We start from the raw sequence: 55,661 nt of genomic DNA on the forward strand, positions 1-55,661 counted from the left end.
GGAGCTTTCGATCGCTGTATCGCCGCTCGGATGGCGTGCGTGGTCGTGGCGCTGCCGTGGAGTATCTGGCCCATAGAGCCTCCCGATGTGAGCACTCAGCTAAGCTGAGTCCCCCACACAGCGGGACCAGACACCTAGAGCGCTCGCCTGGCCCGTCACACAACGCTGGTTTTGGCGCATCCCTGACCTGACGGGGCAGTCGGAACGTCCGCCACGGGTGGATTGTGGACGATAGCCTCAGGAGGCGCCGTGCCGTCACCACGCGCTGGGTTTTCCACGCCCGCGCGTGGCGATCATGAGGGCAGGGCATGGGATGGTCTTGGGCCTCGGGCGTGTGGCGCGCCGTATCCGAGACCTACGTGACCCTGGGATGTCGCGGCCCCGGCTGCTGAAACTCAGCGCAGGATGCGGTCCTGGCGCCTCGCCTACAGGCGCTTCACCGGCAGGCGTTCGGCGCGAAGCTGCGCCAGGATGCTGTCCGGTCCCACAAGGTGATAGCTGCCGACCACGATGAGGCTGGGCTTCGGATCCTGCAGCATGGTCTTGATGCGCGGTATCCAGGCGCGATTGCGATCGAGCAGCAGCAACCGATACATCTCCGGATAGACGCGCTTCATGCGCGCCACCTCGGCGGCGCTGCGCCGGTCGTCGCCGCGCAGCCAGTCGGCGTTGGCCCGCTCAGCGTCCTCGGGCGGGGCGAGCATGTCGTCGAGCGTGGCGCGCAGGCGCTGCAGATCCTCCTCCGGCGACAGGGCGCCGAACCAGGCGATGAAGTCGTCCTGCGCCGCGAATTCGCTCTGGACGCTGATCCCGGCCTTCTGCGCATCGGCGCTCAGCACCTGGTTGGCGCTCAGGCCCTTCAGGCCCCGCACGTGGTTATAGGCGTCGTCCAGCTGCTGGGCCGCGAGCCACGGGCGGAATTGCGAGAGCCGCTCGACCGGCAGGTGGGCCAGCGCCGCGGCCTTGGCCAGCCGGTCCTTGTCGGTCGCATCCAGCCGCGACATCAGCGGGATCTTGGCGTCGAAGCCGTAGCGCACGATCAGGGGGCCGACAGGCGCGCGATTGGTTCGGCCGGTCTCGGTCCAGAGGACACCGCACTGCGGCAGCAGCGCCTCGGTGCGGGCGTCGCTCCAGTCCGTCGCCTCCGGCGGGATCTCGCCGGTCAGGTAGACGACACCCCCGCCGGACCGGATGACCCACAAGGGCCAGTCGTGGGCCGGGCCGGCCCGCGCGGACCCACACAGGCCGGCCGCGATGGCGGACATCGCGGCGAGCGCGGCTCGCCGCGTCGGCGGACGGCAAGCACTTGACGACTGTGTACGAGACATCGCGTTCCCCGAAGCATGCCGCGGCGCAGCCAGCTTCCTTCAACGGGAGCGGGCCATCTACTAAATAGTTAGTAATGACTGCGTCGGACGACTTGGGGCCGTCTCCCAACGACCAAGGTCCGTTCCTGGCGCACAGCGGTCGCCAAGCGATCGGCCGCAGGCGGTTGTCTACGGCCTTCCAGGGGCCGAGGGGCTTAGCGGCCCGCAGGTGGTTCCCCGGATGGCCGTGACGGCAAAGGCCTTGGGCGTGTGGCCGGCGCGCCTGGCGGCCGCCAGCATATCCTGGCCGAGCTGGCTGATGTCGCTGGCGTCTGTCCGCGCCGCCTGCAGGGCCGCGACGAGGTTCGGACGCAGGTCGCCCTTCAGCACGCCGGGACCCAGCTCGAGCGTCCGCAGTTCGGACCAGACGTAGTGCTCGCGGCTCTCCATGTCCTGGAGGATCGCCAGCTGGGTGTAGAACGCCGCCTGCCGGCCCTGCTCGGTGGCTGATTGCTGGCTGAAACGGCCACTGTTGAGGTTGGCCTGCCAGCGCTGCTGGACCATGGGCGGGTCGCCCGGATCGCCAATCGAGAGCCCCGCGGGCGGCGTCTTGCCGGCGCCCCAGTCAGCCAGCAGGCCGGTGATCTCCCGCAGGCGCCTGTCGACACAGGCCCGCTGCGCCTGGCGATAGGCGATGCGGTCCACATTGTCCTGCATTTCCGCGTCGATGGCGTCTGCGGCTTCGCGGGCCAGGCCGCGCTCGTGCAGGGCCTCGACCGACTGTTCGGCGGCCAGCGCCGTCAGCACGCCCACCACGATGATCAGGTACTCCTTCAGGAACTCCCGAAGGCCATGCCAACGCTTTGGCTTGTGGATTTCCAACGCGCCGCCCCCACCGCACTATCCGTGGACGTTGCGTACCACGGATCGGGGGAACGCCCGCAACGGGCCGGTGGGCGCCCGTGCGCGGGCAGTCTCACCAACGTCGGCTTACGGACCTGGAGGCAGTGTCCGCAATTGGCGCGCTCACGACCTGGCGCGATCGCCGACCGGACCGACTCAGCCGACCCAACTGTCAGTTCGCCTTGATCGCGATGGGCCGGACCTGGTCGCGCAGGACGCGGACGAACACGTCGGGATCAGTCTGGATCGCATGGTCGCCGGCGCCTGGGATGACGGTGATAGACTTCGAAGGCGCCCGGACCTTGTCGAACCAGGCTTTGGAGAGCGACAGCGGGGCGTTGAAGTCGTTGTCGCCCTGGATCAGGAAGACGGGGACGCGATAGGCGCCGCGTAGGCCGGCGTAGTCGTAGCTCTCGCCCCAGGCCTTGCCGAACTTCGCCGCGCTCGCGTCCTCGCCGAGCCGGATGGTGGCGGTGTCGAGCACCGTCCAATTCGGCGCCGCCAGGATGTCGCCCCGCTGGTCTGCCGGTTCCCGTGGACGAAAGGGCGCCGAGCCGCGTGTCCAGGCGTCGATCTTCTTCGGATCGTACGGCGTGTCCGCGAACGGATCCGCCCCGGCGATGTCGAGGGCAGCGAGGGCGGCGGCGTCGCCCTTGGCCTTGGCCATTGCGTGGACGTAGGCGACGGCGGTGGTCTCGCGCACGATCCGGCGGTCGGCGATCTGGCCGGCGGCCACATAGGCGCAATAGAGCTCGGGATGGTCACGGACCAGGCGCGCGGCGATGGTCGAGCCGAAACCCACGCCCAGCAGGACGATCCGGCGCTTGCCCAGCTTGCCGCGCAGGGTCTCGGTGAGCGCCAGCGCGTCGCGGGCGATCAGGTCGACGCCGAGATCGGGATCGAGCGTCCTGTTCGCCTTGACGAAGGTCTTGCCCGTGCCCCGCATGTCCCACTGGACGACGGTGAAATAAGGCTCCCAGCCCTGGAAGGCGCCCAGGAGCGGGCTGGCCACCGCGCCCGGCCCGTCGAACCCGAGCCCGCCCACCACCAGGATCACCGGATTGGCCCGGTCGCGGCCCCGGATGGTCACCCACTGGTCGGCGCCATTGATCGGGACGAACTGCTCCTCGTCGACGCCGTTCGGATCGCGGATGGCGAAGGCCTCGGCGGCCCTGGCCCGGGCGGCGGCCAGGGCTGGCGCGTCGGTGGCGCGCAGGATGGGCGGCTGCCCGTTTGCCCGCATGGCGAGCCCGCACGCCACGGCGGCGACTGAGAGAAGCACAGGAAGTCGGGACATGAATTACTCTCGTAATTTTCGCAGCATCGTACACGCGTAAATTTCCGAGTAAAGTGGGTGCTTCCATCGTCGCGTCGCGTCGCTGGAGACGCCGCCCTCGATGGCTGCGGCGGTCGGCGACCTCGGCTTCTCAGCCGGGCCTGGCCGGCGTGGGCCAGCCTTGCGATCCCTCCGGGCCCGGGATGCGCCGCAGCCACCACGACCAGTCCTCGGGCAGCAGCGACAGCGGGTCGGGGTGACCGAGCTCCCGCGCCGCGTACAGCGGCCAGTGCGGGTTCGACAAGGCGGGCCGCCCCAGCATGACGAGGTCGATCTGTTCCTCGCGGATCGCGCGGTCTGCCGCGGCGGGGATGCCGAGGTTCCAGCTCACCCCGACCGGTATCCCGACTTCCCGCCGCACCCGCGCGGCGCGCTCGGCCATGAAGGCGACCTCGTGGAACGGCACGCCCTGCGTCTCGTCGGTGTTCATGCCGAGGGAAAGGTCGGCGAAGTCCAGGCCGTGCTCGCGCAGCGCCCCGATCGCCCAGACCGCCTCGTCGAACTGGACGCCTTGCGGATGGAAATCGTCGGAGCCCAGCCGGACGGTGAGCGGCAGCCGTTCCGGCCAGACCTTGCGCACCGCGTCCAGGGCCTCGCGGTGGAAGCGCAGGCGATTCTCCAGGCTGCCGCCGTATTCGTCGTCGCGGGTGTTGGCGAGCGGCGAGAAGAAGCTGGCGCCCAGATAGCCGTGTGCAAAGTGCAGTTCCAGCCACTCGAAGCCGGCCGCCAGTGCGCGCCGCGCGGCCTGGGCGTAGGCCGCGTGAAGCTCGGCGATCTCGGCCTTGCTGAGGGCCTGGACCGGGTAGGGGAACCGGCCGCCGAACGGCTTGGCCGAGGGGCCGCGCACCTGCCACCCGTCCGGGTGGTCGGCGGGAACCTGCTTCTTGCCCTCCCACGGCTTCAGCTCGCTGCCCTTGCGGCCGGTGTGGCCAAGCTGGATCGCCGGAACCGCGCCCATGGCCTTGATGATCGATGTGAGCCGCGACAGGCCTTCGATCTGCCGGTCGTCCCAGATGCCGGCGCAGCTCGTGCCCGTGCGGCCGTCGGGGGTGATCGCGATCTGTTCCGGGAACACCAGGCCAAATCCGCCCGCCGCCCGCGACCCCGCGAGCATCACATGGAAGTCCGTGACGCCGCCGTCAGGCCCCGAGCGGTACATGGTCATGGGCGACATCGCGATGCGATTGCGCAGGGTCACCCCTTTGAGTTCGAAGGGACTGAAGAGGTCGGGCATGCGCCGCTCGCGCCTCGCTGGTGGGTCAGGTTCGCCCCTGACTATCCGAAGTCGCCGCCGGGCGCATTTCTGCTGTTGGCGCTTGGCGGATGTCCTTCTCTATGTCGCGACGACGGATTTCGACGCTGTTTTCGCTACAGGGGCTGATCCCCGTCCCCGGGGGTCGGGAGATGAGGGGGCGTCAGGCGCTCGCGGCGACCGCTCGGACATGATCCGAAGGCGCCGGGAGCCGGGGGATGTCGATTGAAACCGACAAGCCGCCGCCGGGTCGGTTTGCAGCCGCGATTTCGCCGCCATGCAATCGCAGCACCCGTTGGGCGATCGCGAGGCCAAGCCCGGCGCCGGAACCATCGCCGTGGAACGCCTCGAAGATGCGCGGCAGCTCGTCCGGCCGCACTCCCGGTCCATGATCGAGGACGGTGATCCGCGCCATGCCGCCATGGGCCCGCAACGCCGCCTCGATCGCGCCGCCGCTCGGCGAGAACCGCACCGCGTTGCGCAGGACGTTCTCCACCGCGCTCCGCAGCAGCCGCGCGTCGCCCAGGACCGTCGTCGCCCCGCGGCACCGGAGCTCGACGGTCTTGGCCGCGCCGGCCGCTTCGAGCCGGGCGTCCTCGACGATTTCCGTCAGCAGGTCGCTCAGGTCGACCGGGGCTCGAACGATGTCCGCCTCGGCCTCCAGCCGCGAGAACCGCAGGATCTGCGCGATCAACGCGTCCAGCCGGTCGATCTCGCGGTCGATCCGCGCGAAGGCCGCCTCCGGCCCGCCGCGCTTGCGGGCGAGATCGGCCACGGCGCGCAACCGTGCGAGCGGCGCCCGCAATTCATGGGAGACGTCACGCAGCATCGCCTCGCGCGCGGCGATCAGGGCCTGGATCCGCGCGGCCATCTCGTCGATGTCGCGCGCCAGGGCGCCCAGCTCATCGCCCCGCTGCGTCAGGTCAGGGCCCATCCGGCTGCCGAGGCCGCCGGCCGCGATGGACCGCACCTGCGCCTGCAGCCGCTGGATCGGCGCGGTCAGCGAGCGCGCCAGCCACGCCGCGCCCAGGCCGCTGATCGCCAGCACCAGCGCCGCCAGCACCCACGGCTGGGTCACCACGTCCCAGACGTCGAAGGCCAGTGACCGCGCGCGCCGGAACACGAACAGATAGGGCCGCCCGCGGACCGCCTCGGTCACGGCGGCCGGAAACCGTGCGCCGTTCCCGGCATGGCCACGGGCGCGCGCAACCTCCGGCGGGCTGCGCCCGGTGAGCTCGCGGCCGTCCGGGGCGACGATGAAGATCGACAGCTCCGGCAGCCGGCTGTGCTGCGCCAGGATCCAGCGCCGCCCCGCCGCCTCGCCATCGGCTGCGATGACCTGCGCGCCCTGTTCGGCCAGCGCCTGCGGCGACATCCGGTCGATGCTGCGGCCGCGCTCGACCGCGATCCCGTAGTCCACGGCCAGCGCCACGAGGACGGTGGCCACCAGCACCGCCCAGAAGGTCAGCCAGATGCGGACGAACAGCCGGCTCATCCGCGCACGCCGTCTTCCGCCAGGAGATAGCCCTGGCCGCGGATGCTGCGGATCTGCAGCCCGGCGTCGGGTCCCAGCTTGCGGCGCACGTTGCTCACATGGGTGTCGATGCTGCGGTCGTAGGCGGTCAGCGGACGGCCCAACGCCTCTTCCGCTAGGTCGCCGCGGCTCTTCATCCGCCCCGCCGTGCGCGCCAGGGCCTCCAGCACCATGAATTCGGCGGTGGTCAGCGGCGCCGGAACGCCCGCCACCTCCGCCGTCAGCCGCCGCCGATTGAGGATCAGGCGGCCCACGCGCAGGATTTCCGGCTCCGAGCGCACCAGCGGCCGGCGCAGGATCGCCCGCAGCCGCGCCGCTAGCTCGCGCAGATGGAAGGGCTTGGCCAGGTAGTCGTCGGCGCCCAGCTCCAGCCCCAGCACCTTGTCCAGTTCCTCGGCCCGGGCGGTCAGCATCAGGATCGGCGTGTCGGTCTCGCGCCGCAGCCGCTTCAGCAGCTCCAGGCCGTTCTCCCCGGGCATCATCACGTCCAGCACCAGGATGTCGTAGGCCCGTTCGGCCCGCAGCCGCAGCGCCGCCTCCGCGCTGGCCGCCCATTCCGGGGCAAAGCCGTCCTCGCGCAGATATTCCCCGACGGTGGCGGCCAACTCGGCGTCGTCGTCGACCAGCAGCACGCGCGCCACGGCGCTCATGGAATGGCTCTCCCGAGGGCGGAACGGCGAAGTCTATCGGCGGCCCGCGGCCCCGGCCGCAGCTTTGCACAACTTTGCAATTCTTTGCCCCGGCCGGACACTCATGACGCGCGTCCTTTCCTAGGCTTCCGTCCGTTCACGCGGAGCCGTCGATGCCCATCCAAGTCCAGGTTCGCAGGCTCGGCGTGGCCGCGGGCCTGGCGCTGGCGGCCGCGGCGGGATCGGCGTTCGCCCAGGTTTCCGGGCCCCCGAATTCGAGCGGGCGCGTGGTCTACGATCCGGCGGCCTTCGCCGCGGCGAAGCCGGAAAGCGCCTATGACATGGTCCTGCTTGTGCCCGGCTTCGCCTTCGACCCCGGCGACCAGGACAGCCGCGGCCTGGCGTCATCGGCTGGCAATGTGCTCATCGACGGCAAGCGGCCGGCGGCCAAGACCGACACCCTCGCCAACATCCTGCGCCGCATTCCGGCCGGCGCGGTCGCCCGCATCGAACTGATCCGCGGCGGCGGCCCGGGCGTCGACATGCAGGGCCATACCGTGCTGGCCAACGTGGTGCGTGGCGCCTCGACCCAGGTGATCTCGACCAGCGACGCGCGGCTCACCCGCGACGGCCGCCTCGGTTACTCCACCCGCCTCGACGCCTCGCGCCAGCGAGGCCAGGAGGGCATGCAGGGCAGCCTTCGCTTCGCCTACACGCAGGGCGCGCTGGCGGGGGAAGGGGCCAAGGCCGCCTTCGACGGCGCGGGCGGCGCGCTGAGCCAGGCCGGCGTCCACATCGCCAACCCCAACACGGTGGTGACGGCGACGGGCGAGGTCGACACCAAGCGCCTGGGCGGCCTGCTGCAACTCAAGGCCTTCGCCGTCTACGGGACCAACCGCGCCGCCGAGGAGGACCATTTCACCTCGAGCTTGCGGCAGGACCTGATCACGTCGGAGTTCCGGACCCGCCACCTGGAAGTCAGCGCCGACTACACCCGCCAGCTCACCCCCAAGGCCGTGCTGGAGGTGATCGGCGTCCAGAACATCGAGCACCTGTCGAACAACGCCGACGCCGAACAGGCGGGTCTCGTCACCAACTCCCGCGACGAGGACACCCAGGGCGAAAGCATCCTGCGTTCGACCGTCACCTATACAGGCGGGCCGCGCTGGTCGCTCGAGGCCGGCGGCGAATACGCCTACAACTTCCTGGACGGCCGCAGCGGGCTGATCGTCGGCGGCGTCCCGCAACCCCTGCCGTCGGCTGACGTGCAGGTCGCCGAGAGCCGCGCGGAGGCCTTCGCCACGCTCACCTGGCGGCCTGGCCCGAAGCTCACGCTCGAAGCTGGCTCGCGTTTCGAGGTTTCGCGTCTGACCGTCACCGGCGATGCGGACAATTCCGCCAGCTTCGACTTCCCCAAGCCCCGGCTGCTCGCCACCTGGGCCCCGGACGAAGCCGATCAGTTCCGCCTGCGGCTGGAGCGGACGGTCAGCCAGTTGAGCTTCGAGGATTTCGTCACGACCTCCAGTCTGGACCTCGGGGTGATCACCGGCGGCAATCCGCGCCTGGCGCCGGAGCGCGATTGGATCGCCGAGGCCGCCTGGGATCGTCGCTTCGGCAAGGTCGCCGACCTCGTGCTGACCGTGAGCCACGCGGCCTTGCAGGACGTGATCGACGAACTGCCGGTGGCCGGCCTGAGCGGCGTCGGAAACATCGGCGACGGGAGCCGCGACCGGGCCGACCTCAACCTCACCCTGCCGCTGGACGCGGTCGGTCTGAAGGGCGGCCAGTTCAAGGCCCAAGGGACCTGGATCGCCTCGCGGGTCACCGATCCGACGACCCATGCGCGCCGCGTGATCACCAACGACCAGCCGTTCGCGGGCGTCGCTTCGATCACCGGCGAGGTCCCGCGCCTGCGCTCCTCCTGGCGCATCGACCTCACCAGCGGCTCGCGTTTCTCCGTGTTTCGCATCGACGAGATCGACCGCTTCCGGTCCGGCGGGCTGGTGAGCCTGCTCTGGGAATGGAAGCCAAGCGCCGACCTCGCCTTCCAGGCCCAGCTCCAGAGCCTGGGCGGCGCCGACCAGGACCGTCAGCAGCTGTTCTTCGCGGGCCTGCGTAACGCCTCCGCCGCGGACCTGCGCCAGATCCGCGACCTGCGCACCGGCCCGCGCCTCTACCTGCGCATCCGCAAGACCCTCTAACCCCGGAGATCCGCCGATGAAGACCCTCCAAGCCCTGGCCCTCGGCGCGGCCGTGCTGAGCGCCGGCCCCGTGGCCGCCGCGCCGACAGACCCGGCCGCCGTCCAGCCCGGGACCTACGCCATCGAACCCCGCCACGCACGGGTGCTGTTCGCGGTGGAGCATTTCGGCGTCTCGACCTGGTATGGCGATTTCACCCATGTGTCCGGGACCCTGAAACTCGACCCCAAGGATCCGTCCGCCAGCCGCGTCGAGGTCTCCCTGCCGACCGACAGCCTGTCCACCACCAACGCCGAGCTGGACGCCACCCTGAAAGGCCCCGACTGGTTCGCCGCCGCCCAGTTCCCCACCGTGAGCTTCCGCTCGACGAAGGTGACGGTCACCGGTCCGGGCCATGCATCGATCGAGGGCGAGCTCACCCTGAAGGGTGTGACGAGGGCGCTCGTGCTGGAGGCGACCTTCAAGGGCGCGGCCGGTCCCAACGCAGTGATCCCGGCCTACACCATCGGCTTCGACCTGCGTGGCCACCTCAAGCGCAGCGCCTTCGGCGTCAGCCGCTACCTGGGAACGGTCGGCGACGACGTCGAGCTGATCATCAGCGCCCCTTTTGAGCGTAAGGGCGACTAGCCTCAGCGCTTCGGCCCCGGTCCAAGGTCCGCGACAGCCGCGCGCCTGACCGAGGTCAGCGTGGCCGCATTGAGACAGGGGTTCCCAGGGCTCGGAAACCGCGCGCCGTGGACGCCGCGCCCGTTACTTTGCCCTCCTGGCGGCGGCCGCTTCCGCGAGCCGCGCGCCGCGCAGGATGCCGGCCATGGCGTAGTTCCCCTCATGGCAGGCGTATTCGTAGATCTGCCCCTTGGCGGGCTTGAACGAATACTCGCCCGACCAGGACTGGGTGTAGTGCACCGGATCGTCGACCGTGAACTGGTAGAGCAACTCGTCCTTGGCGATCCGCGTGAAGCGCTCCGTCACCGCGCCCTGCGCGGACACCGGCGTCAGGGTGCGCCCTTCCTGGATCGGGTTCACGTTCCGGGTCTCGGTGACCAGGGTGTCGCCCTCCCACCATGCCACCGTGTCGCCCAGCCAGGGCCGGATCACCGCCGGCTGGTGGTGGGCGCGGGCCTCCTTGGCCGACGCGAAGATCGGGGCGATCCGGACGTCGTGGTTCATCTCCAGATTGATGACGAAATAGCCCGGCGTGACGACGAAGCTGTAGTTGTTGTTGTAGATCGCGTTGAGCATCACCGGCCCGCCGGCGTCGCTCTGGGCGATCAGGCACCGCTCGCGCAGCGGCAGGTCTTCCGGATCGGTGTAGGCGCCTTTTCCGGACTGGTACTCCGCCCCGTCCCGGGTCATCAGGGCCAGGCTTTTCGCGCGGTTGCGGAAGGGCATCTTCCCATTGGCGGGGCTGGTGATGAAGGACGAGCGCGCTTGCCCGCGGACGCGCATCAGCCCGTCACCGGAATCGATCCAGAACGAATCGTATCCGGCGGTGGCGTTCTCATCCTTGAAGGCGCCCTTGCTGAGATCGGAGGGTCGGTTGGCCGCCGCGACCCGTGCGGTCGTCGCCTTCGCCACCGCGTCGGCCTGTTCCTTGGTGACGACAAGCTGGGAGAAGTTTGCGGGTCGCTCGAGCCGGGTGACGGTGGCGTTCGTCCAGACCCCCTCGAAATTGCGCGCCAGGTCCTTCGGCGCCGGGGCCTGGGGAGCGGGGGCCTGGCCCTGCGACGCCTGGCCTTGGGCGAAGGCCGGCCCGGCGAGAAGCACGGCCGCCATCGCCGCCGCAGAAATCGCGCCTCTTGTCATCGCATCGTCCTCCTCGGCCTTCGCTTTGCGGGCACTTTGCAACGCCTTGCGCAAAGCGGCCACCCCCGCTCCGGCCGCCGCGCCGCCGAGGCGGGCCTGCCCGGCCAGCGGGGGGCTGTGTTATACTGCTCTCCACGCGGGTTTTGACGCCGTAAGCAAATCCGGCGACAATGCCGCATCGATCACGTATATATTTCTACAAGTCTAATTATTTCAAATAGATAGCCATTCGGCATCGATCCCGGATGAACTTCACCGACGGGCCGTTTCGCCCGCTGCAACAATGGCGAAGTCAAACCGTGATAGCCGAACCGCGATCAGTTGGGAGCCTGACGCCATGAACCGCGCCCTTTTCGCCGCCGCCGCCCTGTCCGTGCTGGCCGCCGCAGCCTTCGTGGTTGCGCCTGCGGGCCTCGCCGCCGACACGCCGAACGCGACGCCGCAGCACGTCGATGACTTCCAGCTCACCGACCACACCCGCTTCGCCGAGCACCTCTACTATTACGGCTACTCGCCGGCGATCGTGCTGATGACCCGCGAGAACGGCTCGGCCTTCTCCAAGGACGCCTCCCAGGCGCTGGAGAAGCTCAACGCGGCCTACGCGCCCAAGGGCGTGGTGGTCTGGGCGCTGGACAGCAAGCTGGGCGACAGCCGCGACGCCGTGGCCGCCGAGGCCCAGGCCCAGGACCTCAAGGTCCCGGTGCTGATCGACGAGCAACAGTTGGTCGGCGAGGGCTTGGGCGTGCAGCGCGAAGGCGAGGTCTTCGTGATCAACCCCAAGACCTGGAGCGTGGTCTACCGCGGCCCGATGGACGCCCGCGTCGACCAGGCCGTCGACGGCCTGCTGGCCGGCCAGCCGCATCTGGTCCGCGCCGCGCTCACCGGCGGCCAGCCGATCGCCTTCCCGGCCAAGGCCCATTCGGCCGACTTCGCCAAGATTTCCTATGCCAAGGACGTCGCCCCGATCCTGCAGGAGAAGTGCGTCTCCTGCCACATCAACGGCGGCATCGGCCCGTTCGCGATGAACAGCTACGAGATCGTCCACGGCTTCGCCCCGATGATCCGCGAGACCGTGCGCACCGAGCGCATGCCGCCCTATTTCGCCGACCCGCACATCGGCTCCTTCAAGAACGACCAGGGCCTGACCGCCAACGAGCGCAAGACCCTGGTCCACTGGATCGAGGCCGGCGCGCCGCGCGGCGACGGTCCGGACCCGCTGCTCGCCAACGCCGGCAAGCGCGCGCCCGACTGGCCGGTTGAGCTCGGCAAGCCCGACGTGGTCGTCGACCTGCCGGCCTTCAAGGTGCCGGCCACGGGCCTCGTCGAATACCAGAACGACGTGGTGCCCAACCCCTTCAAGCAGGACACCTGGCTGAAGGCGATCGCCATGCGGCCGGGCGACCGGCGCGTGCTGCACCACGTGGTCTCCAACCACGTGCCGGACCCGAACCAACCCCCGGCGATCCCCGGCGGCTCGGTGGGCTCCTACACGCCCGGCGCCCAGCCGCAGATCATGGCCGACAACACCGGCGCGCCGGTGCCCGGCGGCGGCAAGCTGCACTTCCAGATGCACTACACGACCATGGGCAAGGAGACGACGGACGTCACCCAGGTCGGCTTCTACACGCTGAAGACCCCGCCGGAGTACATCAAGCGCTCGGCGGTGATCTCGACCTTCTCGCTCTACATCCCGGCCGGCGAGCAGCGTCACACCGAGGTCGCCTACATGACCTTCCCGGCGGACGCCTACCTCTACACGCTCTATCCGCACGCCCACTATCGCGGCAGCCATGTGGAGCTGAAGGAGATCACCCCGGACGGCAAGACCACCATGCTGATCAGCCTGCCGAAGTACGACTTCAACTGGCAGCGCGACTACGATCCGGTCACCCCGATCCACATCAAGGCCGGCACCAAGCTGGTGGCCACCTGGGTCTATGACAACTCGGTCCACAATCCGGCCAACCCGGACCCGAAGCGCAACGTCACCTGGGGCGAACAGACCCCGGACGAGATGATGTACTTCCGGATCAACTACCGCTGGGCCGACGAGACCACGAGCCACATCCGCAACGACCTGCAGGCCAAGCTGTTCGCCTCGCAGATGATGGGCTCGCTGGATTCGAACCTCGACGGCTTCATCGAGAAGAGCGAGCTGAAGGGGCCCTTGACCTACCTGCAGGCGAAGTTCGACCAGGCCGACGTCAACCACACCGGCAAGCTCACCGCCGAGGAGCTGTCGAAGCTGATGCCCAGCCGGCGCATGCGCAAGCAGGAAACCCCCGACGTCTGAGGCGGGGTTTCGCGGGTCGCTACCAGGTCAGGTACAGCCGGTGGCCCCTGACCTGGAAGGCGCTTAGGCGCTTCAGGAAGCTCATGCCCAGGAGTGAGCTGGTCATGGGCGCCTGGTTCACCACCATCGGCATGTCGGCCAGGGCGATCGGGCCGACCTGCAGGCTTCCGGCCACGAACGGCGCGCCATAGCCCGTCCCATTGGCCGTCTCGGCCGATCGGGTAAAAGCCAGCCGCCCGGGATCGACGCCCAGCCGTTGCGCGTCGGCGGGGCTCAGCACCGTGTCGGTCGAGCCGGTGTCGACCAGGAAGCGCACCGGCTGGCCGTTGACCCGGCCGGTCACGAAGTAGCCGCCGCCCTCGGCCTCGGCGACGACCAGCTGGCGGTCGCCGGCGGCCACCGGATAGGATCCCGAAAGCTCGCTCTTCAGCCGCCCGCCGACCTCGCCCAGCTCGTCGCGGAAGGTGAAGCCCACGGCCAGGACCGCGCAGATCGCGATCCAGATCGCCGCGTGCCGGGCCTTCTCGCCCCAGCGGATCGGGCCGGCCCGCAGCACGCCCGCCGACAGCAGCACCAGCAGCAGGCCGCCGCGCATCGCCCACATCCGGTCTTCGGCGCTTGTCACCTGGCCGGGGAAGGTCTGGAACAGCAGCCACGCCCCGCCGGCGATCACCGCCAGCACGATCAGCCAGATCACCACGCGATGGCGCGGTGCGCGCGGCGCGGGCTCCGGATCCGGCTGGCCCCGCCAGGGGCCGTTGTCCTGCGTCATTTCCCTGAACCCCCACCGAGGTTGCGAACCTAGGAGGTTCGCCGGCCGCGCGCTATCCCGCGCCCGGGACCGTGTGGAAGCTCTGCACCAGGCTGCCGCAGACCAGTCGCCAGCCGTCCACCAGCACGAAGAAGATCAGCTTGAAGGGCAGGCTCACCACCACGGGCGGCAGCATCATCATCCCCATGCTCATCAGGACGCTGGCCACCACCAGGTCGATCACCAGGAAGGGGACGAACAGCAGGAAGCCGATTTCGAAGGCCCGCTTCAGCTCCGAGATCATGAACGCCGGGGTCACAACCTGCAGCGGCGTCGCCTGGGCGTTCTGCGGCTTGGGGATGCGCGACAGGCTGATGAACAGCGCCAGGTCGTCACGGTCCACCTGCTGCAGCATGAAGGTCTTCACCGGCGCGGCCGAGGCGTCGAACGCCTGGCTGAGCTCCATCTTCTGATCCATCAGCGGCTTGATGCCGTCGGTGTAGGACTTCTGCAGCGTCGGCCCCATGACGATGGCCGTGAGGAACAGCGCCAGCGAAATGATCACAGAATTGGGCGGGCTCTGCTGCAGGCCGAGCGCGGTGCGCAGCAGCGACAGCACCACCACGATGCGGACGAATGCGGTGGTCATGATGACGATCGAGGGGGCCAGCGACAGCACCGTCATCAGCCCGATCAGCTGCACCACCCGCTCGGTCAGGCCGCCGCCGGTGCCGAGGTTGAGGTTCACCGACTGGGCGATCGCCGCCGCCGGGAAGATCAGCGAGGCCGCCGTGGTCAGCGCCGCGATGATCGCCGCGCGCCGCCACTCCTCGGCCGGCAAGGTGCGGATGGCGCGGATCAGTTCCAGCATCAGCTCTTCCCCTTGGCCGTCTTCAGGTCGCCGACCAGCCGGCCTTCGCCCAGCAGCAGCAGCTTCTCCTCGCCGTCGCAGGCGACGATCACCAGCCGCCGGGCGGGGTCGAGCACCAGGCTCTCGACGATGGCCAGCCGCCGGTCCCGCTTGGGCGCGCCGAAGCGGGTCAGCGCGTTCGGCCCGAAGCGGCGGAGCGCGACCGCGCCCAGCCCGATCAGGCCAAGCGTGAGGATGAGGGCGAATGCGGCGCGGGCGAGATCGGCCATTGGGGGCGCTTCTGCGGCTGAAAGGACTCTCAGCCGACAGGGAAGTTCTGAGTCCCTTAAGTCCGGGTTAACCCTGTTTATTCACCATGCGGGCATGGGACCTGCCGACATTCCCCTCCTGACGATGCTGAAAGGCCGGATGGGGTATCTCTCCAACCGCCAGCGGCTGATCGCCGAGAACGTCGCCAATTCCGACACACCCGGCTTCGCGCCGCGCGATCTGAAGCCCTTCAACGTCCAGAGCAAGACGCAGACCGCGGCGGGCGCACAGTCGACCAGCCAGATCCCCGGCATCGGCGGCCCGAGCCCGGGCATCGCGCCGACCGGCGGCATGGCCATGACCCAGCCGGGTCACATGCAGGTCCCGACCGGCGGCAACCCAGAGTTCACGACCGCCGGCGCCCCCGACTCCGAGATGACGATCGACCGCAACGGCGTCGTCCTTGAGGACCAGATGATCAAGCTGACCGACACGCGGATGGATTACGACGCGGCGATCAGCTTCTACCAAGCCTCGCTGGGCATGCTGAAGACCGCCATCCGGCGGCCCGGCTCCGGGTCTTAAGGAGGACGCGCCACATGGCCGACAACACCTCGACCAGCAACATCACCCAACAGATCGCGGTCTCCGCGCTCCGCGCCCAGCAGTCGCGGATGCGGGTCATCGCCGAGAACCTGGCCAACGCCGATTCCACTTCCAAGACCCCGGGCGGCGACCCCTACCGGCGCCAGGCGCCCGTCTTCCAGCCGATCACCGTGGCCGGCGGCGCCAAGGGCGTGAAGATGGCCGGGGCCCAGCCGGACCGCACGCCGTTCAACTCGTCCTACGATCCTGGCAATCCCTCGGCCGACGCCACCGGCTATGTGAAGCGCCCCAACGTCGACCCGCTGATCGAGGCCATGGACATGCGCGACGCGCAGCGGGCCTACGAAGCCAACCTCAATGTGATCGAGACCTCGCGGTCCATGGACTCGCGCACCCTCGACATCCTGAAGCAATAGGCGGGGTCTGAGCCATGATGACCGCGCTCGCCGTCGCCAAGGCCTATGCCAATGTCCAGAAGGCCGCCGGCGCGGTCGAGGGGACCGGCATGGGCGGCGAGGCCGCCTCGGGAACCGGCGGCTTCGGCGACATCCTGAAGTCGGCCATGCAGGACACCATGAAGGCGACCAAGAACGCCGAGACCCAGATGCAGGCCCAGGTGCAGGGCAAGGCCCAGCTCATCGACGTGGTGACCGCGGTCTCCTCCGCCGAGCAGAGCCTGAACACGGTCATGGCCATCCGCGACCAGGTGATCAGCGCCTATCAGGAAATCATGCGGATGCCGATCTGACGGCGGGGCCGTCGGATCAGAAGAACGCCGTCGCGGTGGCGACCGCCGCCCCCGATCGCAAAGAAACCGGCTCGCCCGCGCCGCTCCCGTGCTAGGCCTTGGCCATGGCGGGGGCGGCGATCGAGCTTTCGGGGGTTGGGAAGCGCTACGGCGCCCTTGAGGCCCTGGCGGGCGTCAGCCTTTCCATCGAGACCGGCGCCTTCACCGCCCTGGTCGGCGGCTCCGGCTCCGGCAAGACCACCCTGCTCAAGACCATCAACCGCCTGGTCACGCCCGATGCCGGCGAGGTGCGGGTGCTGGGCCAGGACGTGGCCACGGCCCCGCCGCACGTGCTGCGCCGCAAGGTGGGCTACGTCTTCCAGGAAATCGGCCTTTTCCCGCATCTGACGGTAGCCGAGAACATCGCCATCACCCCCAGGCTTCTGGGGTGGGAGAAGAAGCGGATCGACGGGCGGGTGGCGAACCTGCTGGGGCTCGTCGACCTGCCGCTGGCGGTGGCCGGCCGCAAGCCGGATGCGCTGAGCGGCGGCCAGCGCCAGCGGGTCGGGGTGGCCCGCGCGCTCGCCGCCGAGCCCAAGCTGGTGCTGATGGACGAGCCGTTCGGGGCCCTGGACCCGCTGACCCGCGATGCGCTCGGCAGCGACTACCGCGCCCTGCACGAGCAGCTGGGGCTGACCACCGTCATGGTCACCCACGACATGGGCGAGGCCGTGCTGCTCGCCGACCGTATCGTGGTGCTGCGCGACGGCCGGGTGGTCGCCGACGGGACGCCGGCGGCGCTGCTGGCGGGGACCGAGGACGAGGGCGTCCGCGCCCTGCTGGATTCGCCGCGCCGCCAGGCCGAGCGGCTGCAGGCCAAGCTGGCCGGCGAGGCGAGGGCCGCGCCGTGAGCCCGCGCCTGTCCCAGGCCTTCGCCCTGCTGCCGGAATATCTCGGCTGGCACGTGCTGCTGAGCTTCAGCGCGCTGGTGCTGGGGGTGGCGATCAGCCTGCCGCTGGCGGTGGCGGCGAGCCGCAGCGCGCGGCTGCGCTGGCCGGTGCTGGCGCTCGCCAGCCTGATCCAGACCATTCCCAGCCTGGCGCTGTTGGCGCTGTTCTATCCCCTTCTGCTGGCGCTCTCGGCGCTCAGCCACGCGGTGCTGGGCAAGGGCTTCTCGGCCCTGGGCTTCCTGCCCTCGCTGCTGGCGCTGACGCTCTATTCCATGCTGCCGATCCTCCGGAACGGGACCGCCGGCATCCTGGGTGTCGATCCCGCGATCCGTGACGCCGCCGACGGGGTCGGCATGACGCCCAGCCAGCGCCTGTGGCGGGTGGAGCTGCCGCTGGCCGCGCCGGTGATCATGGCCGGGGTGCGCACCGCCGCGGTCTGGACCATCGGGGCGGCGACGCTATCCACGCCGGTCGGCCAGACCAGCCTCGGCAACTACATCTTCGCCGGCCTGCAGACCGAGAACTGGGTCTTCGTGCTGTTCGGCTGCGCCGCCTCGGCGGTCCTGGCCCTGGTCGCCGACCAGCTCCTGGGCCTGGTCGAGACGGCGACGCGGGCGCGCAACCCGGGCCTGCTGCTGATCGGCCTGGGCGGCCTGGCGGGGGCGGTGGCCCTGGCGCTCACGCCGCTGGCCGTGGGGCTGAGCAAACCCGCGGCCTATGTGGTCGGCGCCAAGAACTTCTCTGAGCAGTACATCCTGGCCGAGCTGATGGCCGACCGGCTGGAGAAGGCCGGCGCGCGCGTCACCCGCAAGGAGGACCTGGGCTCGGCCGTCGCCTATCGCGCCTTGGCGGCCGGTGAGATCGACGCCTATGTCGACTATTCCGGGACCCTGTGGGCCAACGTGCTGAACCGCAAGGACAATCCCGGCCGCGCCCAGGTGCTGAAAGAACTGACCGCCGAGCTCGCCCGGCGCGATCACGTCACCGTCCTGGGCTCCCTGGGCTTCGAGAACGCCTACGCCTTCGTCATGCGGCCCGATCGCGCCAAGGCCCTGGGCGTCAGCTCCATCGCCGACCTCGCCGCCCAGGCGCCCAGGCTCACCCTGGGCTCGGACCTGGAGTTCCTGTCGCGGCCGGAATGGAAGGCGGTGGAAGCCGCCTACGACCTGAAGTTCAAGGCCAAGCGTTCCTACCAGCCCACCTTCATGTACCGCGCGCTGGCGGGCGGCGAGGCCGACGTGATCAGCGCCTTCTCCTCCGACGGCCGCATCGCCGCCGACCACCTGGCGATCCTCTCCGACCCCAAGAGCGCCATCCCGCCCTATGACGCGGTGATCCTGATCTCGCCCAAACGGGCGCATGACCAGCGGCTGCTGGCGGCGCTGAAGCCGCTGATCGGCAAGATCGATGTGGCGACCATGCAGGCGGCCAATCTGAGCGTCGACCGCGACGCCGACAAGGACTCGCCGGCCGAGGCGGCGAAGGCCCTGGACCGGCAGATTCTGCCCAGTCCGTAGGCTTTCATTAACCATGCCGGACCATGCTGGCGAAGTCCGCCGAGACGCGGATTTATCCAGTTATTCCAAGAGGTCTTCATGAGCGGCGGCGAGGTTCTGGACGTCGGCCGCGACGCCATCTGGCTGACGATCCAGCTGGCCGCGCCCTGCCTGATCGTCGGCCTGATCGTGGGCGTCGGCATCGGCCTGCTTCAGGCGCTGACCCAGATCCAGGAAGCCACCCTGGTGGCGGCGCCGAAGATCGTGGCGATCTTCATCTCCCTGCTCGTCTTCCTGCCGCTGATGGGCGGGCTGATGAGCACCTTCATGCGCCATATCGCCCAGCGCATCGCCGGCATCTGAGGCCCGGGCGGCCGATGGAACACTACGCCCCCGCCCAGCAGGTCTACGCCGCCGGCCTGATCTTCGCGCGCCTCGGGGCCATCGTCATGCTGATCCCCGGCATCGGCGAGACCTTCGTGCCGGTCCGCGTGCGCCTGTCGTTCGCCCTGGCGCTCGCGCTGGTCCTGTTCCCGGTGGTGGGCGCGACGGTCCCGGCCCTGCCGGCCGACATCAGCGCGATCGTTGGCGCGGTGATCAAGGAGACCCTGATCGGCATGATGATCGGCGGCATCCTGCGCTTCTTCATGTCGTCGCTGTCGGCGGCCGGCGAGATCATGTCGATCCAGAGCACCCTGGGTTTTTCCCAGACCGCCAACCCGACCCAGGCCGCGCCGTCCACCTCGCTCAGCACCTTCCTGGGCCTACTGGGCCTGGTGCTGATCATGACCACCAACATGCATCACCTCTTCCTGTCGGCGATCGTGCGCTCCTACACCCTGTTCCCGTTCGCCAGGGACATCCCGCTGGCCGACGCCAATGCGCTGGCGGTGCAGACCGTGTCGCGGTCGTTCGCGCTCGGCCTGCAGCTCGCCGCCCCGGTGGTGGCCTTCTCGCTGGTCTTCAACATCGCCGCCGGCATGGTCGGGCGGGTGATGCCGCAGTTCCAGATCTACTTCGTGACCTCGCCCCTGATGGTGATCTTTTCGTTGTCGATCTTCGCCCTCAGCCTGGGGGTGATCGGCATGGTCTGGCTCGACCACTACCGCGACCTGCTCGCGATCTTCGCGTGACGCGCCTCATGCCGGTTTTCTGGGGTGAGCCATGAGCGACACGAACGACGCGGCCTCGAAAACAGAAGAACCGACACCACGCAAACTCCAGCAGGCGCGGGAGCGCGGCGAGTTCGTCAAGACCCCCGACCTGGCGTCGCTGGCCTCGCTGTCGGCGGCCGCGGCGGTGGTCATCATGGCCGGCGGGTCGCTCAGCCGAAGCCTGATGAGCGCGCTCACGCCCTTCATCGCCTCACCAGAGACCGTGGACTTCGCCGGCGGCGGCGGCATGCAGGTGTTCCGCGCCGGCGTGATGGCGGTGGCGCCGGTGATGGGCGCGGTGCTCCTGGCGGCGTGTGCAGCCGGGGTGTTCGGCAACGTCATCCAGACCGGCCTGGTGTTCAGCCCCGAAAAGCTGGCGCCGGACTTCCAGAAGCTGTCGCTGACCGCCGGGTTCAAGCGGCTGTTCTCGATCGACGGGCTGATGCAGTTCCTGAAGTCGCTGGTGAAGGTCATGCTCACCGGCGCGCTCGCCTACTGGGTGGTGAGCCCGCACCTGAATGAACTCGAGCATCTGGCCGAGCTCGATCCGCTCTCCACCCTGGTCTTCGCGCTGGACCTGGTGAAGCGGCTGTTCTTCGCGGTGACCGCCTTCCTCGTCGTGGTCGCCGGCGCCGACTGGCTCTGGCAGCGCCAGCGCTTCATGAGCAAGATGCGGATGACCAAGGAGGAACTGAAGGAGGACTTCAAACAGTCCGAAGGCGACCCCCACATCCGCGCCCGCCAGAAGCAGCTTCGCGTCGAGCGCGCCCGGCGCCGGATGATGGCCCAGGTGCCCAAGGCCACGGTGGTGGTCATGAACCCGACCCACTACGCGGTGGCGCTGAAGTACGACACCGCCGAGGCGCCGGCGCCCCTGTGCGTCGCCAAGGGCCTCGACACCCTGGCCCTGAAGATCCGCGAGATCGCCGAGGAGGCCGGCGTGCCGGTGCTGGAGGATCCGCCCCTGGCCCGCGCCCTCTACGCCGCCGTGGAGATCGACGACATCATCCCGCCCGCCCACTACGAGGCGGTGGCCAAGATCGTCGGCTTCATCCTGAACGCCGGTCGCGAGGTCGCCGCGCGCCGCTTCCGCAATGGCGGCGGCCTATAGTCCCTGCCCATAACCCCGCCTGTAACCATCCGGCGCCTGTGAGAGAATGCCCGTGACCGATTCGCCGGACGAGACTGCCGCCGCTCCCGCGGAAGGCCGCGCCCGGCCGCAGATGGAGGCGCTGGCTGGAGCCATGGCCGAGCCGCAGGTCCGCAAGGCCCGCAAAGGGCGCTTCGAGCCGCTGACCGCGGCGGCCGTGGTGTTCTTCCTGATGGCCGTGGCCTTCGCCGCCGCGCCGGCCCTGAAGGCCGGCGTCACGACGCTGGCCGGCCTGCTGCTGCTGATCGGTCTGGCGGGCGTGGCCTGCCTGGGCCTTTTCGTCCTGCGCGATTCCACCGAAATGCCGAACGAGGCCGAAACCGGCGCCGAACAGCTGGTCGACGCGCTCTCCGAGCCCGCCGCCATCGCCGCCCCGGACGGCAAGGTGCAGGCCGCCAACGCCGCCTGGAAGTCGACCATCGGGACGGGCGCGCGCCTGCCGAAGTCGGGGCCGTCGGCCACCAGCCTGTTCGCCGCCCTGTCGGCCGCCCGCCGCGGCGAGGTCGCCCATGCGGTGATCAAGGCCGCCGGCGCCGAGCACGAGGCCCAGGTCTCGCCCCTGGGGTCGCGCCGCTTCCTGGTGCGCCTGACCGGCCTGGGCGCCGGCGCTCTGGCCCTGCCGCCGGCCGCCATGGAGGTGCTTTCCGCCTTCACCGGGGCCAAGCCGGCGCCGCCCAAGGTGCTGGACGCCTTCGCCGCCGCCTCGCCGTTCGGCGCGGCCCTGCTGGCGGGCGAGGACCCGTTCGAAGCCGTGATCGTCGAGGCCAATCCGGCGCTCCGGGCGGTGGCCGGCGGCGGCGAGAAGGGCCAGGTCTTCGGCGCGCTGATCGAGCCCGCCAGCCGCGCCGACGCCGCCCACAAGCTCAGCCAGGGCCCAGATTTCAGTCAATGGGGTTCCGCCGCCCCGGTCGAGGTGCGCCTGGCGCACGATCCGGCTCGCATCGCCCACCTCTACCTGTCCAAGAGCGACGGCGCCTTCGTGGCCTATCTGGTGGACGTCTCCGAGCAGAAGCAGATCGAGCTGCAGCTCGCCCAGAGCCAGAAGATGCAGGCCATCGGCCAGCTGGCCGGCGGCGTGGCGCACGACTTCAACAACCTGCTCACCGCCATCTTCATGCAGCTCGACGTGCTGGCCACCCGCCACCCGGTGGGCGATCCCAGCTACGAGGGGCTGAACGAGATCAAGCAGACCTCGACGCGCGCCGCCGACCTGGTGCGCAAGCTGCTCGCCTTCTCGCGCAAGCAGACGGTCCAGCGCGAGATCCTCGACCTGGGCGAGCTGATCAGCGAGTTCGAGGTGCTGCTGCGCCGGGTGCTGTACGAGGACGTCAAGCTCACCACCGACTACGGCCGCAACCTGCCGCACGTGCGCGCCGACCGCGGCCAGCTGGAGACCGCGGTGATGAACCTGGCGGTCAACGCCCGCGACGCGGTGCGCGCCCACGGCGGCGGCAAGGTCAAGATCCGCACCGCGCGGCTCACCCAGGAGCAGGCCCACGGCCTGGGCTATCCGGGCGCCCAGGGCGACCAGGCGCTGATCGAGGTCAGCGACGACGGCCCCGGCATCCCGCCCGACGTCATGGCCAAGATCTTCGAGCCCTTCTTCACCACCAAGCCGGTGGGCGAGGGGACCGGCCTGGGCCTGGCCACCGTCTACGGCATCGTCAAGCAGTCCGACGGCTGGATCGCGGTGGATTCCAAGCCCGGCGAGGGCGCGGCCTTCCGCATCTTCCTGCCGGTGCACATCCCCGCCGTGGCCGCCCAGCCCGAGCCCGTGGCGGCCCAGCCGAAGCGGCCGGTGGCCCGCGACCTCTCCGGCGCCGGGCGCATCCTGTTCGTGGAGGACGAGGACGCCGTGCGCGGCGTCGCCGCCAAGCTGCTGCGCGCCCGCGGCTACGAGGTGATCGAGGCGGCCAGCGGCGAGGAGGCCCTTGAACTGGCCGAGACCCACGCCGGCGAGATCGACCTGATGATCTCCGACGTGGTGATGCCCGGCATGCAGGGGCCGGATCTCTTGAAACAGGCCCGTGCCTACCTGGGCTCGGCGCCGGTGATGTTCATCTCCGGCTATGCGGAAAGCGAATTCTCCGACCTGCTGGAAGGCGAGACCAACGTCTCCTTCCTGCCCAAGCCGATCGACATCAAGACCCTGGCCGAGCGGGTGAAGCAGGAACTGCAGAAGGCCGCGTAAGCCGCCAAGCTTGCCTGCGCGCCCGCTTGCCTTCTAAGGGCGGGGCCGCCAAACATCCGGCGAACCTCCCCGCTGAGACGACGAAGCCTGTGACCGCTGAATCCCAAAGCCCTGGCGGCGCGCCGCGCACCCTGTCCGCCGCCGAGGTCTGGCAGATGGCGGTGGCCGCCCACCGCGCGGGCCAGCTCGCCCAGGCCGAGCGGCTCTACCGCGCCCTGCAGGGCGCCCAGCCGACCTCGCCCACCGCCCTGAACCTCGGCCTGCTGCTCGAGGACCAGCGCCGCTGGGACGAGGCCGAGGCGGTCTATCGCGACATGCTGCAGCGCGACCCGGCCGATCCGGTCCAGCAGCGCCAGCTCGCCTTCCTGCTGCTGCGCACCGGCCGCTACGCGGAGGGCTGGCCGCTTTACGAGGCCCGGATGGTCAAGCCGGGCGACAACCGCAAGCCGCAGCTCCCGTTCCCGGAGTGGCAGGGGCAGCCCGCACGCTCCCTGGTGATCTGGCCGGAGCAGGGGCTGGGCGACCAGATCCAGTACGCCCGCTATGTGAAGCCGCTGCTGGACAAGGGCGTGAGGGTGACCCTGGTCTGCCACACCGCGCTCGCCCGGCTGTTCGCCCCGCTCGGCTGCGAGGTCGTGGCCGCCAACGGCCCGGTGCCGCTGGGGCCGCACGACGCCTGGGTGCTGGCCGCCTCCCTGCCGTGGCGCATGGGCACGACGCTGGAGACCATTCCGCCGCCGCCCTACCTGCCGGGCGGCCAGGGCGGGAGCGGCCTGGGGCTGGTCACCCGCGGCGCGCCGATCCACCCCGACGACGCCAATCGCTCCATGGCGCCGGATGTCGCCACCCCGCTCGCCGCCCTGCCGGGGGTGCGGCGGCTGGAGCGCGAGGAGACCGGCGCCGCTGACATGGAGGCCACCCGCGAGATCGTGGCGGGCCTGGCGCGCGTTGTCACTGTCGACACCTCGCTCGCCCATCTGGCCGGGGCCATGGGCAAGCCCTGCCTGCTGATGCTGCCCTACAAGGGCGACTGGCGCTGGATGACCGGCCGCACCGACAGCCCGTGGTATCCCTCCATCCGCATCTTCCGCCAGCCCGCGCCCGGCGACTGGGCCAGCGTGGTGGCCGAAGTGCGCCAGGCCCTGGACCAGTCATGATCACCCCCGAACCCCCAGAGACCGCCGCCGTTCGTCCGGCCCGCCGGCGGGTTCCACTCAGCGCCTGGCTGGGCCTGGCGGCGGGCGCAGCGGCCATCGGCGCCATCACCTTCGGCGCGGTCTCGATCGGGGCCCTGGCGATCGGCGCGGTCTCGGTCGGCCGCGTGCGGATCAAGAAGCTGGAGGTCGCCGACCTCACCGTGCGCCGCCTGAGGGTGCTCGAGGACTAGCCGGCCGGCGGCGGACCGGCCTGGGCGAAGAAGCCCGGCAGGTCGGCGCCCAGCTGTTTCAGCGCGCTCGCCCAGTCGCCCGCCGCCGGCTGGCGATAGAGCCTCAGGCTCGGATACCAGGGGCTGTCGGTCCGCTCGTGCAGCCAGCGCCAGTCGACGCCCAGGTGCGGCAGCAGCACCCAGCAGGGCCGGCCGAGCGCGCCCGCCAGGTGCGCCACCGCGGTGTCGACGGTGATCACCAGGGCCATCCGCTCCAGGGCGGCGGCGGTGTCGGCGAAGTCCTCCAGGACCAGCGGGCCCGCGCCTGGCGTCAGCGTCACCGCGCCCGGCAGGGTCAGCAGGAGGGCCGCCGCTTCGGCCGGCAGCGAGCGATGCGCATCGTTCGGATGGCGCGGATTGCCGTGGGTCACCACCCCGATGTGGGTCCCGGGCCCGATCCGCTTGGCCCAGCGCTCGCGTCGCGCCGCCGGGACCGCAAGGTAGGGCATGGCCGCGGGCAGGGTCTCCAGGGTCACGCCCATTCGGCCGGGCAGGGAATCCAGCATCGCCCAGGCGTCGGCAGGCGGCAGGCTGGCCGCCTGGTCGGCGGCGACCACCTTCACCGGCAGCTCACCCAAGAGGCTCGTCAGTTCGCCGCGGCAGACGAAGGTCACCTCGATCCCCCGCGCCTTCAGGATCGGCAGGAAGCGGACGAATTGCAGGGTGTCGCCCACGCCCTGCTCGTCCCAGACGGTGAGCGCGCCCACCGGCCGCCCGTCCCACTCCGGATAGCTCACCCTTGGCAGGTAGCGCCCGACGTTGGGCAGGCGCTTGCGGGCCTCGAACAGCGGCCAGCCCTCGCCGTAGCGGCCCAGCCCCAGCAGGGCCATGCCGAGCCCCACCGCCGCCTCAGCGTCGTCCGGCGCGGCGGCGCAGTCGGCGCGACGCAGTTCGAGCGCCTCGTCCCAGCGGGCCTGGCCTTCCAGCAGGCGGATCAGGTGGTGGCGCGCGGCCGGCGCCAGGGCGGGGTTCCCCAGCGCCAGGCGATAGGCCGCCTCGGCCGCCGCCAGCTCGCCCGCCAGGTGGGTGATCAGGCCGCGGCGCAGGTCGGAGGGGACCCCGCTCAAGCCCGCGGTTTCCGCGCGACGAGCTTGATGCGCCATTCCTCGATGACGTTGTTGGCGCTGCGGACCAGGTGGTTCAGCTCCTCGTCCTTCAGCTGGCCGGCGGTGTAGCGGGACTTGTAGGGCTCCGACAGCACGGCTGCGTAGCTCTCGACCTTGAAATCGACGCCGGTGTAGAGCGCCAGCGGCGTATTGGCCGCGCCAGACGCGCGCCACGCCTCGTTCGCCTGCCGGTCGAACAGCCCCAGCACATGGGGGGTGATCGGGCGCACATGGGTCGGGTCGGTGATGAAGTTGTCGTGCCGCGGATCGGGGACATTGACCACCACCACCGCGTCCGGCGCGCAGATCCGGTAGAGCTCCTTCATGATCGCCAGGAACACCTTGGGGTCGCCGCCCATGTGCTCCAGCGAATGGTTGAAGCGCACCTCTTCGGCGCAGTTGTCCGCCCAGGGCCAGGGCGTGGTCTCCAGGTCGAACACCTCGTCCGGCTCGGACTCCGGCGCGGCGTCGACGTTCACGTAGCCGGCCTTGCGGTTGAGGCCGCTGCCCATGTTGAACTTCGTCATGCGGCGGTCTCGCCATCCGGCGAGGGCTTGCGGACCTCGAGCCGGATCACCCATTCCTGGATGACGTTGTTGAGCGAATTGGCGGCCTGGATCGCCTGTTCCGCGGAAAGCTCGCCGGCGTCGAAGCGCGATCCATAGGGCTCGGCCAGCACCATCCGATGGTCGGTCACCTTGAAGTCGACGCCGGTGTAGAGCGCCAGCGGCGAGTTGGAGATGCGCTGGCGGCCCCATTGCTCGTTCAGCTCCCGGTCGAAGAGCTGCAGCATGTCGGGGGTGATGACGCGCACGTGGGTCGGATCGTTCAGGAAGTGGTCGTGCCGCGGGTCGGGGACGCGGATGTGCACCGCCGCGCCCGGGGCGCAGATCCGGTAGAGCTCGACCATGATCGCCAGGAACACCTTGGGGTCGCCGCCCATGTGCTCCAGCGAATGGTTGAACACCACCTCCTCGGCGCTGTTGTCGGGCCAGGGCCAGGGCGTCTGCTCCAGGTCCACCACCTGGTCGGGCTGGCCGCCGGGCATGGAGTCGACATTGACGTAGCCCTCGAGCTTGTTCTGCCCGCAGCCCATGTTGAACTTCAGCATGCGGCCGCTCCGCCATAGGGCGACAGGTCGATGCCGGGATAGCGCAGCGCCACGTCGCTCAGCGTCTGGGCGTTCCAGTAGGGGTCGCCCGGCTGCGGCCAGCCGAACAGGTCGCGTTGGCGCGGCGTCATCTTCACCATCGCCTCCTTCCAGCCCGGCTTCAGGGTGTGGTCGGCCCAGGCCATCTTGTTCTGCCAGCGCCAGCCGCGCTTCTTGAAGTCCACCGGCATGACGAAGCGCGAGCGGCCCGGCGCCTTGAAGTTCGAGCCGCGGTGGAAGACGTCGGTCTTGTAGATCAGGATCGTCCCCGCCGGGCCGGTCACGGCCACCTCGTCGTCGAAGAAGTCGCCCATTTCGCTCTGGGTGATCCCCAGCGGGATGTGGCGGGTCTTGTCCAGCGGCACCGCCTTGGTGGGCCCGTCCAGCTCGGTCACGTCGGACAGCAGGATGAAGCAGGTCATCTGCGGCATGACCTGGTCGGCGCGGGGAACCACGATGGTGTGGTTCTCGTAGTCGCGGTGGTGGTGCTGGTCGTAGTCGATGGCGCCGGAATACTTCCCCCAGAGCTCGATCTTGTAGCAGGCGATGTCGGGGGTCTGCAGGAACCGCTCGGCCGCGTCGATCAGGTCCGGATAGACCGCCACGCGGTTCAGGTCCCAGGACGGGTAGGGGAAGAAGCGCAGGCCGGCGAACTGGCTCTTGGCGTATTTCGGATGGGCCGACGGATCGGCGAAATAGGCCTCGGGGCGCGGATAGATTTCCCACAGCGCATCCTGGGCGGCGCGCAGCGTCTCCTTGTCCAGGAAGTTCTCGACCACGGTGAAGCCGCGGTCGAACACCTCGGCCAGGTTCTCGTCGGGAATCCGCATGGCGCCAGTGAACCGCCCGGCGGCCGCCAGCGCAACCTTGGCGGCGCAACCTTCCCTTGCGTCCCGCCCTCAGCCGCGCGAGCCTTGGCCCATTACAACAAAAGCCATTTGGAGGACGGTGATGCGTGAGCCTCAAAGCACTTCACCCACGATCAATCCTGACGGCCCGCTGAAGGGCAGGAACGCGCTGGTCACCGGCGCCAGCCGCGGCATCGGCGAGGCCATCGCCGCGCGCCTGGCCATGGAGGGCGCGAACGTCGTCGTTTCCGCCCGCACCGCCGAGGCGGGCGAGAGCCGCCTGCCGGGCACGCTCCACGAGACCGTCGAGCGCATCAAGCGGGCCGGCGGCCAGGCGACCTTCATCAAGGCCGACCTCGCCCAGGCCTCCGAGCGCGAGAAACTGATCGAGGCGGCGGTCGCCGCCTACGGTCCGGTCGACATCCTGGTGAACAACGCGGCCATCACCTACTTCATGCCGGTCGCCGACTTCCCGGAAAAGCGCTTCAAGCTGATGATGGAGGTGCAGGTCTATGCGCCGTTCCACTTGAGCCAGCTCGTCCTGCCGTCCATGCGCGAGCGCAAGCAGGGCTGGATCGTCAACATCTCCTCCGGCGCCGGCATCCATCCGAAACAGCCCTACAACCGGCGCGGCGGCGGCACGGTCTACGGCATGTGCAAGGCGGCCCTGGAGCGCCTCACCACCGGCCTGGCCTCGGAGGTTTATGACGACAACATCGCCGTCAACGTGGTCTCGCCCGGGCTGGTGGCGACGCCCGGAGTCGCGGTCCACGGCCTGATCACCGAGGCCACCAAGGACCGGGTGCAGCCGATCAAATACATCGCCGAGGCCGTCTACCGCCTGGCCTCCGGCGACCCTAAGACGCTGACCGGCACGATCAACTATGCTGAGCCGTTCCTGAAGGAACAGGGCGTCGAGCCGTCGGAACTGGTCGGAGTGCAGGCCGAATGAAGCAGCTCGACGCGCTGAAGGCGGTGGGACTCGCCCTGCTGATCCTGGCGCTCAACCTGCTGGTCGCGACCGCCGCGATCACCGTCTACGCCTTGGCGACGAGTCCCGGACGGGCGGTGGTCGTCGATGTGCGAGCCCTCCATGTCGCCGACTGGTCCGCACCGATTGGCGGGGCGTGCCTGTTTTTCCTGGCGGCCTGGGTCCTGGGGCGGCGACGGCCGCAGCGCAATGCGGTTGCATTCTCCGCTCTCGTCTGGGTCGCCTACGCCATTCTGGACGTCGGTAGCGGGGCGGCGATGGGCGATGGGCGCGCCATGCTTTCGCCGCTGATGGCGGCCTCGCTCGGCGTCGCCTTGCTGGGCGCCGTCGCCGGCGGCCTGCTGGCCAGGACCCGGACTGCGCCCACGCAGAACGCCACAACCGTGTCGGAGATCGCCTCATGATCGAGCACACTGTCGAGATCCCCACCAAGGACGGGGCCACCACCACCTTCATCGTCCATCCGGACCGCGACGGCCCGCACCCGGTGGTGCTGTTCTTCATGGACGCGCCGGCCATCCGCGAGGAGCTGCGCGACATGGCCCGGCGCATCGCGTCGGCCGGCTACTACGTGATGCTGCCCAACCTCTACTACCGCTCGGGCGTGATGGAGCTGGCCGACCTGCAGCCGCCGCCGCCGGACCAGGAGGCGTGGCGGGCGCGGATGTTCGAGCTGATGGGCTCGATCACCATCCCGATGATCATGGACGACGGCGACGCCCTGCTGGACTTCGCCGACCGCGACCCGGCGGCCAGCCACGGCAAGATCGCCGCGCTCGGCTACTGCATGAGCGGCCAGTACGCGATCAACTTCGCCGCGCGCTACCCGGACCGGGTGGCGGCCGCCGCCTCGGTCTATGGCGTCCAGCTGGTCACCGACCGGCCCGACAGCCCGCACCTGGCGGCCCAGAAGGCCAAGGGCGAGCTCTACTTCGCCTGCGCCGAGCACGACAGCTATGCGCCCATGGAGATGGTCCAGACCCTGGACCAGCTGGTGAAGTCCAAGAACCTCAACGCCGAGGTCGAGCTCTACGAGGGCGTCCACCACGGCTTCGCCTTCCCGCAGCGCGGTGCGGTCTATGACAAGCCGGCGGCCGAACGGCACTGGGCGCGGCTGTTCTCGCTGTGGAAGCGGCGGCTGGTCTGAGGCCGGCCTCGCACTGATCCCTGGCCGGCCGGGCTCTAGGCCGGGTTCTCCGAGAGCCAGCCGCGCGAGCGCACCTCGGCGACGCTGGAGCGGGCCACGGGCACGGCGAGGCCGTCGGTCAGGATCAGGCGCAGGTTGCGCCCGTCGAGCTCCGCGCGGGCGACCGCGCCGTCGGCCACCCACCAGGAGCGGTGCACGCGTAGGCCGGAGGCGCCCTGCAAGGCCGCCAGCGCCTGTTGGAAGGTGGCGAGCACCAGGTGTGAGCCCGTCGGCGTGCGCACCCGCACATAGTGGTCCTCCATCTGCAGGCAGAGCACCTCGCGCGGCCGGGCGCGCAACAGGCCGGCCGCGGGCGCCGGCGGGTCGGCGGCGGCCTCCAGCCGCAGCCGGGCGCGACCCACGCGGCGAAGGCCCAGCCAGACGAAGGCGAAGCTGATCGGCGCGGCGAGGATCAGCCCCTCCGAATACCAGGCGAGCGGCGTCATGTAGCGGCCGAGGAACGGCCAGAGCCAGCGGGCCATGACGATGTTGAGCAGGGCGACCGGCGCCATGGCCACCGCCGCGGTCGCGAAGGTCGCCGCCCACAGGACCGGTCCCGGCCGGAATCGCGCGATGGCCAGGCGGACACCCGTCCCGATCACCCCCCAGCCCAGCCAGCAGCAGGGCAGCTGGAACACCAGGCGCTGCCAGAAGGGCCCGTTCAGATAGCTGCCGTAGGGGCCGATCGCGGCGAGGAAAACGCCCAGGACGGTGACCAGGACGGCGTCCTGCGCCCAGCCGCCCCACAGACCCTCGCTCGCCGCACGCCGCATCGGGCGCAGCTTTAGCACCGTTCAGGCGCGGACGAACCCGCTCGCCCGGCCACGAACCCGTTCGCCCGTTCGCGAAGCCGCGGTGGCAAGTGGCCGGCGAAGCGGGGACGAGGCTGGCGTCCCAGCCGGAGTTCGCCATGCGACAGCTGTCCCTTTTCGCCGCCGCCCTCGCCGCCGCCTGCGTCGCGGCGCTTGTCCCGACCCTCGCCGCAGCCGGAGTGGGCTTCCAGCATTTCAACATCCCCGATCCCAAGGGCGGCGCGCCGCTGGAGGTCGGGGTCTGGTATCCCACCGCCTCGAGCGGCAAGCCCCAGCCTCTCGAACTCTACACCCAGACCGTCGCGCCGGACGCGCCGGTCCGGGGCCACGGGCATGTGCTGATCGTCATGTCCCACGGTCACGGCGGGTCCTACGCCGGGCACCACGACACGGCCGAAGCGCTGGCCGAAGCGGGGTTCGTGGCGGCTTCGGTCACCCACAACGGCGACAGCTGGAAGGATTCCTCCCGCGCCACCCATCTGGAAGATCGTCCCTACCAGCTCGAGGTCCTGACCAACTACATGCTGGACCGTTGGCCGGGCCACGACAGGCTCGCGACGGACCGCATCGGGGCGTTCGGGTTCTCGGCGGGAGGTTTCACCGTCCTGACCCTGGCCGGCGGGGAGCCGGACCTGTCCACGCTGAAAGACCACTGCCGTGAGCGGCCGGCCTTCACCGATTGCCAGATCGTCGCCGCGGCGAAGTTCGATTTCACCGCGCCGCGCGTCTGGACCCACGACCCGCGGGTGAAGGCCGTGGTTTCCGCCTCGCCGGCCATCGGCTTCGCCTTCGGCAAGGCGGGCCTCGCCAAGATCACCGCCAAGGTGCAGCTCTGGCGTGGCGAGGACGATCCGGTCCTGCCCAATCCCTTCTACGCCGAAGCCGTCCGCAAGGACCTGCCGGTCCCGCCGGAAATGCACGTGATCCCGCACATGGGGCACTACGAATTCCTGGCGCCCTGTCCGCCCGCCATGACGCGGGCGGAGCCGGAGATTTGCGCCCATGAGGACGGCTTCGACCCCGTCGCCTTCCACGCGCGGTTCAAGAAGGACGTCGTGCGGTTCTTCCGGGCTGCGTTGAAGGCGCCGGGAAACGACGGCCGGTCGCGGCCGGGCTAGGCGAGCGCCGCCTGGCGCCGATGGCGGCGAAGCATCGCGCCCAGCCCCGCAAAACCGGTCAGCATCAGCGCCCAGGCCGCCGGCTCGGGCACGCCGCCCACGCCCGGGTCGACGACGGTGAAGGCCGCCAGGAACGGGTTGCCGAATTGCGGCTGGGTGTTGTTGAGCGTGATCGAGGTCAGCACGTCGCCGACATAGCTGCCGGGCAGGACGATCTGCTGGGCGTCCAGCCGGTCGTCGCTGAACGTCGCCGTGCCATAGACGTTCGGCGCGCTGATGTTGAAGCTGCCGTTGAAGTGGTCGCGCAGGTTGTCGCCTTCGGTCAGGTCGTAGACGAAGGTCGCGCCGCCCGCGAAGTTCAGCGTCAGGTCGCCGACGGTGTTGGTCGCCACGCCAAAGGCCGAATTGACCAGCGAATAGAAGGTCGTCGTGGCGCCGATCGTGACGTTCGGCGTAGCGATGTTGATCGAGGTCGGGCTGCCGTCGCCGCTCTGGATCACCCCGACGTCCGGCGCGTTGAAGTCCGGCGGGAAGAACGAGGCCAGGGTGAAGTCCACGCCGCCGATGGTCACCGTCGACCCGGCCGCCGGATACGACAGGCCCCCGGTGTAGGTGTAGAGGTTGGAGTTGACGTCGTTCTGGATGCTGATCGGCGTGCCCGCCGCCTGCGCCGCCGACGCCGCGCCCAGCAGGATCGTCGCCGCCAGAGCCGCCTTGATAGCCTTCATCGCCATGGTCAGTCCCCCATTGCACCGCTTTGCATGGTTAAGAAGGACCAGCGTTATCCGGGGCGCAAACCCCTTCTCCCGGAGCGCGAACTTATCGCCTCGAGGGCGTGGGACGGGGCTCGGCTAGGCGCGCGGCGCCTGCGCCACGATCGGCGCGACCCAGCCCGGCTCCAGCGACTTCGCCGGATGCGAGCCCGTCACCATGCCCATGAAGCTGGGCCAGAGCTCATAGCCGAGCAGCGCCTGGGCGCGCGGCGACATCGCCCGCACCAGGTCCTTCGGCACCGAGAGGAAGAAGTTCTCCTGCGGCCGCGCCCAGCCGGCGCAGTACTGGTTGGTGAAGGCCAGGCGCGGCTTGTCGGTCCGGTTCGCGCCGCCCCGGTGCAGCAGCTTGCCAGGAAAGACGAAGCAGGCGCCGGCCGGGACCTCCATCGGGACCAGGTATTTCTCCAGCCCGCCCGGCTCCTCGCGCCGCCTCGCCACCTCCGCCTCGTCCCACAGGTGGCTGCCCGGGATGATCTCGGTGGCGCCGTTCTCCGCGGTGAAGGCGTCGATGGCGCCGATCACCGAATAGCCCACGGCGGGGCTGGTGCGCGGCTGCTGATAGAAGCCGTCGTCGATGTGGATGGACTGGGCGGTCTCGCCGGGCTTCAGGTTGATCGCGTGGGTGGCGGAAAGCAGGAAAGCGCCCTCCAGGAACCGGCTCAGCAGCGCCAGGATCCGGGGCTCGCAGGCCAGGTCCTCGAACACCTTGGCCCGCGCGACCAGCGTGTAGACCCGCTCGGTCTCGAAGCCCTCGAAGTCGTTGCGGCCGCGGTGCGACCCCAGGAACGGCTGCAGCGCGCGGCGGAATTCGGCGAGCCGGTCCGCATCCATCAGGTCGCGGATGACGGTGTAGCCCTGCGCGCGGATCTCCGCGGCGTGGGCCTCGGCGTCGAAGGCGGCGGTCGGCATGTCCATGCCAGGTCCTTTCGGGCGGGCTCCTCCGGCCGCCAGTCTACCCCAGCCAGGCCAGCGCGCCACGCGCCGCCGCCACGCCGCTCGCGAAGCACGCCTGCAGCAGATAGCCGCCCGTGGGCGCCTCCCAGTCCAGCATCTCGCCGGCCGCGAAGACGCCCGGCCGCGCCTTGAGCATCAGCTGCTCGTCCAGGCCTGCGAAGGCGAGGCCGCCGGCCGTGGAAATCGCCCGCGCTATGGGCCGCATGGCGGCAAGCGTCAGGGGCGCGCCCTTGATCGCCTTGGCCAGCGCCGTCGGGTCGGGCGGCAGGTCCTTGCCATGCGCCTCGCGCAGCAGCCCGATCTCGACCGGCGAAAGCCCCGCCTTGCGCAGCCGGTTGGAGAGCGACTGGCCGGCGGGCGTGGCGGCGATCCGCTGCGCCAGCTCGGCCTCCCGGGCCTCGGGCCGCAGGTCGATCCACAGCCTCGCCGACCCCTCCGCCGCCACCGCCTCGCGCAGCTGCGCCGACAGCGCATAGACCCCGCCGCCCTCCAGCCCGTGGCGGGTCACCAGCGCCTCGCCGCGCAGCCGCGTGCGGCCGAAGGTCAGCGCCACGCCCTTCAGCGGCGCCCCGGCGAACCGCTCGCGGAACACCTCGCTCCAGGCCAGGTCGAAGCCGGCGTTGGCGGGCCGGAGCGGCGTGACCTGCGCGCCCTCGGCCGCCAGCCGTTCCGCCCAGTCGCCGTTCGCGCCCAGACGCGGCCAGCTCGCCCCGCCCAGCGCCAGGATCGTGGCGTCCGGCCGCACCGCGACCTCGCCGTCGGGCGTCCGGAGGTTGAGCACGCCGTCGGCGGTCCAGCCCGTCCAGTCATGGCGCGTGCGCACCGCGACGCCCAGTTCCGCCAGCCTGCGCAGCCAGGCGCGCAGCAGGGGCGAGGCCTTCATGGCCTTGGGGAAGACGCGGCCCGAACTGCCCACGAAGGTCGCCTGGCCCAGCCCCTCGGCCCAGGCGGTGAGCGCGGCGGGCGCGAAGGCCTCGATCAGCGGCGCAAGGCGCGGCGCGGCCTCGCCATAGCGCCCGAGGAAGGCTTCCAGCGGCTCGGAGTGCGTCAGGTTCAGCCCGCCGCGCCCGGCCAGCAGGAACTTGCGGCCGACCGATGGCATCCGCTCGTAGATCGTGACCGCGCAGCCGGCCTTGGCCAGCGTCTCGGCCGCCATCAGCCCCGCCGGCCCGCCGCCGACCACGGCGACCGCCTTGGGCATCAGACCCCTGCGGTGGCGAGCAGCGCCGCCAGGCCCACGGTCATGCCGCGCAGGCTCTCGGGCTTGGCGACGTCGATCCATTCGTCCAGCGAGTGCGCCCGCCCGCCGCCGCCGCCCGAGCCGATGGTGACCGCGGGAATGCCCAGGCTGATCGGGATGTTGGCGTCGGTGGAGGAGGCGTCCAGCTGCGGCGTGTAGCCGGCCGCCCTGGCCGCCGCGGCCACGGTGCGCACGATCGGCGCCTCGGGGCTGGTCGAGCCGGTGGGCCGCTCGCCGATCAGCTTGGGCGTGACGGTGATCTTGCCGACGCCGGTGCTGCGCGCGGCGTTCTCATGCGCCTCGGCGTCCTTGAGGATCGCCAGGAAGCGGGCGTCGAGCTTGGCCAATTCCTCGGCGCTCTCCGAGCGCATGTCGACCTCCAGGGTCACGTCGGCGGGGATCGAGTTCACGCTGACCCCGCCGCTCACCACGCTGGCGGAATAGGTGGTCTTGGGGTGGGCCGGAACTTTCACCTCGTAGAGTTCGTCCACGGCGTGCGCCATCGCGGCCATCGGGTTGACGATCCCGAAGGCGCCGTAGCTGTGGCCGCCCGGGCCGTGGAAGCTCACCCGATAGCGGCGCGAGCCCACCGCGGCGTAGGTGATCCCCGCCGGGTTGAGGCCGTCCATGGAGAAGAAGGCCTGGATGCGGTCCTTGTACTTCCCCTTGCCGAACAGGTAGCGCATGCCGCGCAGGTCGCCCGGGCCTTCCTCGCCCACGTCGGCCACGAACAGGATGTCGCTCCTGGTCTGGATCTTCGCCGCGTCCAACGCGCGGATATAGGCCAGCATCACGGCCAGGCTGCGGGTGTCGTCGCCGACGCCGGGCGCATAGAGCCTGGTCCCCTCGCGGCGCACCTTGGTCACGGTCCCTTCCGGGAAGACGGTGTCCTGGTGGGCGGCGAAGGCCACGAGCTTGCCGCCGGCCGGGCCGGTCCCGCGGCGCAGGCCCATGACGTTGCCTTCCGGGTCCATCTCCACGTCGGCCAGGCCTTCGGCCTTCATCATCGCCATCACCGCGCGGCCCTTGGCGGCCTCTTTGAACGGCGGCGCGGGGATTTCGGTCAGGGTGACGATGTCGGCGACCATCCGATCATGGGTCCTGTCGAGGTCGGCCACCGCGGCCTTGAAGCCGGGGCTCGCCACGATCTTCTGCACCGCCTGTTCGGAGCCGTCGGGCTTGGGCGCGGCGCCCAGCAGCGCAAGCGCGGCCAGCGGGAGAACGACGGTTGCGAAACGGCCAGCAGACATGGAACAGGAGACCCCCAGCGACAAGGGTTCCGGCATATCTCACCGGCGCGCGGCCCGCAGCACCGGATTTTCGTGCCGACAGCCTTGGCGACCGTCCGCGGACCCCCTAAGCCTTTCGCCGGAAGCTTGCTGGAGGCTCGCCGTGCTGAATCGCCGTCATGTCCTGATGTCCGCCGGCGCCGCCGCGCTCGCCGCCAATGCCGCCGCCGGGACCGCCGGGGCGGAGACCACCGCCAAGGGCGCCGAGGCCCAGCTCAACCGGGCCTTCGACGACTTCTTCAACCAGCTGCTGGACGAAAGCCCGGAGACCGCCACCGCGCTCGGGCTCGACAAGGGCGCCCGGGCCGGTGAGAAATCCCGGCTCTCCAAGGACGGCCTGGCCGACGTCGAGCGGCACAAACGGATGAACGTCGCCGACCTGGCCCGCATGCGCGCCATCGACCGCGCCGCGCTCACCGGCATGGCGGCGGTGAACTACGACTCGGTGCTCTACGACCTGCAGGCCGACGACCGGTTCTACAAGGGCTTCGCCTACGGCGACGGCAACGCGCCCTATGTGCTCTCCCAGATCACCGGCGCCTGGTCGGGCGTGCCGGACTTCCTGGACAGCCAGCACACCATCGAGACCCGCGCCGACTGCGAGGCCTATATCGCGCGCCTGGGCGAATTCGCCCGGCTGATGGACCAGGAGTGCGAGCGCGTCCGCCACGACGTTGGCCTGGGCGTGGTCCCGCCGGACTTCTGCATCTCAGGCGCGCTCAGCCAGATGAAGACCCTGCACGCGCCGGCCGACAAGTCGACGCTGGTCTCTTCGGTGGTCGACCGGGCCAAGGCCAAGGGCATCGCCGGCGACTGGGCCGCCCAGGCGACCCGGGCCTATGAGGGCAGGGTGCTGCCGGCGCTGGAACGCCAGATGGCGCTGCTGGAGGGGCTGAAGGCCAAGGCCACGCACGACGCCGGCGTCTGGAAGCTGCCGAACGGCGAGGCCTATTACGCGGCCTGCCTGCAGACCCAGACCACCACCACCATGACGCCGGCCGAGGTGCACAAGCTGGGTCTCGACATCACCGCCGAACTCACCGCCCGCGCCGACCAGCTGTTCCGCAAGCTCGGCATGAGCCAGGGCACGGTCACCCAACGCTACGGCGCGCTCTTCAAGGACCCGAAGTACCTCTATCCCAACACCGACGCGGGCAAGGCCAAGGAGGTCGCCGACCTCAACGCCCTGGTGAAGGACATGACCGCGCGCCTGCCGAAATATTTCGGCGCCCTGCCCAAGACCCCGCTGGAGATCCGCCGCATCCCGCCGGCGACGGAGCAGGGGGCGTCGACCCACTACACCGATGGCAGCCTCGACGGCACGCGGCCGGGCATCTACTGGCTGAACCTGCGCGACACCGCCGAGGCGCCCTTCTGGGACATGCCGACGACGACCTTCCACGAGGGCATCCCCGGCCACCACCTGCAGCTCACGCTTCAGAAGCAGGCGGATCTGCCGCTGATCCGCAAGGCCGGCGGCTTCGGCGCCTACATCGAAGGCTGGGCGCTCTATTCGGAGCAGCTCGCCGACGAGATGGGCTTCTACAAGGATCACCCGGACTGGGAGCTGGGCTATATCCACGACGCCCTGCTGCGCTCGGGCCGGCTGGTCACCGACACCGGCCTGCACGCGATGAGATGGAGCCGCGAGAAGGCCAGCGAGACCCTGGCCGGCATCGACGGCGACCCGATCTCGCTCGCCCAGCAGGAGATCGAACGCTATTGCGCCACGCCCGGCCAGGCCTGCAGCTACATGGTGGGCAAGGTCAGCTTCCTGCGCCTGCGGGCCAAGGCCCAGGCGGCATTGGGGCCGCGCTTCGACATCCGCCAGTTCCATGACGCGGTGCTGCTGGCCGGCTCCATGCCGCTGACCGTGCTGGAGCACGTGGTCGACAACTACATCGCCGCCCACAAGGCCTGAGCGGCGCGTCGTTCCGAAGGCAGGACGCGAGCGAACTCAACCGTCACCGCAACCTGGGCCGTGGCGGGGTGAACTGCATTCAAGACCGGATGACGCCGCGACTTGAAAATCGCACCGGGCCTGAATAACCGCATCGGCTCGTCCGCGGAGGGATTGAAAGACGTGAGCCAATTCAATCGCCGGGGTTTCCTTGTCACGACCGCCGGCGCGGCGTTGGCCGCTTCGGGCGCCAGGAGCCAGATCGCTGGCGGTCCAGGGATGCAGGTCAACAAGGCCTTCGACGATTTCTTCAATCAGGCGCTGGACGAGAGCCCTGAGCTCGCCACCTCGCTCGGCCTCGACAAGGGCCTTCGCACCGCCGAGAAGTCGAAGCTGTCCGCGGCCTCGCTCGCCGCCGTCGCGCATCGCAAAGCGCTGAACGCCAGCCAGCTTGCGCGGCTGCGCGGGATCGATCGCGCGGCGCTCGATGAAAAGGCGACGGTCGCCTACGACACCGTGCTTTACGACCTCGACATCCATGACCAGGCCAATCGCCGGTTCGACTTCGGTACGGATCGGTCGCCCTATGTGCTGAGCCAGGTCACCGGCGCCTACCAGGAAATTCCGGATTTCCTGGACAGCGAGCACACCATCGAAACCCGCGCCGATTGCGAGGCCTACGTCGCGCGCCTTTCCGCGTTCGCCCGGGTGATGGACGAGGAGATCGAACGGGTCCGCCACGACGCGGGCCTGGGCGTGATCCCGCCGGACTTCTGCATCTCCGGCGCCCTTGACCAGATGAAGACCCTGCACGCGCCGGCCGACAGGTCGACGCTGGTTTCCTCGCTTGCCGACCGGGCGAAGGCAAAGGGGATCGCCGGCGATTGGCGCGGCCAGGCCAGCCAGGTCTATGCGGAAAAGGTCCTGCCGGCGCTGGAGCGCCAGATGGCGCTGCTGGAGGGATTGAAACCCAAGGCGACGCACGACGCCGGCGTGTGGAAGCTGCCGGACGGCGAAGCCTACTACGCCCTGGCGCTGAAGACCGAGACCACCAGCAACCTGACCCCGGCCCAGGTGCACAAGCTGGGTCTGGACATCACCGCCGAACTCACCGCCCGCGCCGACGGCCTCTTCCGCAAACTGGGCATGACCGGAGGCTCGGTCGCCCAGCGATACGCGGCGTTCTACAAGGATCCCAAGTACCTCTATCCCAACACCGACGCCGGCAAGGCCAGGGAGATCACCGATCTCAACGCCCTGGTGCAGGCCATGCAGGCGCGACTTCCCGAGTATTTCGGCATCCTGCCCAAGACCCCGTTGGAGATCCGCCGCATCCCGCCGGCCACCGAGCAGGGCGCTCCGACCCACTACACGGACGGCAGCCTGGATGGGACGCGGCCCGGCATCTACTGGCTCAACCTCAGGGACACCGCCGAGCTGCCCTTCTGGTGCCTGCCGACGATCACCTTCCACGAGGGCATCCCCGGCCACCACCTGCAGCTCACCCTGCAGAAGCAGGCCGACCTGCCGCGGATCCGCAAGATTGAGCGCTTCCAGGCCTACATCGAGGGCTGGGCGCTCTATGCGGAGCAACTCGCCGACGAGATGGGCTTCTACAAGGCCCATCCCGACTGGGAGCTCGGTTACATCCACGAAGCCCTGCTTCGCTCAGGCCGACTGGTCACCAACACCGGTTTGCACGCCCTGCGCTGGAGCCGCGAGCAGGCGTCCCAGGCGCTGTCGAACATCGACGGCGATCCCGCCTCGTTCGCCCAGCAGGAGATCGATCGCTACTGCGTCCAGACGGCCCAGGCCTGCACCTATATGGTCGGCAAGGTCAGCTTCCTGCGCTTGCGCGAAAAGGCGAAAACCGCGCTCGGTCCGCGCTTCGACATCCGCCAGTTCCATGACGGGGTGCTTCTTTCGGGCTCCATACCGCTTACGGTGTTGGATCGGGTGGTGGACAATTACATCACCACGCACAAAGCTTGATCGCAGAGTTGAAGATTGTCCTCGGGGGGACTGAAAACGTGAGTCATTTCGATCGCCGGAGCTTCCTGGCCACGACCGCGGGCGCGGCGGTGGCCATCGCGTCGGGGGCGCGGGCCCAGGGCCCCAACGGCGCCGAGGCGCAGCTCAACAAGGCCTTCGACGACTTCTTCAACCAGTCGCTGGACAACAGCCCCGAGCAGGTCACCTCGCTCGGCCTCGACAAGGGCGCGCGCGCTGCCGCCAAGTCCAAGCTGCACGACGAGTCCCTCGCCGAGATCGACCGCCGCAAGCGCGAGACCGCCGCCAACCTCGCCCGCCTGAAGACGATCGACCGGGCGGCGCTCACCGGCATGGCCGCGGTGAACTACGACTGCGTGCTCTACACCCTGGAAGCCGGCGCCGAGGGCGACCGGCGCTTCGCCTATCCCACCGGCAACTCGCCCTATGTGCTTTCCCAGATCAGCGGCGCCTACCAGCGGATGCCCGACTTCCTGGACAGCCAGCACACCATCGCCACCCGCGACGACTGCGAGGCCTATCTGTCGCGCCTGTCCGAGTTTGCCCGGGTGATGGACCAGGAGGTCGAGCGCGCCCGCCACGATGTGGGCCTGGGCGTCGTCCCGCCGGACTTCTGCATCACAGGCGCGCTCAGCCAGATGAAGACCCTGCGCGCGCCCGCCGACCGCTCGACCCTGGTCTCCTCGCTCGCCACCCGCGCCAAGGCCAGGGGGATCGACGGCGATTGGGCCGGCCAGGCGACCAAGCTCTATGAGGGCAAGGTCATCCCGGCGCTCGACCGCCAGATGGCCTATCTCGAAAGCCTGAAGCCCAAGGCGACGCGCGACGCCGGCGTCTGGCGCCTGCCGGACGGGGCGGCCTACTACGCCTTCGCGCTGCGCACCCGCACCACCACCACCATGACGCCCGCCGAGGTCCACAAGCTGGGCCTGGACGTCACCAGGGACCTGAACGGGCGCGCCGACGGCCTCTTCCGCAAGCTGGGGATGACTGAGGGCACGGTCGCCCAGCGCTATTCGGCGCTCTTCAAGGATCCGAAGTACCTCTATCCCAACACCGACGCTGGCAAGGCCAAGGAGGTCGCCGACCTTAACGCCCTGGTGCAGGCGATGCAGGCGCGGCTGCCGCAATACTTCGGCGCGCTTCCGAAGACCCCGCTGGAGATCCGCCGCATCCCGCCGGCCACCGAGCAGGGGGCGTCGACCCACTACACCGGCGGCAGCCTGGATGGGACGCGGCCCGGCATCTACTGGCTGAACCTGCGGGACACCGCCGAGGCCCCCTTCTGGGACATGCCGACCACCACCTTCCACGAAGGCATTCCCGGCCACCACCTGCAGATCACCCTGCAGCGCCAGGCCGACCTGCCCTTGATCCGCAAGGCCGGCGGCTTCGGCGCCTACGCCGAGGGCTGGGCGCTCTATTCCGAGCAGCTGGCCCAGGAGATGGGCTTCTACAAGGACCATCCGGACTGGGAGCTGGGCTATATCCACGACGCCCTGCTGCGCTCCGGCCGGCTGGTCACCGACACCGGGCTGCACGCCTTGAAGTGGAGCCGCGAGCAGGCGTCGCAGGCGCTCAGCGACATCGACGGCGATCCCATCTCGCTCGCCCAGCAGGAGATCGAGCGCTATTGCGTCACCCCGGGCCAGGCCTGCAGCTACATGGTCGGCAAGGTCTCGATCCTGCGGCTGCGCGACAAGGCCAAGGCGGCGCTCGGGCCGCGCTTCGACATCCGCCAGTTCCATGACGCGGTGCTGCTCTCCGGCTCCATGCCGCTGACCGTGCTGGGCCACGCCGTCGACAACTACATCGCCGCCCACAAGGCCTAGAAGACGACATCAAGAAAAGTACTCAGGGAACGGAAAAGATGAATCAATTCGACCGTCGTAGCTTCCTGGCCACTACCGCGGGCGCGGCCTTGGCGACCGCCCTGCCGGCCCTCGCCCAGGGCGCGCGGCCGAACCCGTTCCCGGCCGGGTCGGAGGACCACAAGCTGCGCGCCATGCTGGACAGGATGTTCGAAGACCAGGTGGATGAGAGCCCCAGGCGCGCCACCGGCCTCGGCCTCGACAAGGGCCCCCGCGCGGCCCTGAAATCCCAGCTCGACGACAACTCCGAGGCAGGCCGCGCCAAGCGGCTGGCGCGCACCCGCGCGCGCGTCGCCCAGCTGCACACCATCGACCGCGCCAAGCTGGGCGCGAACTCCAAGATCGACCTCGACGTGCTGCTCTACGGCCAGGAGCAGACCATCGGGGCCAGCGACAAATGGAAGTTCGGCGACGTCGGCGGCAACTTCCGGCCCTACGTCATCAGCCAGCAGACCGGCTCGTACCAGGAGATCCCGGACTTCCTCGACAACGCCCACAAGGTCGCCGACGCGAGCGACGCCGAAGCCTACCTCTCGCGCCTGTCGGCCTTCGCCAAGGTCATGGACAACGACCTGGAGCGGCAGCGCCACGACGTGGCCCTGGGCGCGATCCCGGCCGCCTTCGTCTGCGACCTGTCGGTCGGCCAGATGCGCGCCCTGCGCAACCAGCCGGCGGCCCAGACCATCATGGTCACCTCCCTGGTGAAGAAGGCCAAGGCGGCCAATGTCTCCGGCGACTGGGAAGGCCGCGCGGCCAAGATCGTGCAGGGCGAGGTCTTCCCGGCGCTCGATCGCCAGATCGCCGCCCAGATCGCGCTGAAGGCCAAGGCCGGGCCGAACAACGCCGCCTGGTCGCTGCCCAACGGCGAGGCCTACTACGCCGACGCGGTGAAGGCCTCGACCACCACCGACTACACCCCCGAACAGGTCCACCAGATGGGCCGCGACCAGGTGGCCGAGATTTCCGGCCGGTTGGATGCGATCCTCAAGAAGCAGGGCCTCAGCCAGGGCACGGTGGGCGCGCGCCTCGTGACGCTCAACAACCGCCCCGATCAGGTGTTCGCCGACACCGACGCCGGCCGCGCCGAGATCCTGAAGCTGCTGAACGACCACATCGCCGACGTCTACAAGCTGCTGCCCAAGGCGTTCGACACCCTGCCCAAGGCCAAGGTCGCGGTGCGCCGGGTGCCGGTGTTCATCCAGGACGGCGCCGCCAACGGCTACTACAACTCCGCGCCCCTCGACGGCTCACGCCCGGCCTACTTCAACATCAACCTGAAGGAGGTCTCGGACTGGCCGCGCTATAACCTCTGGACCCTGGCGCACCACGAGACCATCCCCGGCCACCACCTGCAGATCGCCCTGTCGCAGGAATCCACCGCGATGCCGATCATCCGGCGCGCCGGCGGCGGCTATTCGGCCTTCGTGGAGGGCTGGGCGCTCTATGCCGAGCAGCTGGCCCAGGAGCTGGGCGCCAACGACTTCGACCCGCTGGGCGAAGCCGGCTACCTGCAGAGCCTGCTGTTCCGCGCCGCGCGCCTGGTCACCGACACCGGCATCCACGCCAAGCGCTGGACCCGCGAACAGGCGACCCAGTACATGGTCGACACCATCGGCAACACCAAGACCCGCGCCCAGCGCGAGGTGGAGCGCTACTTCGTCAGCCCCGGCCAGGCGAACAGCTACAAGGTGGGCCACACCGTCTGGGTGAAGGTGCGCGACGAGGCCAAGGCCAAGCTGGGGCCGCGGTTCAACCTCAAGGCCTACCACGACGCCGTCCTGCTCTCCGGCGCCATGCCGCTCACCGTGCTGCAGCGCCACGTCTCCGAATGGCTGGCGACCCAGGCCTGAGCGCGGGCGCCTAGAACCAGCCGGCGGCCTTCAGGCCCGCGGCATGGGTGCGGCTGACCGGGGCGACGAGCCCGCCCGCGAGCCGCAGCTCGCCGCGGCCGCGCCGCCAGCGCACGCCCTCGATGGCGTCGGCCGCCGCCCACCAGGAGCGGTGGACCTGGAAGCCAGTCACGCCCGCCAGCTCGCCGAGCGCGTCGGAAAAGCGCAGCGAGATCAGCTCCGAGCCCAGGTCGGTGTGGACCCGCAGGTAGTGGTCCTCGGCCTCCACGGCGATCAGCCGCGCCGCGCGATGCTTCGCCGACAGCCGCTGGCGGAAGGCCTCGTCGCTGGGGGCCGGCGCCGCTGTGGGCGCAGGCCGCTTCTCGATCAACTGGCGCACGCCCATCACCGCCACGCTGATCACAAATACCTGCCAGATCAGCACCTCGTATCGCCGCGAGGGCGAGGGCCCGAAGGCCCAGATGGAGGCGAAGACCACCAGCACGCAGACCCCCGGCGTCATCACCACCGATGAGAACAGCCAGCGCAGCCAGGGATTGGCGAACCGCCGCCCGCCGAGTTCGTCGACCGCGATGCCGATCACCCCGCCGCCGAGGATCACGCCGGGCCAGTAGATGAAGCGCACCAGGGCCGGCGCGGTGATGCTGCCGAACGGCCCCAGCGCGCCAAAGAACAGGCCTATGGCGGTCAGCAGGACGGCGTCGCGGATCAGGGCCGTGCGGTCGCCGAAGGCTGGAATCGGTCGTGTCACGGGCGCGATCTTGCCACGGGTGCGGCCGCGCGCCGTCCCCGTTCGCGCAGAAACGGCGCCGTTCGCGCGGCGACCGCCGCCGTCCGCGCAGCATCGGCGCGCTTTGCGCAATCGCCCCTACCGGCCGCGCCCAGCCCGTGAGACGCCTGCGGCCAATGACGGAGGTTCCAGATGAATCCTTATCTTTCCAGAGGCTTGTGGTGGATTGGCGCGGTCACCAGCGTGATCATCGCGCTGATCTCCTATCGCTATTTCGTGCCCTCGATCCCGACGCCGACCTTTGTCGGCGGCAACGCCATGGCGCACCCCTGGCTGTGGGTCCACGCGGGCTTCGGCGCCACCTCGCTGATCCTGGGGCCCTGGCAGTTCCTGCCGCGCCTGCGCGCCCGCTGGCCGCGGGTCCACCGCTGGATCGGCCGCGGCTACGTCGTCTCGGTCATCGTGGGCGGGTGCGCGGGCCTGCTGCTGGCCAGCGGGACCACCGCCGGCCCGATCGCCCGCGCCGGCTTCAGCCTGCTCGCCATCGTCTCGGTGGGCCTCGCCGCCAACGGCTGGCGCCTGGCGATGAGCGGCCGCTACGCGGAGCACCGGGAATGGATGGTCCGCTCGTTCGCGGTGATCTTCGGCGCCGTGCTGCTGCGCGCCTACCTGCCGATCGCCCAGGGCCTGTTCCACATCCCGTTCATGCCCGCCTACCGCGCCATCGCCTGGCTGGCCTGGGTCCCGAACCTGATCGTGGCCGAGCTCTACCTCCGCGGCGCCTTCCGCCCGCGCCGCCCGGCGCCGGCAGCGGCTTGAATCCGGGTCGCTGCTGCTGACATGATGCTGTCAGCAAACGGGCGCCATGGTGCGGGCCTGGCGGGAAACGGACCCCAGACAACCCTCCCCAGGACGGACCCCGAAAGGACCAAGCCATGTCGAAAGACCTGATCTTCTACACCAACCCCATGTCGCGCGGCCGCATCGTGCGCTGGATGCTCGAGGAAGTGGGCCAGCCGTACGAGACGGTGATCCTCGACTACGCCTCGACGCTCAAGGGGGCCGAGTATCTGGCGATCAACCCGATGGGCAAGATTCCGGCGATCAAGCATGGCGACGCGGTGGTCACGGAAGGCGCCGCCATCTGCGCCTACCTGGCCGACGCCTTCCCGCAAGCGGGCCTGGCCCCGCCGGCCGCCGAGCGCGGCGCCTACTATCGCTGGCTGTTCTTCGGCGCCGGGCCGGTGGAGGCCGCCGTCACCGCCCGCAGCCTGGGGTTCGAGCCCAAGGCGGAACAGAAGCGCACGGCCGGTTTCGGCGACCTCGCCGACACCCTGAACGCGCTCGAGACCGCGGTGAAGGATCGCGAATTCATCGGCGGCGACCGCTTCAGCGCGGCCGACGTCTACACCGGCTCGCAGATCGGCTGGGGCATGCAGTTCGGCGGAATCGACAAGCGCCCGGCCTTCACCGCCTATTGGGAGCGCGTCTCCAGCCGTCCCGCCGCCGTTCGGGCGCGCGAGATCGACGACGCCCTCATCGCCCAGGCCCAGCAGGCCCAGCCGCAACCGGCTTAGCGCCAATTTTGCGATCCTCCTCCCCCTTGTGGGAGGAGGGAGAGCCACGGGTCGAACGGGTCCTGGGTTCCAAGGTCTAGCCTTTCGGCTCGATCAGGTCCCAGCGGTTGCCGTAGAGGTCCTCGAACACCGCCACGGTCCCATAGGGCTCGTGGCGGGGCGGCTCGGCGAAGCGCACCCCGGCCGCGGTCATGGCGGCGTGGTCGCGGGCGAAGTCGGAGGTCTCCAGGAACAGGAAGACCCGGCCGCCGGTCTGGTCGCCGATGCGGGCGGCCTGGTCGGGGCCGGCGGCCTTGGCCAGCAGCAGGCCCGCGTCGCCGCCCGGTGGGGTCACCACCACCCAGCGCTTGCCGCCGCCCTGGTCGGTGTCGGCGCTGAGCGAGAAGCCCAGCTTGCCGACGTAGAAGCCGATGGCCTCGTCGTAGTCGCGCACCAGGAGCGCGGTCAGTGAAAGCCTCTGGGTCATGTCGCGCACCCGTCTCCTAGAGCCCCTGGGCCACGTCGCGGATCAGCTCGCGCATCCAGCCGATGGCCGGCTCCGCCAGGCGGTCGCGCAGATAGAGCAGGCTGACGTCGACGATCGGGCTCTCGTAGGGCGGCTCGATCAGCTGCACCCGGCCGGCCTGGGCCGAGAGCAGGGCGAGGCGCCGCGGCAGCAGGGTCGCCATGTCGGTGCGGCTGGCCACCGCCAGCGCGGTATAGGTGTCCGGCACCGTGACGCCCACCCGGCGGGTGAGGCCGCCGGCCGCCAGGGCGGCCTCGAAGGCGCCGGCGTCCTCCCAGCTCGCCCGGCTGACGAAGGCGCGGCGCTCGCCGCCGTCCTCCACCAGCCCCGGCAGGCTGCGGGCGATGACGATATGCGGCGTGGAGACCAGGGTGGCCAGGTCGACCCGGCCCTGGAACCGCGGATGGCCGCGGCGCACCGCCCAGACCAGGGTCTCGGTCATGATGGTCTCGCGGGCGAACCGCTCGGGCGAGGCCAGCACGCTGCTGATCATGAAATCCACGCGGCGCGCGTCGGCGCGCTCGATCACGTCGTTGGAGGAATCGGCGATCATCAGCTCGCAGCGCGGCGCGGTCTCGGCCAGCCGGCCGGCCAGGGGCGGCGCCAGGATCGCGCTGGCGTAGGCGCCGGCCACCACCGCGAAACGCCGCTCGCTGGTCGCCGGGTCGAAGTCGGAGGGGGCCAGGGCGGCGGTCAGCTGGTTCAGCGCCGCGTGCACCTGCGGCCCCATCTCCACCGCCCGCGGCGTCGGCTGCATGCCGGCCGGGCCGCGCACGAACAGCTCGTCGCCCAGCACATAGCGCAGGCGGTTCAGCGCGTGACTCACCGCAGACTGGGTCAGTCCCAGCCGGGCGCCGGTGCGCGTGACGCTGCGTTCCTCCAGCAGGACGTCGAACACCCGCAGCAGGTTAAGGTCGAGGTTCATGAGCAACGTTCATTTGTTGCGTGACAACATATCATTTGGATCATCGGACGGGCAGCCCTATCTGAGGGTCGACGGGAACGCCGGCGCGGCCATGAGAGGGCCAGCGCCTGCGTCGCCGTCTGCGTTTTCCGAGGAAAAGGGGCGTCGCGTTGAGCGAACCTGAAGTCATCCCACTGCGCGGCAACGCCGACGTGGACCCCAAGGCCAAGCCCAGCCTGATGCAGCGCCTGCGCTGGCCGCTGATCATCGGCGGCCCAGTGCTGATCGGCCTGGTGGTGACCTACCTGATCCTTACCGGCGGCAAGACCCAGACCACCGACGACGCCTATGTGCAGATCGAGAAGGCCCCGGTCGCCCCCTCGATCGCCGGGCGGGTGACCGACGTCTTCGTGAAGGAAAACCAGGTCGTGCGGCGCGGCCAGGTGCTGTTCACGCTCGACACCCGCGACATGCAGGCCACCGCCGAGGCCGCCCAGGCCCAGGTGGCCAACGCCTCGCTGCAGGTGGGCGCGTTGCGCGCCGGCTACCAGCAGCAGATGGCCATGGTGCAGGCCGCCAGCGACCAGCTCAGCTATGCGACGACCGAGGCGGCGCGGGTGAAGAACCTGGCCAACGTCGGCGTCGATTCCCAGGCCCAGGTGGACCAGGCGAGCCACGCCGTGCTCGCCGCCCGCGCCCAGCTCGCCGCCGCCCGCCAGCAGGCGGCCCAGGCGCTGGCCAACCTGAACGGCAAGCCCAACCTGGCGGCGGGCGAGGCGCCGGCGGTGATGCAGGCCCAGGCCCAGCTCGACCGGGCCAAGCTCAACGTCTCCTACGGCACGGTGGTGGCCCCGGCCGACGGCATCGTCACCCGCGTCGACCAGATGCCGGTGGGCACCTATCTCAACGCCTCGCAGACCGGCTTCTGGCTGCTCTCGGGCCAGCCCTGGATCGAGGCCAACTTCAAGGAAGACCAGCTCGCCCACATGAAGGTCGGCCAGGCGGTGACCATCAAGATCGACGCCTATCCCGAGGCGCTGAAGGGCCATGTGGCGAGCTTCTCGCCGGGCACCGGCCAGGCCTTCTCCGCGCTCCCGGCCCAGAACGCCACCGGCAACTGGGTGAAGGTCGTCCAGCGCCTGCCGGTGCGCATCGCCTTTGACAAGCCGCCGCCGGACATGGCGGGCCGCGCCGGTCTCTCCGCCAAGGTCACCGTCGACGTCCGCGCGCCCGGCCGCGCCGGCTAGGGCGGCTCGCCATGAGCACCGAGCAGGACGCCAGGAACCGCTGGCCGATCACCATCTCCATCATGCTGGCGACGGTGATGAATTCGCTCGACACCACGATCGCCAACGTGGCCCTGCCGCACATCCAGGGCTCGGTCTCGGCCTCGGCCGACGAGATCACCTGGGTGCTGACCTCCTACATCGTGGCGGCCGCGATCATGACGCCGCTCTCCGGCTGGCTGGCCGGGCGGCTGGGGCGCAAGCGCGTCTTTCTGATCTCCATCGGCGGCTTCACGGCGGCCTCCATGCTCTGCGGCATCGCCACCAGCCTGCCGGAGATCGTGGGCTTCCGCCTGCTGCAGGGGATGTTCGGCGCGGCCCTGATCCCGCTCTCCCAGGCGGTGCTGCTCGACATCAACCCGCCGGAGAAGCACGGCCAGGCCATGGCCATCTGGGGCGCGGGCGCCATCCTGGGCCCGATCCTCGGCCCCGCGCTGGGCGGCTGGTTCACCGAGGACTTCAGCTGGCGCTGGTGCTTCTTCATCAACCTGCCGGTCGGGATCCTGGCCTTCCTGGGCGTGCTGTTCTTCATCTCCGGCGACCGTCATCAGGCGGCCAAGCGGTTCGACTTCCTGGGCTTCGGCATGCTGGCGATCTTCATCGCCGCCTTCCAGATGGTGCTGGACCGCGGGCCGACGCAGGACTGGTTCAACTCCCGAGAGATCTGGACCGAGACGATCATTTCGCTGACCGCGCTCTGGGTGTTCGTGATCCACACCTTGACCACCGCGCACCCGTTCTTCGACCGCGCCCTGCTGCGCGACCGCAACTTCGTCACCGCCTCGATCTTCGGCTTCTTCATCGGCATCCTTCTGTTCTCGACCATGGCCCTGCTGCCGCCGATGATGCAGGTGCTGATGGGCTATCCAGTGCTGACCTCGGGCCTGGCCAACATGCCGCGCGGCATCGGCTCGTTCTGCGCCATGTTCCTGGTGGGCCGGCTGATCGGCAGGGTGGACACCCGGCTGATCCTGTTCACCGGCTTGGCCATCAGCTGCCTGGCGCTGTGGCAGATGATGCACTTCGACCTGGCCATGACCGAGCGGCCGTTCATCACCTCCGGGATCATCCAGGGCCTGGGCGTGGGCCTGCTGTTCGTGCCCCTGTCGACGCTGGCCTTCGCCACCGTGCCGGCGCACCTGCGGCCGGAGGGCTCGGCGGTCTACACCCTGATCCGCAACCTGGGCTCCAGCGTCGGCATCTCGATCATGAACGCCCTGGTGGTGGCCAACACCCAGACCATGCACTCCAGCCTGGCCGCCAAGGTCATCCCGTCCGACGCGGTGGTCCGCGCGGCCCTGCCGCACGCGCTCAATCCCGCCACCGCCATGGGCGCCAGCCTGCTGAACAACGAGATCACCCGCCAGGGCTCGATGGTCGCCTACGTCGACGACTTCCGCCTGATGTTCCTCATCACCATCGCCTGCATGCCGATGCTGCTGCTCATGAAGAAGCCGCGGCGCGCGGGCGGAGACATGCTCCATGCCGCTGCCGACTAGATCCCTGACCCTCCTGACGACGGCCTGCGCCTGCGCCCTGGCGCTCGGCGCCTGCACCACCGTCGGGCCCGACTTCAAGGCGCCCGAGGGCCCCAAGGGCGCGGCCGCGGCCGGCTACGCCATGGCCGGCGACGCCCAGGCCGCGGGCGTGCGGCTCAGCCCCGAGGCGCGCACCGCCGAGCCCTGGTGGCAGGCCTTCGGCTCGCCGGAGCTGGACGGCGCCATCCGCCAGGGCCTCGACGGCAGCCCGACCCTCGCCCAGGCCCGCGCGACGCTGGAGCGGGCCCAGGCGCAGCTGCGCGCGACGCGCGGGGCCCAGGCGCCGCAGGTCGACGCCAACGCCTCGGCCCAGCGCGAACTGATCAACCTGGCCGCCTTCGGCTTCTCCGGCTTCCCGGGCGTCGGCCCGATCCCCAATCCGGAGATCAACCTCTATTCGGTGGGCGGCTCGGTCAGCTACGACCTCGACGTCTTCGGCGGCAAGAAGCGCGCCACCGAAAAGGCCGCCGCCCAGGCCGAGGCCGCCCGCAGCCAGGCCGACGCGGCCTATCTGACGCTCAGCGGCAACATGGCCATGCAGGCCATGCGGATCGCCAGCCTGCGCGCCCAGATCGCCTCGGTGCGGGAGATCGTCGCCGACGACCGGCGGGTGATCGACATGGTCCGCAAGGCCGAGGCGGCCGGCGGCGAGGCGCACGCGGCGCTCTCCGGCGGCGTCGCCCAGCTGGCCGAGGACGAGGCCCTGCTGCCGCCGCTGGTGCGCGATCTCGACGCCGCGCGCCACCAGATGGCGCTGCTGGTCGGCAAGTCGCCGGCCGAATGGACCGCGCCGGACTTCGACCTCGCCCGCTTCACCGCCCCGGCGGAGACCCCGCTCGCCCTGCCGTCCGCCCTGGTCCGCAACCGGCCCGACATCCTGGCCGCCGAGGCCGACCTGCACGCGGCCACCGCCGCGGTCGGGGTGGCGATCGCCAACCAGTACCCGGACCTGCGGCTGTCGGCGATGCTGACCCAGGAGGCGATCAAGCCGGGCGACATCTTCAAGGGCAGCGCCGCGGCCTGGGACATCCTGGGCGGGGTCACCGCGCCGATCTTCCACGGCGGAGCCCTGAAGGCCCAGCGCCACGCCGCCGAGGCCGACGCGCGCCTGGCGCTCGCCCGCTATGAGCAGACGGTGCTGATGGCCTTCGTGCAGGTGTCCGACGTGCTCTCCAACCTGGGCGCCGACGACCAGGCGATCGCCTCGCTGAAGGTCGCCAACCAGGCCGCCGACCAGGCCGCCACGGACGCCCAGAACGCGCTTCGCCTGGGCGGCGGGCCGATGCTCGACGTGGTCAACGCCCAGCGCACCGTCAGCCGCGCGCGGCGCGCCCTGGCCGAAGCCCAGGGCCGCCGGATGAGCGACCTGGTCGCCCTCTACGCCGCCACCGCCACCGACTGGCGCACGGCCGCTGCGCAGGCCCCGGCCGTCCCGGCGAAGGGCCGCTGAGCCCGACTTTCCCCGCCTGTTTCGGGATGGATTGACAGGCTGAGCTTTGGCGTAGATGGTTTGCCACATGGCAAACTATAGCGCCGACCCCCTGGACCGGGCCTTCGCCGCCCTCAGCGACCCCACCCGGCGCGCGATGCTGGCGCGGCTGGAGCAGGACGCCGCCCTGACTGTGAGCGACCTGGCGCGGCCGCTGCCGATCAAGCTGCCCACGGTGCTGAAGCACCTGGACGTGCTCTCCGACGCGGGCCTGGTGCGCCGCGAGAAGCAGGGCCGCACCGTCACCGTCAGCCTGACGCCGGACCCCTTGAAGGCGGCCACCGAGTGGCTGCACCGCTACGAACGCTTCTGGAACGCCAGCCTCGGGCGGCTGACCGAGGTCGCCGAGGCGCGCGAGGCCCAGGCCCAGGCCGGGAACCGGGACCGCGCCAAGGACGACGACGCATGACCAGCGTGACCATCGTGCGCCAGATCCGGGCGCGGCCGTCCATCGTCTTCGACCTGCTGTCGACCGCCGAGGGCCTGACCTCCTGGTGGGGGCCGGACGACCTTCCGGCGCTGTCGGCCGAGGCCGACGTCCGCGTCGGCGGCCGCTTCCGGGTCCGCTTCCGCCGGTTCGACGGCGGCGAGCACGAGTGCGCCGGGGAATTCCTGGAGATCGCGCCGCAGGAGCGGCTGGTGATGAGCTGGCGCTGGGCGTTCGGCGGCCCGCCCGAGGAGCAGGGGCGCGTCTCGCGCGTGGAGTTCCACGTGCGGCCGTCGACGGCGGGAACCGAGCTCACCCTGGTCCACGCGGACCTGCGCGACGTCGCCTCGGAGGAAAGCCACCGGGGCGGATGGTCCGGCGCGCTCGACAAGCTGCAAGCGCTTTTGAATGGCTGGAAGGAAGGCTGAGAATGAGCAATGCGAAGCTGTCGCCCTGGGCCCTGGGCCTCGCCGCGGCGTTTGGGCTGGCCCTGCCGGGCGCCGGCGCGGCCCAGGCCGCGAAGACCTATCCCACCATGGCGCCGGTGGGCGACTACCTGATGGCCGACCGGGCCAAGGAGATCGCCTTCGCCCGCACCGCCGCCCCGCCGTCGATCTCCGCCGACGCCGAGGTGCTGGTGCTCACCGCCAAGGGCTATGTGAGCGGGGCGCCCGGCAAGAACGGCTTCGTCTGCATGGTGCAGCGCGCCTGGTTCTCGGGCCTGGAGGACACCGGCTTCTGGAACCCGAAGCTGCGCGCCCCGGTCTGCTTCAACCAGCAGGCCGCGCGTTCGGTGCTGCCGGTCTTCATGACCCGCACCAACTGGGCCATGAGCGGCGTCAGCCAGGCCGAGATCGCCAAGCGGACCCACGCGGCGATGGCGGCGGGCAAGGTTCCCACGCCCAGCGTGGGCGCCATGACCCTGATGATGTCCAAGGACGGCTACCTGGGCGACGTCCCGCACGGCCCCTGGCACTCGCATGTGATGTTCTACATGCCGCCCATGAAGACGTCGGAATGGGGCGCGGACCTGCCCGGCTCGCCCATCGCCTCGAGCGCGGCGGACGGGAACCCGTGGACGATGTTCTACATCCCGGTGGCCAAGTGGTCCGACGGGACGGCGGACGCCGCGGCGCACGCCGGCCACTGAGGCCTTGGGCGACGGCTAGCCTTTCCGGCGCAGCTCGCGCTTGTGGGTCTCGGTCAGCACCAGCACCGACAGGAACGAGATCGCGCACAGCGCCGCCATGTAGGCCGAGATGGCGCTCGTGCTGCCGAACTTCTCGAACAGGGCCGCCGACAGGATCGGCGCCAGTCCGCCACCCAGGATGGCTCCGATCTGATAGCCCAGCGACGCCCCCGAATAGCGGAACTCGGTCGAGAACATCTCGGTCATCATGGCCGCCTGCAGGCCGTACATGACGCTGTTGAACGCGAGGCCGCCGGCCATCGCCAAGGCCATCATCGGGAAGGTGCCCGCGTTCAGCAGCATGAAGAAGGGCCAGGACCAGATGAACGCCAGGACCGCGCCGGCCAGGAAGACGCCGCGGCGGCCGAACCGGTCGGAAAGCGCCGCCGTCAGGGGCAATACCGGCGCTGAGACGACGGTGCCGGCGATCACCGCCCACAGGACCATGCTCTTGTCCACGTGCAGGGTCTTGGTCACATAGGCCACGGCGTAGATGATCATGATGTAGAAGGTGCCGTTGGCGGCCACGAACGAGCCCGCGGCCAGCAGGATCTCCTTCGGATGGCGGGCGATCACCCGCAGGATGGGAGAGGTCTGCTCGGCGCGCAACAGGGCGGCCGCCTTGTCGAGGCTGATCCCTTTTTCGCTGGCCAGCGCCTTGGCCGCGGCGGCTTGCTTCTCGGCTTCCAGCGCCTGCAGCGCCTGGTAGTCGGCGGTGTCTTCCAGCTTCAGCTGGACGTAGAGCCCCAGCAGCACCAGCAGGACGGAAATCAGGAACGGAATCCGCCAGCCCCAGGCGGCGAAGTCTTCCTTGGGCATGACCGCGCCCATCACCAGGAAGATCATGTTCGACAGGATCACCCCGGCGGGCACGCCCATCTGGGCGAAGCTGCCGTAGAAACCGCGCCGGTCCGCCGGCGCGCTCTCGATGGCCACCAGGGCGGCGCCGCCCCACTGGCCGCCGACCGCGAAGCCCTGGGCGAAACGCAATACGATCAGGATCAGGGGCGCGGCGACGCCAAGCGTCGCATAGCCGGGCATCAGGCCCACGCCGGTGGTGGCCAGCCCCATGATCATCATCGCCAGCACCAGGGCCCGCTTGCGGCCGATGCGGTCGCCGTAGTGGCCGAAGACCACGCCGCCGACCGGCCGGGCCACGAAGCCGACCGCCACCGTCGAGAACGACGCGATCAAGGCCACGAAAGGCGGCATGTCCTTGGGGAAGAAGAGCTGCGGGAACACCAGCGCCGCGGCGGTGCCGTAGATGAAGAAGTCGTACCATTCGATGCTCGACGCGGCGAGCGAGGTCATGACCGCGACGGCGACGTTGTTTTTCGCGGCCGGCGCGGCTGTGGCGGTGGTCATGCTGGTCTCCCCGACTGGACGCGGAGTCCCCCCGCGCTTGTCCTAGGGGTAGCGCACGCAACAGGCTTGGGCGAGCCTCTAGGCTCGCCCGCCCGCAGATTCCGCCGTTCGGCTCGGCGCAGATGCGTTTCGGGCGCGCGTCTAGGCCCTGGCTTCCGACCTCTGGCTGGCCTCGGTCGCCAGCCGGCCCGAGAGTTCGGCCATGTGGTCGAAGTCGGCCTCGAAGGCGCCCAGGCCCTGGGTCAGGCCGCGCAGCTCGGCGATCAGCCCCAGCCGCTCGGACTGCGGCAGGTAGGCCTCGATCCGCTCCCAGCCGCGCCAGTCCTCGCGGGGGCTCAGGCCCAGGATCTGGCCGCGCCGGGCGGTGAGCGCCGAGGTGACGTTCGACGCGCTGGGCGAGGGCGAATAGACCACCAGCTTCTCGATCGGCTCCAGCAGGATCGCGCCGCAGCCGGGAAGGCCCTCGTCCATCGCCAGGCGCCCGGCCATGCGGAACGCCATTTCGGAGGAGTCGACGCTGTGGGTCTGGCCGTCGACCAGGGTGACCTCCAGGTCGGTGACCGGGAAGCCCAGCTGGCCCTTCTCCAGCCCGTCGCGGACGCCCTGCTCGACGGCGGGGATCCACTGGCGGGGCACGGCGCCGCCGACCACCTTGTCCCTGAACACCAGGCCCGAGCCGCGGGGCAGGGGCCGGATCTCCACGGTGACGTCGGCGAACTGGCC

Annotated in this window: 54 protein-coding genes (1 of these 54 running past the window's edge); 30 read left to right on the forward strand and 24 right to left on the reverse strand. The window is 70.1% G+C overall.

Annotated features, from left to right (window positions below; translation table 11 throughout):
- Nucleotides 1-425 precede the first annotated feature (425 nt).
- The 6 genes from VGL85_RS17530 to VGL85_RS17555 form a co-directional block, all read right to left on the reverse strand.
- Nucleotides 426-1,265 carry a TraB/GumN family protein gene (locus VGL85_RS17530; protein WP_331590280.1) on the reverse strand — a complete coding sequence of 280 codons (840 nt, stop codon included), beginning with the start codon at nt 1,263-1,265 and terminating at the stop codon, nt 426-428.
- 231 nt (nt 1,266-1,496) lie between these two features.
- A complete protein-coding gene (locus VGL85_RS17535) occupies nt 1,497-2,189 on the reverse strand; it encodes a hypothetical protein (protein WP_331590281.1) in 693 nt (230 codons plus the stop codon).
- Between the two features lie 193 nt (nt 2,190-2,382).
- The gene (locus VGL85_RS17540) at nt 2,383-3,453 is read right to left on the reverse strand and encodes an alpha/beta hydrolase (RefSeq protein ID WP_331590282.1); all 1,071 of its coding nucleotides are present in this window, start codon (nt 3,451-3,453) and stop codon (nt 2,383-2,385) included.
- Nucleotides 3,454-3,637: 184 nt separating this feature from the next.
- Entirely contained in the window at nt 3,638-4,780 is a 1,143-nt protein-coding gene (locus VGL85_RS17545) for an NADH:flavin oxidoreductase/NADH oxidase (protein ID WP_331590283.1), read from the reverse strand.
- A 181-nt stretch (nt 4,781-4,961) separates the two neighbouring features.
- Nucleotides 4,962-6,293, reverse strand: coding sequence for a HAMP domain-containing sensor histidine kinase (locus VGL85_RS17550; protein ID WP_331590284.1), 1,332 nt, complete (start codon nt 6,291-6,293; stop codon nt 4,962-4,964).
- The gene (locus tag VGL85_RS17555; protein ID WP_331590285.1) at nt 6,290-6,982 is read right to left on the reverse strand and encodes a response regulator transcription factor; all 693 of its coding nucleotides are present in this window, start codon (nt 6,980-6,982) and stop codon (nt 6,290-6,292) included. The genes VGL85_RS17550 and VGL85_RS17555 overlap by 4 nt, the downstream gene beginning before the upstream one ends.
- 152 nt (nt 6,983-7,134) lie before the next feature.
- On the opposite strand from VGL85_RS17555, the gene VGL85_RS17560 reads away from it, so the two are divergent.
- Nucleotides 7,135-9,162, forward strand: coding sequence for a TonB-dependent receptor plug domain-containing protein (locus VGL85_RS17560; RefSeq protein ID WP_331590286.1), 2,028 nt, complete (start codon nt 7,135-7,137; stop codon nt 9,160-9,162).
- Between the two features lie 16 nt (nt 9,163-9,178).
- Entirely contained in the window at nt 9,179-9,787 is a 609-nt protein-coding gene (locus VGL85_RS17565) for a YceI family protein (RefSeq protein ID WP_331590287.1), read from the forward strand.
- A gap of 123 nt (nt 9,788-9,910) precedes the next feature.
- On the opposite strand, the gene VGL85_RS17570 is transcribed toward VGL85_RS17565, so the two are convergent.
- Nucleotides 9,911-10,936, reverse strand: a complete 1,026-nt coding sequence (locus tag VGL85_RS17570; protein WP_331590288.1) for a hypothetical protein — start codon at nt 10,934-10,936, stop codon at nt 9,911-9,913.
- 367 nt (nt 10,937-11,303) lie between these two features.
- On the opposite strand from VGL85_RS17570, the gene VGL85_RS17575 reads away from it, so the two are divergent.
- The gene (locus VGL85_RS17575) at nt 11,304-13,259 is read left to right on the forward strand and encodes a hypothetical protein (protein ID WP_331590289.1); all 1,956 of its coding nucleotides are present in this window, start codon (nt 11,304-11,306) and stop codon (nt 13,257-13,259) included.
- 19 nt (nt 13,260-13,278) lie between these two features.
- Here the strand turns inward: VGL85_RS17575 and VGL85_RS17580 are convergent, their stop codons facing one another.
- From VGL85_RS17580 to VGL85_RS17590, 3 genes are read right to left on the reverse strand one after another with little or no spacing between them, the layout of a single operon-like run.
- Nucleotides 13,279-14,031 (reverse strand): retropepsin-like aspartic protease family protein, encoded by a 753-nt coding sequence (locus VGL85_RS17580; RefSeq protein WP_331590290.1) that lies wholly within the window; start codon nt 14,029-14,031, stop codon nt 13,279-13,281.
- A 52-nt stretch (nt 14,032-14,083) separates the two neighbouring features.
- Nucleotides 14,084-14,881 (reverse strand): flagellar type III secretion system pore protein FliP, encoded by a 798-nt coding sequence (gene fliP / locus VGL85_RS17585; protein ID WP_414695297.1) that lies wholly within the window; start codon nt 14,879-14,881, stop codon nt 14,084-14,086.
- Nucleotides 14,881-15,150, reverse strand: a complete 270-nt coding sequence (locus VGL85_RS17590; protein WP_331590291.1) for a flagellar biosynthetic protein FliO — start codon at nt 15,148-15,150, stop codon at nt 14,881-14,883. Before VGL85_RS17590 ends, fliP begins: the two co-directional genes overlap by 1 nt.
- Before the next feature lie 139 nt (nt 15,151-15,289).
- On the opposite strand from VGL85_RS17590, the gene VGL85_RS17595 reads away from it, so the two are divergent.
- The 11 genes from VGL85_RS17595 to VGL85_RS17645 all read left to right on the forward strand — a co-directional run bounded on the left by VGL85_RS17595 (nt 15,290) and on the right by VGL85_RS17645 (nt 24,791).
- Nucleotides 15,290-15,715, forward strand: coding sequence for a flagellar biosynthesis protein FlgB (locus VGL85_RS17595; protein WP_331590292.1), 426 nt, complete (start codon nt 15,290-15,292; stop codon nt 15,713-15,715).
- Nucleotides 15,716-15,729: 14 nt separating this feature from the next.
- On the forward strand, nt 15,730-16,152 hold the full coding sequence (gene flgC, locus VGL85_RS17600; protein ID WP_331590293.1) for a flagellar basal body rod protein FlgC: 423 nt from the start codon (nt 15,730-15,732) through the stop codon (nt 16,150-16,152).
- A 14-nt stretch (nt 16,153-16,166) separates the two neighbouring features.
- The gene (locus VGL85_RS17605; RefSeq protein WP_331590294.1) at nt 16,167-16,484 is read left to right on the forward strand and encodes a flagellar hook-basal body complex protein FliE; all 318 of its coding nucleotides are present in this window, start codon (nt 16,167-16,169) and stop codon (nt 16,482-16,484) included.
- Between the two features lie 104 nt (nt 16,485-16,588).
- Nucleotides 16,589-17,374: an ATP-binding cassette domain-containing protein gene (locus VGL85_RS17610; protein ID WP_331590295.1), complete on the forward strand. Its 786-nt coding sequence runs from the start codon at nt 16,589-16,591 to the stop codon at nt 17,372-17,374.
- Nucleotides 17,371-18,930, forward strand: a complete 1,560-nt coding sequence (locus VGL85_RS17615; RefSeq protein ID WP_331590296.1) for a glycine betaine ABC transporter substrate-binding protein — start codon at nt 17,371-17,373, stop codon at nt 18,928-18,930. Before VGL85_RS17610 ends, VGL85_RS17615 begins: the two co-directional genes overlap by 4 nt.
- Nucleotides 18,931-19,008: 78 nt before the next feature.
- Nucleotides 19,009-19,272 carry a flagellar biosynthesis protein FliQ gene (fliQ, locus tag VGL85_RS17620; RefSeq protein ID WP_331590297.1) on the forward strand — a complete coding sequence of 88 codons (264 nt, stop codon included), beginning with the start codon at nt 19,009-19,011 and terminating at the stop codon, nt 19,270-19,272.
- Nucleotides 19,273-19,286: 14 nt separating this feature from the next.
- Nucleotides 19,287-20,042, forward strand: coding sequence for a flagellar biosynthetic protein FliR (gene fliR, locus VGL85_RS17625; protein ID WP_331590299.1), 756 nt, complete (start codon nt 19,287-19,289; stop codon nt 20,040-20,042).
- A gap of 31 nt (nt 20,043-20,073) precedes the next feature.
- A complete protein-coding gene (gene flhB / locus VGL85_RS17630; RefSeq protein ID WP_331590300.1) occupies nt 20,074-21,174 on the forward strand; it encodes a flagellar biosynthesis protein FlhB in 1,101 nt (366 codons plus the stop codon).
- A gap of 112 nt (nt 21,175-21,286) precedes the next feature.
- Nucleotides 21,287-23,404, forward strand: coding sequence for a cell cycle histidine kinase CckA (gene cckA / locus VGL85_RS17635; protein WP_414695301.1), 2,118 nt, complete (start codon nt 21,287-21,289; stop codon nt 23,402-23,404).
- A gap of 89 nt (nt 23,405-23,493) precedes the next feature.
- Complete coding sequence (locus VGL85_RS17640; protein WP_331590301.1) at nt 23,494-24,561, forward strand: tetratricopeptide repeat protein; 1,068 nt, start codon at nt 23,494-23,496, stop codon at nt 24,559-24,561.
- Nucleotides 24,558-24,791 (forward strand): hypothetical protein, encoded by a 234-nt coding sequence (locus VGL85_RS17645; RefSeq protein WP_331590302.1) that lies wholly within the window; start codon nt 24,558-24,560, stop codon nt 24,789-24,791. The genes VGL85_RS17640 and VGL85_RS17645 overlap by 4 nt, the downstream gene beginning before the upstream one ends.
- On the opposite strand, the gene VGL85_RS17650 is transcribed toward VGL85_RS17645, so the two are convergent.
- Genes VGL85_RS17650 through VGL85_RS17665 form a run of 4 tightly spaced genes read right to left on the reverse strand, consistent with a single transcriptional unit; the run spans nt 24,788 to nt 27,916 of the window.
- On the reverse strand, nt 24,788-25,897 hold the full coding sequence (locus tag VGL85_RS17650; protein WP_331590303.1) for a hypothetical protein: 1,110 nt from the start codon (nt 25,895-25,897) through the stop codon (nt 24,788-24,790). The two genes, VGL85_RS17645 and VGL85_RS17650, sit on opposite strands and share 4 nt — an antisense overlap.
- Nucleotides 25,894-26,463 carry a hypothetical protein gene (locus VGL85_RS17655; RefSeq protein WP_331590304.1) on the reverse strand — a complete coding sequence of 190 codons (570 nt, stop codon included), beginning with the start codon at nt 26,461-26,463 and terminating at the stop codon, nt 25,894-25,896. The genes VGL85_RS17650 and VGL85_RS17655 overlap by 4 nt, the downstream gene beginning before the upstream one ends.
- Nucleotides 26,460-27,047, reverse strand: a complete 588-nt coding sequence (locus tag VGL85_RS17660) for a hypothetical protein (protein ID WP_331590305.1) — start codon at nt 27,045-27,047, stop codon at nt 26,460-26,462. Before VGL85_RS17660 ends, VGL85_RS17655 begins: the two co-directional genes overlap by 4 nt.
- Nucleotides 27,041-27,916 carry a phytanoyl-CoA dioxygenase family protein gene (locus VGL85_RS17665; protein WP_331590306.1) on the reverse strand — a complete coding sequence of 292 codons (876 nt, stop codon included), beginning with the start codon at nt 27,914-27,916 and terminating at the stop codon, nt 27,041-27,043. The genes VGL85_RS17660 and VGL85_RS17665 overlap by 7 nt, the downstream gene beginning before the upstream one ends.
- Nucleotides 27,917-28,037: 121 nt before the next feature.
- Between VGL85_RS17665 and VGL85_RS17670 the strand changes: the two genes are divergently transcribed.
- From VGL85_RS17670 to VGL85_RS17680, 3 genes are read left to right on the forward strand one after another with little or no spacing between them, the layout of a single operon-like run.
- Complete coding sequence (locus VGL85_RS17670; protein ID WP_331590307.1) at nt 28,038-28,886, forward strand: SDR family NAD(P)-dependent oxidoreductase; 849 nt, start codon at nt 28,038-28,040, stop codon at nt 28,884-28,886.
- On the forward strand, nt 28,883-29,329 hold the full coding sequence (locus VGL85_RS17675) for a hypothetical protein (protein WP_331590308.1): 447 nt from the start codon (nt 28,883-28,885) through the stop codon (nt 29,327-29,329). The genes VGL85_RS17670 and VGL85_RS17675 overlap by 4 nt, the downstream gene beginning before the upstream one ends.
- Nucleotides 29,326-30,072 (forward strand): dienelactone hydrolase family protein, encoded by a 747-nt coding sequence (locus VGL85_RS17680; protein WP_331590309.1) that lies wholly within the window; start codon nt 29,326-29,328, stop codon nt 30,070-30,072. Before VGL85_RS17675 ends, VGL85_RS17680 begins: the two co-directional genes overlap by 4 nt.
- A gap of 35 nt (nt 30,073-30,107) precedes the next feature.
- Here the strand turns inward: VGL85_RS17680 and VGL85_RS17685 are convergent, their stop codons facing one another.
- Nucleotides 30,108-30,884 carry a LytTR family DNA-binding domain-containing protein gene (locus tag VGL85_RS17685; protein ID WP_331590310.1) on the reverse strand — a complete coding sequence of 259 codons (777 nt, stop codon included), beginning with the start codon at nt 30,882-30,884 and terminating at the stop codon, nt 30,108-30,110.
- A 137-nt stretch (nt 30,885-31,021) separates the two neighbouring features.
- Between VGL85_RS17685 and VGL85_RS17690 the strand changes: the two genes are divergently transcribed.
- Nucleotides 31,022-32,041 (forward strand): dienelactone hydrolase, encoded by a 1,020-nt coding sequence (locus VGL85_RS17690; protein ID WP_331590311.1) that lies wholly within the window; start codon nt 31,022-31,024, stop codon nt 32,039-32,041.
- Here VGL85_RS17690 and VGL85_RS17695 read toward each other — a convergent pair.
- The 4 genes from VGL85_RS17695 to VGL85_RS17710 form a co-directional block, all read right to left on the reverse strand.
- Nucleotides 32,038-32,775, reverse strand: coding sequence for a PEPxxWA-CTERM sorting domain-containing protein (locus VGL85_RS17695; protein WP_331590313.1), 738 nt, complete (start codon nt 32,773-32,775; stop codon nt 32,038-32,040). The two genes, VGL85_RS17690 and VGL85_RS17695, sit on opposite strands and share 4 nt — an antisense overlap.
- Before the next feature lie 117 nt (nt 32,776-32,892).
- Nucleotides 32,893-33,729 (reverse strand): phytanoyl-CoA dioxygenase family protein, encoded by an 837-nt coding sequence (locus VGL85_RS17700; protein WP_331590314.1) that lies wholly within the window; start codon nt 33,727-33,729, stop codon nt 32,893-32,895.
- Nucleotides 33,730-33,766: 37 nt separating this feature from the next.
- Nucleotides 33,767-34,969: a TIGR03862 family flavoprotein gene (locus VGL85_RS17705; RefSeq protein ID WP_331590315.1), complete on the reverse strand. Its 1,203-nt coding sequence runs from the start codon at nt 34,967-34,969 to the stop codon at nt 33,767-33,769.
- Nucleotides 34,969-36,258, reverse strand: coding sequence for a M20/M25/M40 family metallo-hydrolase (locus VGL85_RS17710; protein ID WP_331590316.1), 1,290 nt, complete (start codon nt 36,256-36,258; stop codon nt 34,969-34,971). The genes VGL85_RS17705 and VGL85_RS17710 overlap by 1 nt, the downstream gene beginning before the upstream one ends.
- A 142-nt stretch (nt 36,259-36,400) precedes the next feature.
- Between VGL85_RS17710 and VGL85_RS17715 the strand changes: the two genes are divergently transcribed.
- The 4 genes from VGL85_RS17715 (at nt 36,401) to VGL85_RS17730 (ending at nt 43,928) form a co-directional block, all read left to right on the forward strand.
- Nucleotides 36,401-38,218, forward strand: a complete 1,818-nt coding sequence (locus VGL85_RS17715; protein ID WP_331590317.1) for a DUF885 domain-containing protein — start codon at nt 36,401-36,403, stop codon at nt 38,216-38,218.
- Between the two features lie 258 nt (nt 38,219-38,476).
- Entirely contained in the window at nt 38,477-40,189 is a 1,713-nt protein-coding gene (locus tag VGL85_RS17720) for a DUF885 domain-containing protein (protein WP_331590318.1), read from the forward strand.
- Nucleotides 40,190-40,227: 38 nt separating this feature from the next.
- Entirely contained in the window at nt 40,228-42,039 is a 1,812-nt protein-coding gene (locus tag VGL85_RS17725; RefSeq protein ID WP_331590319.1) for a DUF885 domain-containing protein, read from the forward strand.
- A gap of 38 nt (nt 42,040-42,077) precedes the next feature.
- Complete coding sequence (locus VGL85_RS17730; RefSeq protein WP_331590320.1) at nt 42,078-43,928, forward strand: DUF885 domain-containing protein; 1,851 nt, start codon at nt 42,078-42,080, stop codon at nt 43,926-43,928.
- 10 nt (nt 43,929-43,938) lie between these two features.
- Here VGL85_RS17730 and VGL85_RS17735 read toward each other — a convergent pair whose 3' ends face one another.
- The gene (locus VGL85_RS17735; RefSeq protein WP_331590321.1) at nt 43,939-44,679 is read right to left on the reverse strand and encodes a LytTR family DNA-binding domain-containing protein; all 741 of its coding nucleotides are present in this window, start codon (nt 44,677-44,679) and stop codon (nt 43,939-43,941) included.
- A 171-nt stretch (nt 44,680-44,850) separates the two neighbouring features.
- On the opposite strand from VGL85_RS17735, the gene VGL85_RS17740 reads away from it, so the two are divergent.
- Both VGL85_RS17740 and VGL85_RS17745 read left to right on the forward strand, forming a co-directional pair.
- Nucleotides 44,851-45,477 (forward strand): DUF2306 domain-containing protein, encoded by a 627-nt coding sequence (locus VGL85_RS17740; RefSeq protein ID WP_331590323.1) that lies wholly within the window; start codon nt 44,851-44,853, stop codon nt 45,475-45,477.
- A 116-nt stretch (nt 45,478-45,593) separates the two neighbouring features.
- On the forward strand, nt 45,594-46,235 hold the full coding sequence (locus tag VGL85_RS17745; RefSeq protein WP_331590324.1) for a glutathione S-transferase family protein: 642 nt from the start codon (nt 45,594-45,596) through the stop codon (nt 46,233-46,235).
- Nucleotides 46,236-46,311: 76 nt separating this feature from the next.
- Here VGL85_RS17745 and VGL85_RS17750 read toward each other — a convergent pair whose 3' ends face one another.
- Nucleotides 46,312-46,701 carry a VOC family protein gene (locus VGL85_RS17750; protein WP_331590325.1) on the reverse strand — a complete coding sequence of 130 codons (390 nt, stop codon included), beginning with the start codon at nt 46,699-46,701 and terminating at the stop codon, nt 46,312-46,314.
- A 16-nt stretch (nt 46,702-46,717) separates the two neighbouring features.
- Nucleotides 46,718-47,665, reverse strand: a complete 948-nt coding sequence (locus VGL85_RS17755; RefSeq protein WP_331590326.1) for a LysR family transcriptional regulator — start codon at nt 47,663-47,665, stop codon at nt 46,718-46,720.
- Nucleotides 47,666-47,814: 149 nt separating this feature from the next.
- Here VGL85_RS17755 and VGL85_RS17760 point away from each other — a divergent pair, with 149 nt between their 5' ends.
- From VGL85_RS17760 to VGL85_RS17785, 6 genes are all read left to right on the forward strand, one after another.
- A complete protein-coding gene (locus VGL85_RS17760) occupies nt 47,815-48,891 on the forward strand; it encodes an HlyD family secretion protein (protein WP_331590327.1) in 1,077 nt (358 codons plus the stop codon).
- Between the two features lie 11 nt (nt 48,892-48,902).
- The gene (locus tag VGL85_RS17765; protein ID WP_331590328.1) at nt 48,903-50,429 is read left to right on the forward strand and encodes a DHA2 family efflux MFS transporter permease subunit; all 1,527 of its coding nucleotides are present in this window, start codon (nt 48,903-48,905) and stop codon (nt 50,427-50,429) included.
- On the forward strand, nt 50,413-51,918 hold the full coding sequence (locus VGL85_RS17770; protein ID WP_331590330.1) for an efflux transporter outer membrane subunit: 1,506 nt from the start codon (nt 50,413-50,415) through the stop codon (nt 51,916-51,918). The genes VGL85_RS17765 and VGL85_RS17770 overlap by 17 nt, the downstream gene beginning before the upstream one ends.
- A 67-nt stretch (nt 51,919-51,985) precedes the next feature.
- Nucleotides 51,986-52,366 (forward strand): metalloregulator ArsR/SmtB family transcription factor, encoded by a 381-nt coding sequence (locus tag VGL85_RS17775; RefSeq protein WP_331590331.1) that lies wholly within the window; start codon nt 51,986-51,988, stop codon nt 52,364-52,366.
- Entirely contained in the window at nt 52,363-52,812 is a 450-nt protein-coding gene (locus VGL85_RS17780) for an SRPBCC domain-containing protein (RefSeq protein ID WP_331590332.1), read from the forward strand. The genes VGL85_RS17775 and VGL85_RS17780 overlap by 4 nt, the downstream gene beginning before the upstream one ends.
- 2 nt (nt 52,813-52,814) lie before the next feature.
- Complete coding sequence (locus tag VGL85_RS17785; protein WP_331590334.1) at nt 52,815-53,534, forward strand: hypothetical protein; 720 nt, start codon at nt 52,815-52,817, stop codon at nt 53,532-53,534.
- A 15-nt stretch (nt 53,535-53,549) separates the two neighbouring features.
- Here the strand turns inward: VGL85_RS17785 and VGL85_RS17790 are convergent, their stop codons facing one another.
- Nucleotides 53,550-54,938: an MFS transporter gene (locus VGL85_RS17790; RefSeq protein ID WP_331590335.1), complete on the reverse strand. Its 1,389-nt coding sequence runs from the start codon at nt 54,936-54,938 to the stop codon at nt 53,550-53,552.
- Nucleotides 54,939-55,079: 141 nt separating this feature from the next.
- Nucleotides 55,080-55,661 carry the final stretch of an elongation factor G gene (locus tag VGL85_RS17795; RefSeq protein ID WP_331590336.1) on the reverse strand. 1,440 nt of this gene lie beyond the right edge of the window, so only the last 582 of its 2,022 coding nucleotides appear in the window; its start codon lies beyond the right edge, outside the window — the gene reads right to left on this strand; it ends in the stop codon at nt 55,080-55,082.

It is taken from the genome of Phenylobacterium sp., from assembly GCF_036501465.1.
In the GTDB taxonomy this organism is placed as follows: domain Bacteria; phylum Pseudomonadota; class Alphaproteobacteria; order Caulobacterales; family Caulobacteraceae; genus Phenylobacterium.

Coding starts and splice junctions, on each gene's coding strand:
- VGL85_RS17530 (WP_331590280.1), bottom strand. CDS start 1,265: ATGTCCGCCATCGCGGCCGGCCTGTGTGGGTCCGCGCGGGCCGGCCCG.
- VGL85_RS17755 (WP_331590326.1), bottom strand. CDS start 47,665: ATGAACCTCGACCTTAACCTGCTGCGGGTGTTCGACGTCCTGCTGGAG.
- VGL85_RS17665 (WP_331590306.1), bottom strand. CDS start 27,916: ATGCGGATTCCCGACGAGAACCTGGCCGAGGTGTTCGACCGCGGCTTC.
- VGL85_RS17605 (WP_331590294.1), top strand. CDS start 16,167: ATGATGACCGCGCTCGCCGTCGCCAAGGCCTATGCCAATGTCCAGAAG.
- VGL85_RS17780 (WP_331590332.1), top strand. CDS start 52,363: ATGACCAGCGTGACCATCGTGCGCCAGATCCGGGCGCGGCCGTCCATC.
- fliQ (WP_331590297.1), top strand. CDS start 19,009: ATGAGCGGCGGCGAGGTTCTGGACGTCGGCCGCGACGCCATCTGGCTG.
- VGL85_RS17730 (WP_331590320.1), top strand. CDS start 42,078: ATGAATCAATTCGACCGTCGTAGCTTCCTGGCCACTACCGCGGGCGCG.
- VGL85_RS17610 (WP_331590295.1), top strand. CDS start 16,589: ATGGCGGGGGCGGCGATCGAGCTTTCGGGGGTTGGGAAGCGCTACGGC.
- VGL85_RS17545 (WP_331590283.1), bottom strand. CDS start 4,780: ATGCCCGACCTCTTCAGTCCCTTCGAACTCAAAGGGGTGACCCTGCGC.
- VGL85_RS17655 (WP_331590304.1), bottom strand. CDS start 26,463: ATGACGAAGTTCAACATGGGCAGCGGCCTCAACCGCAAGGCCGGCTAC.
- cckA (WP_414695301.1), top strand. CDS start 21,287: ATGGAGGCGCTGGCTGGAGCCATGGCCGAGCCGCAGGTCCGCAAGGCC.
- flgC (WP_331590293.1), top strand. CDS start 15,730: ATGGCCGACAACACCTCGACCAGCAACATCACCCAACAGATCGCGGTC.
- VGL85_RS17675 (WP_331590308.1), top strand. CDS start 28,883: ATGAAGCAGCTCGACGCGCTGAAGGCGGTGGGACTCGCCCTGCTGATC.
- fliP (WP_414695297.1), bottom strand. CDS start 14,881: ATGCTGGAACTGATCCGCGCCATCCGCACCTTGCCGGCCGAGGAGTGG.
- VGL85_RS17540 (WP_331590282.1), bottom strand. CDS start 3,453: ATGCGGGCAAACGGGCAGCCGCCCATCCTGCGCGCCACCGACGCGCCA.
- VGL85_RS17745 (WP_331590324.1), top strand. CDS start 45,594: ATGTCGAAAGACCTGATCTTCTACACCAACCCCATGTCGCGCGGCCGC.
- fliR (WP_331590299.1), top strand. CDS start 19,287: ATGGAACACTACGCCCCCGCCCAGCAGGTCTACGCCGCCGGCCTGATC.
- VGL85_RS17560 (WP_331590286.1), top strand. CDS start 7,135: ATGCCCATCCAAGTCCAGGTTCGCAGGCTCGGCGTGGCCGCGGGCCTG.
- VGL85_RS17690 (WP_331590311.1), top strand. CDS start 31,022: ATGCGACAGCTGTCCCTTTTCGCCGCCGCCCTCGCCGCCGCCTGCGTC.
- VGL85_RS17595 (WP_331590292.1), top strand. CDS start 15,290: ATGGGGTATCTCTCCAACCGCCAGCGGCTGATCGCCGAGAACGTCGCC.
- flhB (WP_331590300.1), top strand. CDS start 20,074: ATGAGCGACACGAACGACGCGGCCTCGAAAACAGAAGAACCGACACCA.
- VGL85_RS17565 (WP_331590287.1), top strand. CDS start 9,179: ATGAAGACCCTCCAAGCCCTGGCCCTCGGCGCGGCCGTGCTGAGCGCC.
- VGL85_RS17740 (WP_331590323.1), top strand. CDS start 44,851: ATGAATCCTTATCTTTCCAGAGGCTTGTGGTGGATTGGCGCGGTCACC.
- VGL85_RS17555 (WP_331590285.1), bottom strand. CDS start 6,982: ATGAGCGCCGTGGCGCGCGTGCTGCTGGTCGACGACGACGCCGAGTTG.
- VGL85_RS17770 (WP_331590330.1), top strand. CDS start 50,413: ATGCCGCTGCCGACTAGATCCCTGACCCTCCTGACGACGGCCTGCGCC.
- VGL85_RS17550 (WP_331590284.1), bottom strand. CDS start 6,293: ATGAGCCGGCTGTTCGTCCGCATCTGGCTGACCTTCTGGGCGGTGCTG.
- VGL85_RS17700 (WP_331590314.1), bottom strand. CDS start 33,729: ATGGACATGCCGACCGCCGCCTTCGACGCCGAGGCCCACGCCGCGGAG.
- VGL85_RS17775 (WP_331590331.1), top strand. CDS start 51,986: ATGGCAAACTATAGCGCCGACCCCCTGGACCGGGCCTTCGCCGCCCTC.
- VGL85_RS17695 (WP_331590313.1), bottom strand. CDS start 32,775: ATGGCGATGAAGGCTATCAAGGCGGCTCTGGCGGCGACGATCCTGCTG.
- VGL85_RS17720 (WP_331590318.1), top strand. CDS start 38,477: ATGCAGGTCAACAAGGCCTTCGACGATTTCTTCAATCAGGCGCTGGAC.
- VGL85_RS17685 (WP_331590310.1), bottom strand. CDS start 30,884: ATGCGGCGTGCGGCGAGCGAGGGTCTGTGGGGCGGCTGGGCGCAGGAC.
- VGL85_RS17670 (WP_331590307.1), top strand. CDS start 28,038: ATGCGTGAGCCTCAAAGCACTTCACCCACGATCAATCCTGACGGCCCG.
- VGL85_RS17785 (WP_331590334.1), top strand. CDS start 52,815: ATGAGCAATGCGAAGCTGTCGCCCTGGGCCCTGGGCCTCGCCGCGGCG.
- VGL85_RS17680 (WP_331590309.1), top strand. CDS start 29,326: ATGATCGAGCACACTGTCGAGATCCCCACCAAGGACGGGGCCACCACC.
- VGL85_RS17710 (WP_331590316.1), bottom strand. CDS start 36,258: ATGTCTGCTGGCCGTTTCGCAACCGTCGTTCTCCCGCTGGCCGCGCTT.
- VGL85_RS17750 (WP_331590325.1), bottom strand. CDS start 46,701: ATGACCCAGAGGCTTTCACTGACCGCGCTCCTGGTGCGCGACTACGAC.
- VGL85_RS17575 (WP_331590289.1), top strand. CDS start 11,304: ATGAACCGCGCCCTTTTCGCCGCCGCCGCCCTGTCCGTGCTGGCCGCC.
- VGL85_RS17765 (WP_331590328.1), top strand. CDS start 48,903: ATGAGCACCGAGCAGGACGCCAGGAACCGCTGGCCGATCACCATCTCC.
- VGL85_RS17645 (WP_331590302.1), top strand. CDS start 24,558: ATGATCACCCCCGAACCCCCAGAGACCGCCGCCGTTCGTCCGGCCCGC.
- VGL85_RS17570 (WP_331590288.1), bottom strand. CDS start 10,936: ATGGCGGCCGTGCTTCTCGCCGGGCCGGCCTTCGCCCAAGGCCAGGCG.
- VGL85_RS17590 (WP_331590291.1), bottom strand. CDS start 15,150: ATGGCCGATCTCGCCCGCGCCGCATTCGCCCTCATCCTCACGCTTGGC.
- VGL85_RS17580 (WP_331590290.1), bottom strand. CDS start 14,031: ATGACGCAGGACAACGGCCCCTGGCGGGGCCAGCCGGATCCGGAGCCC.
- VGL85_RS17705 (WP_331590315.1), bottom strand. CDS start 34,969: ATGCCCAAGGCGGTCGCCGTGGTCGGCGGCGGGCCGGCGGGGCTGATG.
- VGL85_RS17660 (WP_331590305.1), bottom strand. CDS start 27,047: ATGCTGAAGTTCAACATGGGCTGCGGGCAGAACAAGCTCGAGGGCTAC.
- VGL85_RS17790 (WP_331590335.1), bottom strand. CDS start 54,938: ATGACCACCGCCACAGCCGCGCCGGCCGCGAAAAACAACGTCGCCGTC.